The organism is Pseudomonas sp. Irchel 3H7 (assembly GCF_900187605.1).
Taxonomy (GTDB): Bacteria; Pseudomonadota; Gammaproteobacteria; order Pseudomonadales; family Pseudomonadaceae; genus Aquipseudomonas.
The window spans coordinates 115,343-171,676 of sequence record NZ_FYEA01000013.1 but is presented as its reverse complement, the minus strand read 5'-3'; the positions used below and the strand labels follow the sequence as shown (position 1 = coordinate 171,676).

The 56,334-nt window shown below is 59.9% G+C and carries 55 protein-coding genes (2 of these 55 only partly in view); 22 read left to right on the top strand and 33 right to left on the bottom strand.

Annotated elements, in window-relative coordinates; translation table 11 throughout:
- Positions 1-395, top strand: partial view of a class I SAM-dependent methyltransferase gene (locus tag CKW38_RS24135; protein WP_095114061.1) — the final stretch only. The gene continues 730 nt to the left of window position 1, outside the view; 395 of the gene's 1,125 nt are visible here — the last part of the coding sequence; its start codon lies off the left edge, out of view; it ends in the stop codon at positions 393-395.
- A gap of 72 nt (positions 396-467) precedes the next feature.
- Here the strand turns inward: CKW38_RS24135 and CKW38_RS24130 are convergent, their stop codons facing one another.
- From CKW38_RS24130 to CKW38_RS24120, 3 genes are all read right to left on the bottom strand, one after another.
- Positions 468-635, bottom strand: coding sequence for a DUF2474 domain-containing protein (locus tag CKW38_RS24130; protein ID WP_095114060.1), 168 nt, complete (start codon positions 633-635; stop codon positions 468-470).
- A 70-nt stretch (positions 636-705) separates the two neighbouring features.
- Positions 706-1,713, bottom strand: a complete 1,008-nt coding sequence (cydB, locus tag CKW38_RS24125; RefSeq protein ID WP_007909749.1) for a cytochrome d ubiquinol oxidase subunit II — start codon at positions 1,711-1,713, stop codon at positions 706-708.
- Positions 1,714-1,716: 3 nt separating this feature from the next.
- Positions 1,717-3,165: a cytochrome ubiquinol oxidase subunit I gene (locus CKW38_RS24120; protein ID WP_007909747.1), complete on the bottom strand. Its 1,449-nt coding sequence runs from the start codon at positions 3,163-3,165 to the stop codon at positions 1,717-1,719.
- 392 nt (positions 3,166-3,557) lie between these two features.
- Here CKW38_RS24120 and CKW38_RS24115 point away from each other — a divergent pair, with 392 nt between their 5' ends.
- Complete coding sequence (locus CKW38_RS24115) at positions 3,558-4,796, top strand: MFS transporter (protein ID WP_007909739.1); 1,239 nt, start codon at positions 3,558-3,560, stop codon at positions 4,794-4,796.
- 12 nt (positions 4,797-4,808) lie between these two features.
- Here the strand turns inward: CKW38_RS24115 and CKW38_RS24110 are convergent, their stop codons facing one another.
- Entirely contained in the window at positions 4,809-5,354 is a 546-nt protein-coding gene (locus CKW38_RS24110) for a DJ-1 family glyoxalase III (protein WP_095114059.1), read from the bottom strand.
- A 66-nt stretch (positions 5,355-5,420) separates the two neighbouring features.
- On the bottom strand, positions 5,421-5,870 hold the full coding sequence (locus tag CKW38_RS24105; RefSeq protein WP_007909735.1) for a DUF4879 domain-containing protein: 450 nt from the start codon (positions 5,868-5,870) through the stop codon (positions 5,421-5,423).
- Between the two features lie 222 nt (positions 5,871-6,092).
- Here CKW38_RS24105 and CKW38_RS24100 point away from each other — a divergent pair, with 222 nt between their 5' ends.
- Both CKW38_RS24100 and trmA read left to right on the top strand, forming a co-directional pair.
- A complete protein-coding gene (locus CKW38_RS24100; RefSeq protein WP_095114058.1) occupies positions 6,093-7,388 on the top strand; it encodes an NCS2 family permease in 1,296 nt (431 codons plus the stop codon).
- Entirely contained in the window at positions 7,385-8,464 is a 1,080-nt protein-coding gene (gene trmA / locus CKW38_RS24095) for a tRNA (uridine(54)-C5)-methyltransferase TrmA (RefSeq protein ID WP_007909731.1), read from the top strand. Before CKW38_RS24100 ends, trmA begins: the two co-directional genes overlap by 4 nt.
- A gap of 58 nt (positions 8,465-8,522) precedes the next feature.
- On the opposite strand, the gene CKW38_RS24090 is transcribed toward trmA, so the two are convergent.
- Positions 8,523-8,966, bottom strand: coding sequence for a DUF2442 domain-containing protein (locus tag CKW38_RS24090; RefSeq protein ID WP_095114057.1), 444 nt, complete (start codon positions 8,964-8,966; stop codon positions 8,523-8,525).
- Positions 8,963-9,391 (bottom strand): DUF4160 domain-containing protein, encoded by a 429-nt coding sequence (locus tag CKW38_RS24085; RefSeq protein WP_095114056.1) that lies wholly within the window; start codon positions 9,389-9,391, stop codon positions 8,963-8,965. Before CKW38_RS24085 ends, CKW38_RS24090 begins: the two co-directional genes overlap by 4 nt.
- Before the next feature lie 329 nt (positions 9,392-9,720).
- On the opposite strand from CKW38_RS24085, the gene aroQ reads away from it, so the two are divergent.
- Both aroQ and CKW38_RS24075 read left to right on the top strand, forming a co-directional pair.
- Positions 9,721-10,161, top strand: a complete 441-nt coding sequence (aroQ, locus tag CKW38_RS24080) for a type II 3-dehydroquinate dehydratase (protein ID WP_007909727.1) — start codon at positions 9,721-9,723, stop codon at positions 10,159-10,161.
- 5 nt (positions 10,162-10,166) lie between these two features.
- Positions 10,167-11,021, top strand: coding sequence for a shikimate dehydrogenase (locus CKW38_RS24075; protein WP_007909726.1), 855 nt, complete (start codon positions 10,167-10,169; stop codon positions 11,019-11,021).
- 113 nt (positions 11,022-11,134) lie between these two features.
- Here the strand turns inward: CKW38_RS24075 and CKW38_RS24070 are convergent, their stop codons facing one another.
- Together CKW38_RS24070 and quiC are read right to left on the bottom strand one after the other, a co-directional pair.
- Positions 11,135-11,812, bottom strand: coding sequence for a TetR family transcriptional regulator (locus CKW38_RS24070; protein ID WP_007909725.1), 678 nt, complete (start codon positions 11,810-11,812; stop codon positions 11,135-11,137).
- Between the two features lie 101 nt (positions 11,813-11,913).
- Positions 11,914-13,815, bottom strand: coding sequence for a 3-dehydroshikimate dehydratase QuiC (quiC, locus tag CKW38_RS24065; RefSeq protein WP_095114055.1), 1,902 nt, complete (start codon positions 13,813-13,815; stop codon positions 11,914-11,916).
- A gap of 356 nt (positions 13,816-14,171) precedes the next feature.
- Here quiC and CKW38_RS24060 point away from each other — a divergent pair, with 356 nt between their 5' ends.
- The gene (locus CKW38_RS24060) at positions 14,172-15,509 is read left to right on the top strand and encodes an MFS transporter (RefSeq protein ID WP_007909718.1); all 1,338 of its coding nucleotides are present in this window, start codon (positions 14,172-14,174) and stop codon (positions 15,507-15,509) included.
- A gap of 126 nt (positions 15,510-15,635) precedes the next feature.
- Here the strand turns inward: CKW38_RS24060 and CKW38_RS24055 are convergent, their stop codons facing one another.
- The 4 genes from CKW38_RS24055 to CKW38_RS24040 form a co-directional block, all read right to left on the bottom strand.
- Entirely contained in the window at positions 15,636-16,514 is an 879-nt protein-coding gene (locus CKW38_RS24055) for a DMT family transporter (RefSeq protein WP_007909717.1), read from the bottom strand.
- Positions 16,515-16,613: 99 nt separating this feature from the next.
- Entirely contained in the window at positions 16,614-17,429 is an 816-nt protein-coding gene (locus CKW38_RS24050; RefSeq protein WP_007909716.1) for a sugar phosphate isomerase/epimerase, read from the bottom strand.
- 2 nt (positions 17,430-17,431) lie between these two features.
- Positions 17,432-18,493: a Gfo/Idh/MocA family protein gene (locus tag CKW38_RS24045; RefSeq protein ID WP_095114054.1), complete on the bottom strand. Its 1,062-nt coding sequence runs from the start codon at positions 18,491-18,493 to the stop codon at positions 17,432-17,434.
- 230 nt (positions 18,494-18,723) lie between these two features.
- On the bottom strand, positions 18,724-19,500 hold the full coding sequence (locus tag CKW38_RS24040) for an IclR family transcriptional regulator (protein WP_095114053.1): 777 nt from the start codon (positions 19,498-19,500) through the stop codon (positions 18,724-18,726).
- Between the two features lie 176 nt (positions 19,501-19,676).
- On the opposite strand from CKW38_RS24040, the gene CKW38_RS24035 reads away from it, so the two are divergent.
- Positions 19,677-21,416, top strand: coding sequence for an FAD-dependent oxidoreductase (locus CKW38_RS24035; RefSeq protein WP_095114052.1), 1,740 nt, complete (start codon positions 19,677-19,679; stop codon positions 21,414-21,416).
- On the top strand, positions 21,400-22,233 hold the full coding sequence (locus CKW38_RS24030; RefSeq protein WP_095114051.1) for an aldo/keto reductase: 834 nt from the start codon (positions 21,400-21,402) through the stop codon (positions 22,231-22,233). The genes CKW38_RS24035 and CKW38_RS24030 overlap by 17 nt, the downstream gene beginning before the upstream one ends.
- Before the next feature lie 18 nt (positions 22,234-22,251).
- Here CKW38_RS24030 and CKW38_RS24025 read toward each other — a convergent pair whose 3' ends face one another.
- Both CKW38_RS24025 and CKW38_RS24020 read right to left on the bottom strand, forming a co-directional pair.
- Positions 22,252-23,652, bottom strand: coding sequence for a hypothetical protein (locus CKW38_RS24025; protein ID WP_141232683.1), 1,401 nt, complete (start codon positions 23,650-23,652; stop codon positions 22,252-22,254).
- 19 nt (positions 23,653-23,671) lie between these two features.
- Entirely contained in the window at positions 23,672-24,502 is an 831-nt protein-coding gene (locus CKW38_RS24020; protein ID WP_141232682.1) for a hypothetical protein, read from the bottom strand.
- A 108-nt stretch (positions 24,503-24,610) separates the two neighbouring features.
- Between CKW38_RS24020 and CKW38_RS24015 the strand changes: the two genes are divergently transcribed.
- Both CKW38_RS24015 and CKW38_RS24010 read left to right on the top strand, forming a co-directional pair.
- Positions 24,611-25,501 carry a neutral zinc metallopeptidase gene (locus tag CKW38_RS24015; protein ID WP_095114048.1) on the top strand — a complete coding sequence of 297 codons (891 nt, stop codon included), beginning with the start codon at positions 24,611-24,613 and terminating at the stop codon, positions 25,499-25,501.
- Positions 25,502-26,452, top strand: a complete 951-nt coding sequence (locus CKW38_RS24010) for an alpha/beta hydrolase family protein (RefSeq protein ID WP_042704932.1) — start codon at positions 25,502-25,504, stop codon at positions 26,450-26,452.
- Positions 26,453-26,566: 114 nt separating this feature from the next.
- Here CKW38_RS24010 and CKW38_RS24005 read toward each other — a convergent pair whose 3' ends face one another.
- The 3 genes from CKW38_RS24005 to CKW38_RS23995 form a co-directional block, all read right to left on the bottom strand.
- Entirely contained in the window at positions 26,567-27,160 is a 594-nt protein-coding gene (locus CKW38_RS24005) for an HAD family hydrolase (protein ID WP_007909708.1), read from the bottom strand.
- Positions 27,157-28,026, bottom strand: a complete 870-nt coding sequence (gene tesB, locus CKW38_RS24000; protein WP_003228466.1) for an acyl-CoA thioesterase II — start codon at positions 28,024-28,026, stop codon at positions 27,157-27,159. The genes CKW38_RS24005 and tesB overlap by 4 nt, the downstream gene beginning before the upstream one ends.
- Positions 28,027-28,135: 109 nt before the next feature.
- Positions 28,136-28,705: a GNAT family N-acetyltransferase gene (locus tag CKW38_RS23995; RefSeq protein ID WP_038361818.1), complete on the bottom strand. Its 570-nt coding sequence runs from the start codon at positions 28,703-28,705 to the stop codon at positions 28,136-28,138.
- Positions 28,706-28,786: 81 nt separating this feature from the next.
- Between CKW38_RS23995 and CKW38_RS23990 the strand changes: the two genes are divergently transcribed.
- Positions 28,787-29,707 (top strand): histone deacetylase, encoded by a 921-nt coding sequence (locus CKW38_RS23990; RefSeq protein WP_095114047.1) that lies wholly within the window; start codon positions 28,787-28,789, stop codon positions 29,705-29,707.
- Between the two features lie 280 nt (positions 29,708-29,987).
- Positions 29,988-31,235 carry a TIGR03862 family flavoprotein gene (locus CKW38_RS23985; RefSeq protein WP_095114046.1) on the top strand — a complete coding sequence of 416 codons (1,248 nt, stop codon included), beginning with the start codon at positions 29,988-29,990 and terminating at the stop codon, positions 31,233-31,235.
- Positions 31,236-31,534: 299 nt separating this feature from the next.
- Here the strand turns inward: CKW38_RS23985 and CKW38_RS23980 are convergent, their stop codons facing one another.
- A complete protein-coding gene (locus CKW38_RS23980; protein WP_007909704.1) occupies positions 31,535-32,872 on the bottom strand; it encodes a DEAD/DEAH box helicase in 1,338 nt (445 codons plus the stop codon).
- A gap of 52 nt (positions 32,873-32,924) precedes the next feature.
- Positions 32,925-33,860, bottom strand: a complete 936-nt coding sequence (gene yedA / locus CKW38_RS23975; RefSeq protein ID WP_095114045.1) for a drug/metabolite exporter YedA — start codon at positions 33,858-33,860, stop codon at positions 32,925-32,927.
- A gap of 162 nt (positions 33,861-34,022) precedes the next feature.
- On the opposite strand from yedA, the gene CKW38_RS23970 reads away from it, so the two are divergent.
- Positions 34,023-34,478: an Lrp/AsnC family transcriptional regulator gene (locus CKW38_RS23970; protein WP_095114044.1), complete on the top strand. Its 456-nt coding sequence runs from the start codon at positions 34,023-34,025 to the stop codon at positions 34,476-34,478.
- Between the two features lie 130 nt (positions 34,479-34,608).
- Here the strand turns inward: CKW38_RS23970 and CKW38_RS23965 are convergent, their stop codons facing one another.
- From CKW38_RS23965 to CKW38_RS23955, 3 genes are all read right to left on the bottom strand, one after another.
- Positions 34,609-35,214: a PolC-type DNA polymerase III gene (locus CKW38_RS23965; protein WP_007909701.1), complete on the bottom strand. Its 606-nt coding sequence runs from the start codon at positions 35,212-35,214 to the stop codon at positions 34,609-34,611.
- Positions 35,215-35,255: 41 nt separating this feature from the next.
- Complete coding sequence (locus CKW38_RS23960; RefSeq protein WP_007949802.1) at positions 35,256-35,735, bottom strand: NYN domain-containing protein; 480 nt, start codon at positions 35,733-35,735, stop codon at positions 35,256-35,258.
- A 138-nt stretch (positions 35,736-35,873) separates the two neighbouring features.
- A complete protein-coding gene (locus tag CKW38_RS23955) occupies positions 35,874-36,632 on the bottom strand; it encodes a DUF2076 domain-containing protein (RefSeq protein WP_095114094.1) in 759 nt (252 codons plus the stop codon).
- A gap of 178 nt (positions 36,633-36,810) precedes the next feature.
- Here CKW38_RS23955 and CKW38_RS23950 point away from each other — a divergent pair, with 178 nt between their 5' ends.
- From CKW38_RS23950 to CKW38_RS23940, 3 genes are all read left to right on the top strand, one after another.
- Positions 36,811-37,485, top strand: coding sequence for a YciC family protein (locus CKW38_RS23950; RefSeq protein ID WP_007909682.1), 675 nt, complete (start codon positions 36,811-36,813; stop codon positions 37,483-37,485).
- 74 nt (positions 37,486-37,559) lie between these two features.
- Positions 37,560-38,639 (top strand): endonuclease/exonuclease/phosphatase family protein, encoded by a 1,080-nt coding sequence (locus tag CKW38_RS23945; protein WP_095114043.1) that lies wholly within the window; start codon positions 37,560-37,562, stop codon positions 38,637-38,639.
- Positions 38,640-38,690: 51 nt separating this feature from the next.
- On the top strand, positions 38,691-39,611 hold the full coding sequence (locus tag CKW38_RS23940; RefSeq protein ID WP_095114042.1) for a hypothetical protein: 921 nt from the start codon (positions 38,691-38,693) through the stop codon (positions 39,609-39,611).
- A gap of 49 nt (positions 39,612-39,660) precedes the next feature.
- On the opposite strand, the gene CKW38_RS23935 is transcribed toward CKW38_RS23940, so the two are convergent.
- The 4 genes from CKW38_RS23935 to CKW38_RS23920 all read right to left on the bottom strand — a co-directional run bounded on the left by CKW38_RS23935 (position 39,661) and on the right by CKW38_RS23920 (position 44,221).
- Positions 39,661-40,497 carry an ABC transporter ATP-binding protein gene (locus tag CKW38_RS23935; RefSeq protein ID WP_007909677.1) on the bottom strand — a complete coding sequence of 279 codons (837 nt, stop codon included), beginning with the start codon at positions 40,495-40,497 and terminating at the stop codon, positions 39,661-39,663.
- Positions 40,485-41,288: an ABC transporter permease gene (locus tag CKW38_RS23930; protein ID WP_007909675.1), complete on the bottom strand. Its 804-nt coding sequence runs from the start codon at positions 41,286-41,288 to the stop codon at positions 40,485-40,487. The genes CKW38_RS23935 and CKW38_RS23930 overlap by 13 nt, the downstream gene beginning before the upstream one ends.
- Before the next feature lie 10 nt (positions 41,289-41,298).
- Positions 41,299-42,285 (bottom strand): ABC transporter substrate-binding protein, encoded by a 987-nt coding sequence (locus tag CKW38_RS23925; protein WP_095114041.1) that lies wholly within the window; start codon positions 42,283-42,285, stop codon positions 41,299-41,301.
- 445 nt (positions 42,286-42,730) lie between these two features.
- Entirely contained in the window at positions 42,731-44,221 is a 1,491-nt protein-coding gene (locus CKW38_RS23920; RefSeq protein ID WP_095114040.1) for an aldehyde dehydrogenase, read from the bottom strand.
- Between the two features lie 221 nt (positions 44,222-44,442).
- On the opposite strand from CKW38_RS23920, the gene CKW38_RS23915 reads away from it, so the two are divergent.
- Positions 44,443-45,357 carry a LysR family transcriptional regulator gene (locus tag CKW38_RS23915; protein WP_095114039.1) on the top strand — a complete coding sequence of 305 codons (915 nt, stop codon included), beginning with the start codon at positions 44,443-44,445 and terminating at the stop codon, positions 45,355-45,357.
- A 111-nt stretch (positions 45,358-45,468) separates the two neighbouring features.
- Here CKW38_RS23915 and hrpB read toward each other — a convergent pair whose 3' ends face one another.
- Positions 45,469-47,988 carry an ATP-dependent helicase HrpB gene (gene hrpB / locus CKW38_RS23910; RefSeq protein ID WP_095114038.1) on the bottom strand — a complete coding sequence of 840 codons (2,520 nt, stop codon included), beginning with the start codon at positions 47,986-47,988 and terminating at the stop codon, positions 45,469-45,471.
- 110 nt (positions 47,989-48,098) lie between these two features.
- On the opposite strand from hrpB, the gene CKW38_RS23905 reads away from it, so the two are divergent.
- The gene (locus CKW38_RS23905) at positions 48,099-48,518 is read left to right on the top strand and encodes a hypothetical protein (RefSeq protein ID WP_007909665.1); all 420 of its coding nucleotides are present in this window, start codon (positions 48,099-48,101) and stop codon (positions 48,516-48,518) included.
- A 12-nt stretch (positions 48,519-48,530) separates the two neighbouring features.
- Positions 48,531-49,439: a cation diffusion facilitator family transporter gene (locus tag CKW38_RS23900; protein WP_007909662.1), complete on the top strand. Its 909-nt coding sequence runs from the start codon at positions 48,531-48,533 to the stop codon at positions 49,437-49,439.
- Here the strand turns inward: CKW38_RS23900 and CKW38_RS23895 are convergent.
- Positions 49,433-50,503, bottom strand: a complete 1,071-nt coding sequence (locus CKW38_RS23895; protein WP_095114037.1) for a DUF6515 family protein — start codon at positions 50,501-50,503, stop codon at positions 49,433-49,435. The genes CKW38_RS23900 and CKW38_RS23895 overlap by 7 nt on opposite strands.
- Before the next feature lie 451 nt (positions 50,504-50,954).
- Here CKW38_RS23895 and CKW38_RS23890 point away from each other — a divergent pair, with 451 nt between their 5' ends.
- Positions 50,955-51,434 (top strand): Lrp/AsnC family transcriptional regulator, encoded by a 480-nt coding sequence (locus CKW38_RS23890; RefSeq protein ID WP_008081091.1) that lies wholly within the window; start codon positions 50,955-50,957, stop codon positions 51,432-51,434.
- A gap of 294 nt (positions 51,435-51,728) precedes the next feature.
- Positions 51,729-51,938: a DUF2788 domain-containing protein gene (locus CKW38_RS23885; RefSeq protein WP_007909655.1), complete on the top strand. Its 210-nt coding sequence runs from the start codon at positions 51,729-51,731 to the stop codon at positions 51,936-51,938.
- Here the strand turns inward: CKW38_RS23885 and CKW38_RS23880 are convergent.
- From CKW38_RS23880 to CKW38_RS23860, 4 genes are all read right to left on the bottom strand, one after another.
- Positions 51,933-52,568 (bottom strand): pseudouridine synthase, encoded by a 636-nt coding sequence (locus tag CKW38_RS23880; protein WP_095114036.1) that lies wholly within the window; start codon positions 52,566-52,568, stop codon positions 51,933-51,935. The genes CKW38_RS23885 and CKW38_RS23880 overlap by 6 nt on opposite strands.
- A gap of 72 nt (positions 52,569-52,640) precedes the next feature.
- A complete protein-coding gene (gene amn / locus CKW38_RS23875; protein ID WP_161986511.1) occupies positions 52,641-54,140 on the bottom strand; it encodes an AMP nucleosidase in 1,500 nt (499 codons plus the stop codon).
- A gap of 192 nt (positions 54,141-54,332) precedes the next feature.
- The gene (locus tag CKW38_RS23865; RefSeq protein WP_095114034.1) at positions 54,333-55,982 is read right to left on the bottom strand and encodes an acyl-CoA dehydrogenase family protein; all 1,650 of its coding nucleotides are present in this window, start codon (positions 55,980-55,982) and stop codon (positions 54,333-54,335) included.
- Between the two features lie 95 nt (positions 55,983-56,077).
- On the bottom strand, positions 56,078-56,334 hold the 3' portion of the coding sequence (locus tag CKW38_RS23860; protein WP_095114033.1) for a hybrid sensor histidine kinase/response regulator. It continues 2,098 nt past the right edge of the window; the window shows 257 of its 2,355 coding nt (coding positions 2,099-2,355); its start codon lies beyond the right edge, outside the window; the stop codon is at positions 56,078-56,080.

Below are 56,334 nucleotides of genomic sequence, written 5' to 3'. Positions count from 1 at the left end.
TTCTGGCCATCGCGAGTGCACTACAAAACCCCGATGCGCATTACACACTGGTCGACGAATCGTTCATGGCCGTGCAATCGGCTGCCGAGAACTGGCAGGCAGCGCTGGGCGATCGCGAGGTCATCGTGCGTGCCGGCGATGGCTTGGCCGGCCAGGACCCGCAATCACTGGACGTGGTGCTGTGCAATCCGCCATTCCATCAGCAGCAGGTAGTGGGCGATTTCCTCGCCTGGCGCATGTTCCAGCAGGCGCGCGAAGCGCTGGTGGTGGGTGGCGCGCTGTACATCGTCGGCAACCGCCATCTGGGTTACCACAGCAAACTGGCGCGGCTGTTCCGCGGCGTCGAGCAAGTGGCTGCCACGCCGAAATTCGTGATCCTCAAGGCCCGCAAGTAACCTTCAGACAAAAAAAACCCTCCGTGAGGAGGGTTGCAAAGCCGTACCCGAAGGCGCCGGGACGGGGATGATTCAGTGCGTGGTCAGGCCTGCCGCGTTCATGAACATACGCATCAGGCTGGCGGCGATAAACAGCACACCGACGCTACCGACCCAGATCAGGGCCAACCAGCCGAGCCGCAGCCACAGCGGTTTTTTTTCGGCTTCTTCAATGTCGTGCAGGGAATGTTTGCCGGGCATTGTTTCGATCCTCAGTCAGATCGATGGCGCCGCTGCCGACGCCATCGCGAGCGAGCACGCTCCCACAGGTTTAGTGATAACCGTCTTCATGGGTAACCTTGCCGCGGAACACGTAGTAGCTCCAGAAGGTGTAACCGAGGATGAACGGGATGATGAACAGCGTGCCCACCAGCATGAAGCCCTGGCTTTGCGGCGGTGCGGCGGCGTCCCAGATCGAGATCGACGGCGGCACGATGTTCGGCCACAGGCTGATGCCCAAACCGCTGTAGCCGAGGAAGATCAGCACCAGCGTCAGCAGGAACGGCATGTAGTTGGCGTTGCGTGCCACGGCGCGGATCAGACCGTACATCGTCACCAGCACCAGAATCGGCACCGGCATGAACCAGAACAGGTTCGGCATGCTGAACCAGCGGGTGGCAATATCCGGATGAGCCAGCGGCGTCCAGATACTGACAATACCGATCACGGCCAGCAGTACGAAAGCCAATGGCCTTGCCAGGTCATGCATCTGTTCCTGGAGCTTGCCTTCGGTTTTCATGATCAGCCAGGTGCAGCCAAGCAAGGCATAGGCCACCACCAGCGCGGCGCCGCAGAACATTGTGAACGGCGTCAGCCAGTCGAGTGAGCCGCCGGCGAACTGCCGGTTGACCACCGGCAAGCCGTCGATGAACGCGCCCAGCGCCACACCCTGGAAGAAAGTCGCCGCCACCGAGCCGCCGATAAAAGCCTTGTCCCACAGGTGACGTTTGTCATCCTTGGCCTTGAAGCGGAATTCGAACGCTACACCGCGGAAGATCAGACCAATCAGCATGAAAATCAGCGGCAGGTACAGCGCCGACAACACCACCGAATAGGCCAGCGGGAACGCGCCGAACAACGCCGCGCCGCCCAATACCAGCCAGGTTTCGTTGCCGTCCCAGACCGGTGCGACCGTATTCATCATCACGTCACGGTCGACTTTGCCGGGGATGAACGGGAAGAGAATCCCGATCCCCAGGTCGAAGCCGTCCATGACCACGTACATCATGATGCCGAAGATGATGATCACGGCCCAGATCAGCGGAAGATCAATACCCATGATTCAAATCTCCTTGGTCACGCGAATGTCGTCGTCGCCGTGATCGGCATCGGCCGAGTCGTCGGCAGCGGACAACGGACGGGCCGGTGTGCGTTTCTTGCCTGGACCACCGTCGGGCGTTTCCGTGCCCTCGCTGATCTTCGGCCCTTTGCGCACCAGACGCATCATGTAGCCCAGACCTGCGCCGAACAGCGCGAAGTACACCACCACAAACATGATCAGGGTGATGCTCATCTGCATGAAGCTATGGTTGGAGGACGCGTCCGCCGTGCGCATCAGCCCATAGACCACCCACGGCTGACGACCGATTTCGGTGGTGAACCAGCCAGCGAGAATCGCAATCAGACCGGACGGCCCCATCCACAACGCCAGATACAGGAACGGACGTGAGGTGTAGAGCGTGTCGCGTTTACGCAGCCACAAACTCCACAGACCGGTGAAGATCATCAGGAAACCGAGGCCGACCATGATCCGGAACGACCAGAACACGATGGTCGAATTGGGCCGGTCTTCCGGCGGGAATTCCTTGAGCGCTGGCACCTGTTTGTCCAGCGAGTGGGTGAGTATCAAGCTGCCGAGGTACGGAATCTCCACGGCGTATTTGGTCTTCTCTTCTTTCATGTCCGGCCAGCCGAACAGGATCAGCGGCGTTGCCTCGTCACCGTGGTTTTCCCAGTGACCTTCGATCGCAGCGATTTTTGCCGGTTGGTGCTTGAGCGTATTCAAACCATGAAAGTCGCCGATGACGGCCTGGATCGGCGCGACGATCAGCGCCATCCACATTGCCATCGACAGCATGGTGCGGATCGCCGGGTTGTCCTTGCCGCGCAGCAAGTGCCAGGCCGCCGAGGAGCCGACAAAGAATGCCGTCGCGACGAACGCCGCCGTCGCCATGTGCATCAGGCGATACGGGAACGAAGGGTTGAAAATGATCGCCAGCCAATCGGTGGGAATGACTTGCCCGTTAACAATTTCGAAGCCCTGCGGGGTCTGCATCCAGCTGTTGGAAGCGAGAATCCAGAACGTCGAAATCAGCGTACCGATCGCCACCATGACGGTGGAAAAGAAGTGCAGTCCGCGCCCGACCTTGTTCCAGCCAAACAGCATCACCCCGAGGAAACCGGCCTCGAGGAAGAATGCTGTGAGTACTTCATAAGTCAGCAACGGCCCGGTGACGGCGCCGGCGAAGTCCGAGAAACGGCTCCAGTTGGTGCCGAACTGGTAGGCCATGACCAACCCCGAGACCACGCCCATGCCGAAGTTGACGGCAAAAATCTTCGACCAGAAATGGTAGAGGTCACGGTAGGTGTCGTTGCGGGTTTTCAGCCACAGGCCTTCGAGTACCGCGAGGTAACTCGCCAGGCCGATGGTGATGGCCGGGAACAGGATGTGGAACGAAATGGTGAACGCGAACTGAATTCGGGCGAGATCTAGTGCCTCTAAACCGAACATATGGCTTCCTCTGTCAGGTAATACCGGCTGCGGACCCGGAGGCCTGCACCCACTGCCCCCACGGATATGGAGTGCGGCGAATTCTGATTCGTTCTTTTTAAACAACCATCGCAACGCAGGGAGTCTGGCCAACTGGCCACCGGATCAATTCCTTCTAGGTCTTGATCTGGATCAAGCAACGTTAAAAGAGTAGTCCCATTTTTGCCGATGAACTGCGTGGTCGTTTGCCGCGTGACAAGTTGCCTCATCGGCGTGGCAATGCTCTGCAATGGATTTCTTGCGGCGAGCTTGTGGAAATCGATGTCTGGCTAACTAAATTTTTTGTCATAGCAACTTCCTGTTACAGACTGGTGATAACCTCGCGGTTCCCCTCGAGCCAGACCTGCCTTCAGATGCCCAGTCAAGAGCCCCTGCTGTTACGTCACCATCGTCCGTTTCTCGCTTTCTGGTTCGCGCGGATTTTTACCGCCAGCGGTTTCCAGATGCTCACCGTGGCGATTGGCTGGAACCTCTACCAATTGACCGGTAACGTCCTCGATCTGGGTCTGGTCGGGCTGGTTGAATTCGCCCCGCGCGTGCTGTTCATGCTGCACACCGGGCATGTCGCCGACCGCTACGACCGGCGCAAAGTCGCGGCGATCTGTCAGTCGTTGCAGGCGTTGATCGCCCTGGCGCTGGCCATCGGCAGCGCCACCGATCACGTCACCCGCGAGATGATCTTCATCCTCGCCTTCCTGCTCGGCGCGGCGCGTTCGTTCGAGATGCCGACCACGCAGGCACTGCTGCCGAGCATCGTGCCCAGCGCGCTGTTTCCTCGGGCAGTGGCGGCGGCGCAGTCAGCGCAGCAGTCGGCAACGATCGTCGCCCCGGCGCTGGGCGGTTTGCTCTATGCATTCGGCAGTGTCTGGGTTTATGGCCCGACAGTGCTGCTCTATGTGATCGCTTGCACGCTGATGCTCAACCTGCCCGCGCGGCAAACGCCGCTGAATAAAGGCAAAGCCACACTGGACTCGTTGCTCGCGGGGATTCGTTTCATTCGCAGCCGCCCGGACATTCTCGGGGCGATTTCGCTGGATCTGTTTGCGGTGTTGCTCGGCGGCGCCACGGCGCTGCTGCCGGTATTTGCCAAAGACATTCTGCTGACCGGGCCGTGGGGCCTCGGGTTGCTGCGTTCGGCACCGGCGGTCGGCGCATTGGGCATGTCGCTGTTCCTCGCGCGATTTGCCGTGGAACGCAATGTTGGCCGGGTGATGTTCACCGCGGTTGGGGTGTTTGGCGTCGCGACCATTGCCTTCGGCCTGTCGACCTCGTTCTGGTTTTCGCTGGCGGTGTTGGTGGTGCTCGGCGCGGCGGACATGATCAGCATGGTCATCCGCGCGTCTTTCGTGCAGCTGGAAACCCCGGACGAAATGCGTGGCCGGGTCAGCGCGGTGAACGGGCTGTTCATCGGCGCCTCGAACCAGTTGGGCGAATTCGAATCCGGCGTCACCGCCCACTGGTTCGGCACGGTGCCGGCGGTGGTGATGGGCGGGATCGGCACGCTGGTGGTGACGGGGACGTGGATCAAATTGTTTCCGACGCTGGCTAACCGCGATCGGATGCATGTGCCGGTGGAAGAGGTGAAGGTCTGAAGCGATCCAGACCTACAACTCCCCCGCCACTTTCCCCCGCAAGGCCTTGCCGCCGAGTTGCTCGACCAGCGTCAAGGCACACTCCAGCGCAGCGCTGGAGCCTTGTGCGGTGATGCAGTTGCCGTCGACCACCACCGGTTGATCAACAAACGTACAGCCCGAGAGTTGATGGCTGGCGCTGGGCAGGCAGGTCATGCGCCGCTGGCGCAGCACGCCGAAGGTTTGCAGGGCGACGGCCGGGGATTCGGCGATGGCGGCGAACAGGCGTCCGGCGCTGGCCTGATCCTTGAGCAACTGTTGCAGAGGTTGGTGCGCGGCCAGGTGTTGTGAACCGACAACACCGCCGGGCAGGACGATCAGGTCAAAGGTTTGCGCCAGCACATCGACCAGCATGCCGTCGGCGGTCAGGCGTGTGCCACGCGCGCAGGTCAGCATGCGTCGTCCTTCAATACTGGCGGCCACCACTTCGATACCGGCGCGGCGCAGCACGTCGATCAGGGTCACGCTTTGCAGATCATCGATGCCCTCGGCGAGGGTAATCAGGGCTCTAAAGGTCATGGGCGTTATCCGCTGGGTGATGCTTGAAGCGTAGTCAGCTTCAACCGGATCGCGCTGCAGCAGCCGTTACTTGATGTAAAGCTGAGTCGACATCGTGTTGCGCGGCGCATTGATCGAGGTGTTGCTGAAGGTGAAGGTGCCTTCCTGCTTGCCCGCCAGATCGAAGGTATAAAGAGAACCGACGGTTTTATTACCGGGGGTGCATTCGGTCAGGTTGCCGTTATCAAAGGCACACACCGGGGCACGGGTGCCGTTCACTTCAAAGCCGTCCAGTGCGACCTGAGGCTGACTCTTGCCGTAGCCGACTTCGAGCACGTAGACCTTGATATTCGGTCCGCTGTGATTGCACTGGGTCTGCGCTTGGCCATCGGCGATGTCTTCAAGACCACAGGCTGGCGATTGCACCTTGATCACTTTCACTTGCGTCAACGGTGGCGCCGATGCCGCCCAGGCTGTCGACATCCCGGCCATCAGTACGGCAATCAAACCCAAAACCTTCATCCAGCACTTGCTCATGCGCTTCCCGCCCCGAAAAAATCAGCGCGCAGTATGGCGCAGTTGGCGTCAACGCAAAACTTCGCCGACGATCGACACCAACAACCGCCATATTCCTCACGCTGCTGGTATGATGCGCGGCTTTTTCCGGCCCACCACAATTTTCCAGGCGCTTGCGACGGTCTGTGCTTTGCTGTTGAGGTCGATACATTCACGGCGCCACGCGCGCCACGGGGAGCAGACATGCTGGAAAGGCTGTTTCAACTCAAGGCACACAACACCAACGTGCGCACCGAGATTCTCGCGGGCATCACGACTTTCTTGGCCATGGCCTACATCCTGTTCGTCAACCCGAGCATTCTCGGCGAGACCGGCATGGACAAAGGTGCGGTGTTTGTCGCCACCTGCCTGGCGGCTGCGATCGGTTCGACGATCATGGGCCTGATCGCCAACTACCCGATTGCCCTCGCTCCGGGCATGGGCCTGAACGCCTTCTTAACCTACACCGTGGTCTTGCACATGGGTCACACCTGGCAAGTGGCGCTGGGCGCGGTATTCATCTCGGCGGTGTGCTTTTTCCTGCTGTCGATCTTCCGCATCCGTGAATGGATCATCAACAGCATTCCGCTGCCGCTGCGCTCGGCGATTGCCGCCGGTATCGGCCTGTTCCTGGCGTTGATCGCCCTGCACAACGCTGGCATCGTGGTCAGCAACCCGGCGACCATGGTCGGCCTCGGTGACCTGAAAGCCCCGGCCCCAATCCTCGCCACCCTCGGCTTCGCTCTGATCGTCGCGCTCGAAGCGCTGAAAGTGCGCGGTGCGGTACTGATCGGCATTCTGGCAGTGACCATCATTTCCATCGCGATGGGCTTCACCCCGTTCAACGGCGTGACTTCGATGCCACCTTCGCTGGCGCCGACCTTCATGCAACTGGACATCAAAGGCGCACTGGACATCGGTCTGGTCAGCGTGATCTTCGCCTTCCTGTTCGTCGACCTGTTCGACAACTCCGGCACCCTGATCGGCGTCGCCAAACGCGCCGGCCTGATGGGCAAGGACGGCCACATGCCGAAAATGGGCCGCGCCCTGATCGCTGACAGCACTGCGGCCATGGCCGGTTCGTTGCTGGGTACGTCGACCACCACCAGTTACATCGAATCCGCTGCCGGCGTGAGTGCGGGCGGGCGTACTGGTCTGACGGCCATCGTCGTGGCGATTCTGTTCCTGCTGGCGCTGTTTTTCTCGCCACTGGCGGCCAGCGTTCCGGCCTTCGCCACCGCGCCAGCGCTGCTGTTCGTCGCCGTGTTGATGACTTCCGGTCTGGCGGAAATAGACTGGGACGACATCACCGTCGCCGCACCGGTTGTCGTGACCGCGCTGGCCATGCCGTTCACTTACTCGATCGCCAACGGCATCGCGTTTGGTTTCATCGCCTGGACCGTGATCAAGCTGCTGTCCGGCCGCGCTCGTGAGCTGAACCCGGCGCTGGTGATTCTGTCGATTCTGTTTGTGATCAAGTTGGGTTGGTTCAACGCATGACTTTCGATTCCCAGGCTTACGCCGAGCAACTAGAAGCCAAGGTCACGCGCTTGCGTGATCTGCTGGCGCCGTTCGATGCCCCCGAGCCAACGGTGTTCGATTCGCCGCTGCAGAACTTCCGTCTGCGCGCCGAATTCCGCCTGTGGCGCGAGGGTGGCGAGCGGCATTACGCGATGTTCGCTCAGGACGACAAACGCACGCCGATCCTCATTGAAGAATTCCCGATCGCCAGCCTGCGCATCAACCAGTTGATGCCGCAGCTGAAAGCGGCGTGGCAGGCCAGTTCAGCGTTGAGCCACAAGTTGTTTCAGGTCGAGTTCCTGACCACGCTGGCCGGCGATGCAATGATCACCCTGTGCTATCACCGCCCGCTGGACGCGCACTGGCATGCCGCTGCGACCCAGTTGTCGGCAGATCTGGGCGTCAGCATCATTGGTCGCTCGAAGGGCAAACGCGAAGTACTTGGCCTCGATTACGTGGTCGAGAAGCTCGACGTCGGCGGTCGCACCTTCAGCTATCGCCAGCCGGAAGGCGCGTTCACCCAGCCTAACGGCACGGTGAACCAGAAGATGCTCAACTGGGCGTACGAAGCACTGGGCGATCGTACCGATGACTTGCTGGAGTTGTACTGCGGCAACGGCAACTTCACCCTGCCACTCGCCACGCGCGTGCGCAAAGTGCTGGCCACCGAAATCAGCAAGACCTCGGTCAACGCCGCACTGAGCAACCTCAGCGAAAACGCTGTGGACAACGTCACCCTGGTCCGTTTGTCCGCCGAAGAGCTGACCGAAGCGCTCAACGACGTGCGCCCGTTCCGCCGCCTGCAGGGTATCGACCTGAAGAGCTACGAATTCGGCAGCGTCTTCGTCGACCCGCCGCGCGCTGGCATGGATCCGGACACCTGCGAGCTGACCCGGCGCTTCGACAACATCCTGTACATCTCCTGCAACCCGGAAACCCTGGCAGCGAACATTGCCCAGTTGCACGACACGCACCGCATTACCACGTGCGCGTTGTTTGACCAGTTCCCGTGGACGCATCACATGGAATCGGGTGTGTTGCTGACCCGCCGTTGATGGCCGATGCCGGATGCGAAAAAGCCGTCGTGATTGACGGCTTTTTTGTGGGCGCTCACTAAGCGGGATCGACCTTACGCGGACGCCCGCCCTTTTTGCCATTCGCCCGCGCGGCTTCGGACTTTGCGGCACTGCTTTGACGACCGTTACGCGATGCAACCACCGACGCAGCCATCTTCATGAGTGACGGGCTCGCTGAAATCATTCCGGCAATGGAAACGTCAAGGTCTTTGCCCTCATGGCAAAGCGCAGTGCCTGCGAATCCGACTGTCAGCCCCTCGTAATCGCCTGCATCAAACCCGTCAAACTCTGGATACTGGTTCACCGGAAGCAACACACCGCTGCCATCCTCAAAACGGATGACCAAAGATGATTTTTCAAAGCACACAGAAACAGCTTGGAAACTGCTGGCCTGTCGTATTTCACCAAGCTTTATGGCTGCATCGAGCATTTCTTCCGTCAGTGGTCGATGTACGGACGGCTTTGCCTTAATGACTTTCATAAATGGATTTCAACTCCTTCCAGTTTGCCAACCAATGTCAGAAGCAACTTGTCTTCTTCTGGTTCGTAGCGCGCCGCAGCGATCCTGTAAGTCGTATCGGTAACCAGTTTCATCACCGGTACCTCGTTTGATTCGCAGTCCCACACTTGATTGCCGAGACAGACGGTTTGCAAACCTGACCACCAGATCCCTCGTGCGCGACGCAGATGAACGGGATGTCCCAACGATCGACACAAACCCTCCAATACAGCCATCGTCGGTCGACGAGACAGCGGCACGACATCCCACAGATCAATGTCGTTGTGCCAAAAGCTGAAATGGAATCGCGCACTCCAGGCGCCCGCATTTACATGAGCGTGCGGTGGGCAATGCTCATTCCGCAACATTACGCGTATCGACAATCCCTTGTAGTGGCATACGTTCATGCTAACCCATCCGTTAGGTTAATAAATTTCAGGATTCGATAATCCTTTCAAATCCGACGATCGGTGCCGTAGAACGCAAGCGGCTCCGCTCTTCTCTCAGGCTAGCGCCGGCATGGGCCAGGAGTCGGTAAATCTTCGAGGGAAAACGTAAGCAAAGCTGTCGTTACGATTCGAACAACATTAAGTAAGGAAACAGCCTTGGTGCGATTACCGAACACAAAAATCCTGGGCTCAGGCACTTCGATTGACCATGGTAACCATCTAGTACATTTTATCTCCACAGGCTGAAACTCGGCCAAAGCTAAAAACAATAAGTGGAGTTACCCCTCATGCCCCCTATCGTTCTGGTGCTCAACGGCCCGAACCTGAACCTGCTCGGCACCCGCGAGCCGGCGACTTATGGTCACGAAACCCTGGCGGACATCTCGGCGTTGTGCGGTCGCGCTGGCGAAGAATTCGGCCTGGCCGTGGAGTTTCGCCAGACCAACCACGAAGGCGAACTGCTTGACTGGATACACGCCGCCCGTGGTCGCTGCGCCGGGATCGTGATCAATCCGGCGGCGTGGACGCACACCTCGGTAGCGATTCGCGATGCGCTGGTGGCCAGTGAGTTGCCGGTGATCGAAGTACACCTGTCCAACGTCCACGCCCGCGAACCGTTTCGTCATCACTCGTTTGTCTCGGCGATTGCCACAGCGGTAATGGCCGGTTTTGGCAGTCACGGCTATCGACTGGCACTGGAACATTTCAGCCAGCGGCTGAAGGGGTAACGCGCATGTCTCGCTCTAACGTAATACTCGCAGGACTGATCGGCGCCGGCATTCAGGCCTCGCGCACGCCGGCGCTGCATGAGCACGAAGGCGATGCCCAAGGCCTACGTTATCTGTACCGACTGATCGATCTCGATCAGTTGAAAATGGATAGCACCGCCCTGCCCGACCTGTTGCTGGCGGCCGAGCGGATGAATTACACCGGGCTGAACATCACCTTCCCGTGCAAGCAGGCAATCATCCCGCTGCTCGATGAGCTGTCGCCGGAAGCCAAGGGCATCGGCGCCGTGAACACGGTGGTGCTGAAGGACGGCAAGCGTGTTGGCCACAACACCGACTGCCTCGGTTTTGCCGAAGGTTTTCGTCGAGGTTTGAAGGACGCTGCCCGTGAGCGCGTTGTGCAGATGGGCGCTGGTGGCGCTGGCGCGGCAGTGGCCCACGCGCTGTTGAGCGAAGGCGTACAGCAACTGAGCATTTTTGACGTCGACAGTGAGCGCGCCGAGAGCCTGGCGAACAATCTCAATCAGCATTTCGGTTTTGGTCGTGCGGTGGCCGGTCGGGATCTGCCGAGCACGCTGAATCTGGCCGACGGTCTGGTCAATACCACGCCCATGGGCATGGCCAAACTGCCGGGCATGCCGGTACCGGTCGAACTGCTGCGCAAGGAATTGTGGGTGGCGGAGATTGTGTATTTCCCGCTGGAAACCGAACTGCTGCGCAATGCCCGCGCGCTCGGTTGCCGGACGCTGGACGGCGGCAATATGGCGGTGTTTCAGGCGGTGAAGGCGTTTGAGTTGTTCAGTGGCATGGTGCCGGATGCGCAGCGGATGCTCGCGCATTTTCAAAGCATGAATGGCTGAACGCTTTCCCCCTGTGGGAGCGAGCCTGCTCGCGAAAGCGGTGTGTCAGGCAACTAATGTGTTAGCTGACGGTACGCCATCGCGAGCAGGCTCACTCCTACAGGGGAGCTGTGTCAGGCTTGCAGGTAGCGCAACACCGACTCGCAAATCATCTCGCGATGCCGCTGCTTGATGCTTTCATCCGGTAGATCGATCTGGAAAATCTCGCCAAACGTGTGCCGGTTCGATACGCGATAGAAGCAGAACGAACTGATCAGCAAATGCACATCCAGAGCATCCAGCCCGGCACGGAACACACCCTCTTCAGCGCCCCGACGCAGAATCTCGCCGAGCGAATCGAGGATGGTGTTGTTCATCGCCTTGATCGCATCGGAACGCTTCACGTATTCAGCGTTGTGGATGTTTTCGATGCTGACGATGCGCACGAAATCGACGTTGCGATCATGGTGATCGAAGGTGAATTCGACCAGTCGGCGAATCGCGTCCACCGGCGCCAGCTCGGCCAGGTGCAGACGGCTTTCAGTGCTGCGGATATCACCGTAAAGCTTCTCCAGCACCTCAACGTACAACTGCTCCTTACTGCCGAAGTAGTAATAGATCATGCGTTTTGAGGTGTGGATGCGCTCGGCAATCGCATCAACGCGAGCGCCGGACAAACCCTGCTGGACGAACTCGACGATCGCCTCCTGCAGGATATTCTCGCGGGTCTTTTCCGGGTTGTTCTTGCGACTCTTGCGCGGCTCTACGGCGGACACTTCAGGAGCTGCGGAAAGTTCTGTATTCATCGTCATTGCGGGCTCACGGCCATCACTGCACAGGCGGCGATTATGGGCCGCGCAGCACAGTGAAGGAAGCTGCGGGACCTGTGTTTAATCCCGCGTTTACGAATTTCCTACAACTTCGCCTGGCGCACAGCGCCACTGCGTGATTTGGCCATCGCCGCCAGACGCACCGCGACGTTCGCCGCGCCATACCCGGCATAGCCGTTCTTGCGCTGGATGATCTCGAAGAAGAAGCGCCCTTCGAACGGTTCGGTGTAGACGTGGAACAGCTCACCGCCCTGCGCATCACGGTCGTACAACACGTTGTAATACGCCAGTTCGCTGAGAAATTCGTCGTCGAAATCGAAGCGCGCAGCAAGGTCGTCGTAATAGTTGAGCGGGATATCCAGCAACGGTACGCCAGCCTCTTTGGCGCGACTCACTTCGGCGAAGATGTCGTCACAATCGAAGGCGATGTGGTGCACACCGGAGCCGCGATAACTCGACAGCGCATGGGAAATGGCGGTGTTGCGGTTCTCGGAAATGTTCAGCGGCAAGCGGATCGAACTGTCGCGACTGCGCAGTGCACGGCTTTTCACCAGACCATAGGGGTCGGGTAGCACCACTTCATCGTCCGCTTCGAAATCCAGCAGGCTTTTATAGAACAGCACCCAACTGTCGAGGCTGTCGGCCGGCAGTGCCATGGCCATGTGGTCGATGCGCTTGAGACCGCCACGGGCCGTGGCGTCCGGCAACAGATTGAAATCGGTGCCGTAGACATCGGCCTGTTCATCCACCAGATAAATCAGGCTGCCGTCCGGCGCGCGCACCGCTGCCAGCTCCAGTTCATTGGGGCCGACCAGTCCGCGATAAGGCTGACCTTTGTAAGCGACGGCGCGGGCCAGCGCACTGGCGCTGTCCTTGACCCGCACGGCGGTGGCGCACAGCGACGGGCCGTGGGCCTCGAAAAAGCTGTGAGCAAACGAATACGGTTCGGAGTTGAGGATCAGGTTGATGTCGCCCTGACGCAGCAGGCTCACACTCTTGGAACGATGCTGCCCGGCCTTGACGAAACCGAGGCGCTCCAACCAGTTCGACAGTTTGGCGCCGAGGCTCTCGTCTACGGCAAACTCAAGAAACTCGATGCCGTTGTACTCGCTGGCCTTCGGTGTTTCGAAAAGGATTTCACGGTTGGCCACAGGTTGGGCTGCCTGCTCCAGACGCTGACGGGTCTTCTCTTCCAGATACAGCAGCGAACGCAAACCGTCGGCGGCATTGGCCCGTGGCGGTGCGGCGCGGAAGCCGTCGTTGAAGATTTCCAGCGACAGCGGCCCGGTGTAACCGCTCTGGATGATCGGCGCGAGGAAGCCCGGCAGATCGAATTCGCCCTGTCCCGGGAAGCAGCGGAAATGCCGGCTCCACTCCAGCACGTCCATGGCCAGAATCGGCGCGTCTGCCATCTGTACGAAGAAGATCTTGTCACCGGGAATGTCGGCGATGGCGCGGGGATCGCCCTTCAGCGACAACGTATGAAAACTGTCGAGCAACACGCCCAGGCTCGGGTGATCGGCTTGGCGCACGATGTCCCAGACCTGTTGATAAGTGTTGACGTGACGGCCCCAGGCCAGTGCTTCGTAACCGATGCGCAAACCACGCGCACCGGCGTGTTCAGCCAGCAGCCGCAGGTCATCGACTAGAATTTGTTGATCGCCGACGCTGTCGGCCGAGGCGTTACTGCAGACCAGCACCAGATCGGTGCCCAGTTCCTGCATCAGGTCGAACTTGCGCTCGGCCCGCTCGAGATTGCGCGCGAGGCGATCACGACGGCAGCCTTCGAAATCGCGGAACGGCTGAAACAGAGTGATGGCGATGCCGAGGTCGGCGCACATCTGTTTAATTTCCCGTGGACTGCCGTCGTAGTACAGGAGGTCGTTTTCGAAAATCTCCACCCCGTCGAACCCGGCGGCGGCAATGGCTTCGAGTTTTTCCGGCAGGGTGCCGCTCAAGGAAACGGTGGCAATGGAACGCTGCATGTTTCAACTCCCGGACTGCGCCGCTTTATCTTTACTGTAGGAGCTGCCGCAGGCTGCGATCGTTTGATCTTTATTCGTGAAAACAGAATCAACAGATCGCAGCCTTCGGCAGCTCCTACATGGGATGGTTTTTATAGTAGGGAAATTATTGGCTGCATCGATCGCGGCAGCAATTTAAAGTGTACTACCCGGTTAGTTTTGCGTGCGATTATCGAACACAATGGCGGTTTGGCGAATTGACGATTTTTCGTCCACTGCCCAACATCGACCGCACATTGAGTCCGGATCTGAACCACCGGTCGCAGCGTGCAAGTAACAAGCACACCAAATAACAAATCCAAAAACGGGTGGAACACATGATTCCTTCACAGACTTCCCGCATGGCTCCGGCCATGAGCACTGCCACGGGTGGCATCGGCGACAAGATCCGCGGCGCCATGGCTGTCGGCAAAACCCGTTGGGGCATGCTGGCGCTGGTGTTTTTCGCCACTACCCTGAACTACATCGACCGCGCCGCCCTCGGCGTCATGCAACCCATCCTCGCCAAGGAAATGAGCTGGACGGCGATGGATTACGCCAACATCAACTTCTGGTTTCAGGTCGGCTACGCGATCGGTTTCGTTCTGCAAGGTCGCTTGATCGACCGGGTCGGCGTCAAACGCGTGTTCTTCTGCGCCGTGCTGCTGTGGAGCCTGGCCACCGGTGCTCACGGCCTGGCGACATCGGCGGTCGGCTTTATGGTCTGCCGATTTATTCTCGGTCTGACCGAAGCGGCGAACTACCCGGCCTGCGTGAAAACCACACGCCTGTGGTTCCCGGCCGGCGAACGTGCGGTCGCCACCGGCATTTTCAACGCCGGCACCAACGTCGGCGCGATGTTCACACCGATGCTGCTGCCACTGGTTCTGCACGTCTGGGGCTGGCAAGCGGCGTTCCTGTGCATGGCGGCACTGGGCGGCATCTGGTTGCTGTTCTGGGGTTTGAAGTACTTCAACCCGGAAGATCACCCGAGCGTTAAACAGTCCGAACTGGACTACATCCAGCAGGAAGTCGAACCGGAACAGGCTCGCGTGCCGTTCTCGAGAATCCTGCGGATGCGCGGCACTTGGGCCTTCGCCATCGCTTATGCGCTGACCGCGCCGGTGTTCTGGTTCTACCTGTACTGGCTGCCACCGTTTCTCAATCAGCAATACAACCTGGGCATCAACGTCACCCAGATGGGTATTCCGCTGATCATCATCTACGTCACGGCTGACTTCGGCAGCGTCGGCGGCGGGATTCTGTCTTCGTTCCTGATCGGTCGCGGCATGAACTCGATCAAGGCGCGGCTGCTGTCGATGTTGCTGTTCGCCTGCTGCATCATCGGCGTGGTCATGGCGGCCGGTTCAGCCAATCTGTGGGTTGCAGTCGCTGCGATCTCTCTGGCCATCGGTGCGCACCAGGCGTGGACGGCGAACATCTGGAGCCTGGTGATGGACTACACGCCCAAGCACATGATGAGCACGGTGTTCGGTTTCGGCGGCATGTGCGCGGCGATCGGCGGGATGTTCATGACCCAGATCGTCGGCCACATCCTGACCGTGACCAACAACAACTACACCGTGTTGTTCACCCTGATTCCGGCGATGTATTTCCTTGCGCTGACGTGGATGTACTTCATGGCCCCGCGCAAGATCCCGACCGTCACCGAATAACCTGCCTACACCCTGCTCCCTTGTAGGAGCTGCGGCACGCTGCGATCTTTTGATCTTGATGTTGAAGATCAAAAGATCGCAGCCTCGTTTCACTCGTCAGCTCCTACACAGCGGGTTGCGGTCTCTTCAGCGGCGGCTCTGCTGCCACGCTGCCGCCAGTCCACTGCAACAGATCACCGCAATGCCAATGATCGTCAACAGACTCGGCGTGTGATTGAACAGCAGCCAACCCAACAACCCGGCAAACACGATCTGGCAATAACCGAACGGCGCCAGCAGTGCCGGCGCGGCATGGCGGAACGCCTGGGTCAGAAACAAATGCGCGGTCATCCCGCAACTGCCCAGCGCCAGCATCAACCCGGCATGGGTCAACGTCGGCACTTGCCAGAAGAACGGCACCAGTGCACTCATCACCAATGTGTTGCACAGCCCGGCGAAGAAGTTGCTGGTGGTCGGGCTGTCGACTTCGGCGAGCTTGCGGGTCAGCAGTTGATAGAAGCAGAAAAACAGCGCCGAGCAGAACGGCAGCAACACCGCCGGAGTGAACAATTCACCGCCCGGGTGGACGATGATCAGCACGCCGATAAAGCCGCAGATCACCGCGATCCATTGGCCGCGTGTCACTCGCTCCTTGAGCAGCGGCACCGACAACGCGGTCACCAATACCGGCGCAAGAAAGTTGACCGCCGTGGCTTCCGCCAGCGGGATATACAGCAAGGCCGTGGTGAAAAACAGGCTGGTACCGAGCAGGCAAAGTGCTCGGGTCAACTGCCATAACGGCTTCTTGGTGCGTAGGACGCGCAACCCGGACTGCGGCAGAAAAATCCCCGCCATCAGTAAGGTGTGCACCAGATAGCGCGCCCAGACCACCATCACGATCGGATAGAAACCCGAGAGATATTTCGACAATGCGTCGTGACTGGAGAACAGGAAGGTCGCCACGACAATCAGCAAGATCCCCTTGAAGGGTTGGTTGACACCAGAGAGCGGAGTGCTGACAGTCATCGGGTTTCCTTGTGGTGCCGTAAAAGATCAAAAGCTTCGCAGGCAGTCTCGCCTCCCCCTGTGGGAGCGGGCTTGCCCGCGACAGGTGCGCAGCCCCGCTTACAGGTGCGCCAACAACTTGCGCGTTCGATCAATCGCCATCTGCGCCCGCTGCAATCCGCTCACGCCCTGCTCCAGCAGTTTAACCGTGGGAATTTCCAGACTCAGTGGGATATTAGCCGGCAGCGCTTTCAGCAGCCCGAGCAGATCACAATCACCCTCGCCGGGAAACCGCCGCTCGTTGCGCGCCTGACGCAAGATCTCGGCCATGTCTGACGGTCGCGGACCCGCGACATCACATAATTGTGCATAACGCAGCCTCGCCGGCGACACCGTTTGCAGATCCTCAAGCCGTGAAGCCGAACGATCAAAGTGAAAGGCATCGACCAGCACCGCAGCGTTTTCCCGATCCGCGTTCTCGACAATTCGCAGCGCTTGTTCAAGGTCGCGCGCATCGGTCCAGGGCATGAACTCCAGATGCGGGTGCAACCCGTAAGGCCTGGCCAGATCGCAAAGCGCCGCAAAGTTATCGGTAAGCCGCTGCTCGTCAGGATCGTTACCGGCGACCAGCAATTCGGTAGCGCCAAATTCTGCACCGACCGTTAAAAGTTTCTCGAAATCGGCAACGATGGTTTGCGGCTTCAAGCGCAGGATTTCCACGTCGAGCACACGGATGCCGGTATCGCGCAGACGCTGCAACGTCTGACGGCGCAATTCAGCATCGGCGACCAACGGGAAGTGATGCTCCTCGGGCGTTGCCGGTTCCAGGCGCAAACCGACATGGCTGTATCCGGCACGTGCCGCCACCTCGACCATTTGCGGTGGCGATAACTCCAGCACAGTCAGGCTGGCCAGGGACAGGATTCGTTCGCTCATGTTCAGGACTCGATCAGTGCAGGGGCGCAGGCGCGGCCAGTGGCGGCGGCCTCGCGGATGGCTTCGATCAGCGCCAAAGTGCGCGCAGCGTCGGCCGCACTCACCAGTGGCGCGACTTCACGCCGTGCCACGCGTACGAAATGCTGTAACTGCAAGCGCAAAGCTTCGTCACCGCTGTAGGACTCTTCGACCATCAACAAGGGTTCATGCCAACCGGCATCGACCTGATCAGCGGCGTAATGCCAACGCTTGAGCTGCGGAATGCTCAAGGCGCCAGCAGTCCCGGCCAGCAGATAACACGGCTGATCGGCCTGACGCGGATACACCGGGTTCTCACCGGAATCCAGTTCCCAACTCCACGGCGCAGCCACCGCATCGGACCCGCTCAACGTGCCCAATGTGCCACCTTCGAATTGCAGCAACACCGCCGCGCTGTCTTCATTGGCGAAACCGCGCACTGAGTTGTCGGTGATCGCTTGTACCGAGCGCACTTCGCCGCACAGGTGACGCAACAGATCGAGATCGTGAATCAGATTAGTCAGCAACATCCCCGCCCCCGCTTCACGGCGCCACGGGACCTCGAAATAGCTATCCGGTTTGCGCAACTGAAACAGCGCGGTGACCGTGGTCAGACGCCCGAGCGCTCCGCGCTGTAACAGCTCATGGGCGCGCACGATCAGTGGATTGTGGCGCCGGTGGTGGCCGACCAGCACCGGCACACCGCTGCGTTTAACCGCCGCGACCAGCTCGCGCGCTTCATCCAGGTGCACGCCGACCGGCTTCTCCAGAAGCACCGGCACACCCGCCGCCAGACAATCGAGCGCGGTGCTGACATGTTGATTATTAGGATTGGCGACGATGACCGCGTCTGGCCGGATGAGCTCAAGCATCTGACGATGATCGGCGAAATGCCTTACGCCCCATTTCGCCGCAAGCCCTGCTGCTTGCGGCCCGGGATCAGCCACGGCGCACAGCGTCGCTTCGCTGAGGGTTTGCAGATGCCGATAATGCTGCTGGCCCATGTTACCGGCGCCGATCAGGGCGATTCGAAGGGGCGAATTCAAGGTGCGGTCCTCTTGTGATTGTTGTTGGAATATCACTCCAGCAACAATTTAGAACCGAGTTCCAGAATCAAAAACCCATCCATCCTGAAACCGTGCGAACACCGCACAATTTCATGCCAAACCCATCCATGTAGGAGCTGCCGAAGGCTGCGATCTTTTGATTTTGCTATTAAAAGACAAGATAAAAAGATCACAGCCTTCGGCAGCTCCTACCGGGGATTTGCGGCGGATTAGACAAACAGTTCGGAGGCCAGGCTGGCCGCCGACATCTCCTCAGCAAACTGCAAAAGCAACGGCGCCAGCTCATGCAACCGCGCCCCCGGCATCCGCGCACTGGGCCCGGCGATACTCAGTACACCAATCACCCGACCATCCGTTGGATGCCTCACCACTGCCGCAATCGCCGAAGTCCCCACTGCCGAACTTTCTTCAACGCAGGCATAACCCTGCTCACGAGCCAGACGTAGCCGTTCCAGCAACTCGATATTTGAACGCGGCGCATTCGGCCCGATCCCCACCGGCACCTCCGCCGCCTGCCGCTCGACCAGTGACAACGCCTCGGCATCACTCATGCACGCCAGCCACGCATGCCCGGAGGCGGTGTAGAACAGCGGCGCATCGCGGCCCATGTCCGGGTCATAACGCAGACCGGTGCGCGCACCCTGGGCCTTGGCAATCCAGGTCTGGCGCTCGCCGTCGATTACCCCCAGCCGCACCAGTTCGCCGGTTTCCTGCGCCAGTCGATCAAGCACCGGCTGGACGATGTCGGCACCGCTGCTCGATAAATACTGGAAGCCCATCGCTACTAGTTTGGTCGACAGGTGATAGCGCAATGTTTCCGCGTTCTGGCGCACGTAGCCCAGACGGATCAGCTCGGCGAGCAAGCGGTGCGTCGCGCTTTTGGGGATATCCAGTTGCTCGGCCAACGTCTGCATCGGCAGCCCGCGCGGATCAGTGGTGAGGCTTTCGAGCACGCTGAAAACCCGTTCGATTTGACTGCCGGCCATGGGGACATCCAAAGAAATTTTGCCGATTCTAGAAGACATTGGCGGCAAAGCGAAATCTGGAACCACTTGTTCGATAACCGCCCGCTTTGTTGAATCAACGCTTGTCGAGCCGCTCTAGCACTGGTTATTTTCTGGAATCAAATTCCAAAAACAATTCATCGCTGGAGTGTTGTTTGATGTCTGCCGAACTCCCGGAAATCGACTGTGACGTATTGGTCGTCGGATCCGGCGCTGCCGGGTTGTCGGCCGCCGTGACGGCCGCGTGGCATGGCTTGAAAGTCATCGTTGTCGAGAAAGATCCGGTATTCGGTGGCGCCACCGCCTGGTCCGGTGGCTGGGCGTGGGTGCCGTGCAATCCTCTGGCGCGTCGGGCCGGGATCGTCGAAGACATCGAACAACCGCGCACCTATTTGCGCCATGAACTGGGCGAGCACTTCGACCCAGCGATGATCGACGCTTTCCTTGAAGCGGGACCGCGCATGGTCGCGTTTTTCGAGCAGCACACCGCGCTGCAATTTGCCGATGGCAACACCATCGCCGACATTCATGGCGACACGCCGGGTGCTGGCACTGGCGGCCGCTCGGTCATCGCAGCACCTTACGATGGGCGCAAAGTCGGACACTTGCTCAAGCGCCTTCGTACAACGATGCGCGAAACGTCCTTCATGGGCATGCCGATCATGGCCGGGGCGGATCTGTCGGCGTTTCTCAATCTGACGCGCTCAATGAAAGCCGCATGGCATGTAACCCAACGTTTCACTCGGCACGTGTTCGACCTCGCAGTGCATGGCCGGGCGATGCAACTGGTCAACGGCGTGGCACTGGTGGCAAGACTGGCGAAATCCGCCGAAGACCTTGGCGTGTTGCTGTGGGAATCGGCGCCGGTAAGTGAATTACTGCGCGACGAAAATCGTGTTTCGGGCGTCTTGATCAACAGCCGTAAAGGCCCGATCCGCATTCATGCCCGCAAGGCCGTGGTGCTTGCCGCCGGTGGTTTTGCCAATGACATCGAGCGGCGCAAAGCCTTGTTCCCGCGCACACCGACCGGCCACGAACATTGGGCGCTGCCGCCACTGGCCGTCAACGGCGATGGCTTGCGCCTGGGCGAAAGCGTCGGTGCACGGGTCAATACCGACGTGGCTTCGCCCGTGGCGTGGGCGCCGGTATCGCAAGTGCCACATTCCGACGGCAGCACCGGCCACTTCCCACACATCATCGAGCGCGGCAAACCCGGGATAATTGGCGTGCTGCGCAACGGCCAGCGTTTCGTCAACGAAGCCAACGGTTACTACGACTACGTCAGCGCGATGGTCGCCGCCGCGCCTGAAGGTGAAGAAGTCGCCTCATGGCTGATCTGCACCCACGCTTTTCAACGCCGTTATGGATTGGGCATATCGCGGCCATTTCCGCTGCCAGTGTCAGCATTTATCCGCAGCGGCTATCTGAAAACCGGTAACACCGTTGAAGAATTGGCCACTGCTTGCGGCATTGACCCGAGCGCTTTGCGCCAGACCCTCGACGACTACAACCGCCATGCCCACCACGGCGAAGACCCGTTGTTCGGGCGTGGCACAACCCCCTACAACCGCAAACAGGGTGATCCGGCGAACCTTCCCAACCCCTGCGTTGCCCCAATAGATACCGGCCCGTACTACGCAGTGAAAGTCCAGCCGGGCTGCTTTGGCACCTTCGCCGGGCTCAAGGTCAACCCCCACGCGCAAGTGCTGGACTCTCAGGACCAGCCCATCACCGGCCTCTACGCAGCGGGCGGCGACATGGCCAGCATCATGGGTGGCCACTACCCGGCGGGCGGGATCAACCTCGGCCCGGCACTGACTTTCGGCTACATCGCCGCCCGGCACATTGCCGGCATGACTGCTTTCGAACAGGAGATCGACCATGCAGCACATCGTTAACGCCCAAGGTTTGAACATGCCGAAACTCGGTCTCGGCACCTGGCCGATGCTCGGCGACGAATGCACCCGCGCCGTCGAGCAAGCGCTGGAATTGGGTTATCGACACATCGACACCGCGGCGGCCTACAACAACGAAGACGCGGTCGGACAAGCACTGGCGAATACGCCGACACCGCGCGAACAGATTCATGTCACCACCAAGGTCTGGTGGGATCAGCTGCAACCCGACGCGATGCGCCATTCCATGGACCGCAGCCTTAGCGCTTTGCGCAGCGACTACGTCGATCTGTTCATGATCCACTGGCCAGCCACCGACTGGGATCTGCCGCGTACCCTCGAGACGCTGGCATCGTTCAAGGAGCAGGGCCTGGCGCGCAACATCGGCGTGGCGAATTTTCCGCTGCCCCTGCTACGCAAAGTCATCGAGGAATATGGGATTGATCTGTCAGCGATTCAGGTCGAGTACCACGTCCTGCTCGGACAAAACGCCCTGCTCGACTACGCCCGTCAACACGACATGGCACTGACGGCCTACACCCCACTGGCACGCAACAAGGTCTCGGACATCCCGCAGATTCAACAGATCGCCAAAAAGCACGGCGTATTGCCGACGCAGGTCGCACTGAAATGGTTGCTCGATCAGCCCAACGTTGCGGCCATTCCCAAGGCCAGCAGCCAGACCAATCAACTGGCCAACCTGGCGTCACTGAAGGTCGAACTGGACGATGAGGACCGTGCTTTGATTGCCGCGCTGTCCAAGCGCGAACGTCAGGTCAGCCCGGACTTCGCGCCAGTGTGGGACTCATTTGATCGCTAACCGTCAATGCAGGGCGCGTCATCGCCACCAGTAAAGGGATGAACTGGCAAACGCGTATATGGCTGCGCCCGATGCAATGCCGTTCAATGTCAGCGTCACATTTGCGAGATATTCATCGTAAAGGGGTTCCATATCGAGTCGATAGTCGGTTCGAGCCTGATGGGTCCACCCTCTGGCCACGTAGGTGGCCAGTGCCATTTTCCTGGGATGTCGATATCCGTTCTTGTAACCCACAGATACAGCAACTCGCGCAAAATTCGAAAAAGTCGACGGGCACCCTTGATATGTGAATGCTGCACCGTGATGAGTGGCTACAAGGCCATTGAACTTATAAGGCACCCTGCTTACGTGCAGGATCGGGATATTGATAAAGTCAGCGTCTCCTGGCAGCAAGATGCCTTTCAATCGCGCTGAATCAGAAGGTCGCCTCTCATGCACCACCATGGCCAGTCCATTTTGATTCGGATCATTGGCGCGACGTCCTCTACTGATCTCGCGAGTCCGATAAATCGACACGTAGTCAAACTCCATTTCGGAATGGGACGCGGGCCACAAATACAACTGTCCACGTCGATTGAGCTCTCGGACAAATCGCCAATGCAACGGTCTGAGCTTGACCCCGCCCCAATCTGACCCGATACCCGGCACAATCCACGGCCGATCCAGCGCCGGAATGTGCCAGGTAATGGTCGAACCTCCACCACGATGGAAAATCACAGTGTCTATTGCCATGCCCCAGTGATCCCAATCCCAGTGAGAAAGCACCACAGGTGCTGTGCTCTCACTACCGCTGGATAAATTCGGCTTGAACCGAGGCAAGCCAGCTCGATCTTGAAACGTCGTTGGCCACCCCAAATCAAAAAATAGATGGGTGTCAGACCCACTCTGAATCGCGTTCAAGTTTCCTTGCCCGACATCGACGACATTGACCCGGATGGATTGGCTACCGGCATTGCGAAAGGCTTTATCGATGTTTACTCCCTCGAACAGTGGCGCAGTCGGAAGTTGCGTCAACGCATCAAGCGATTCATTCACTGGAGGGTCAGCTGGGGTAATGCTGATCACTCGATAAACATTTTTCAGCTGCACATTGTCGTCAGACAAAAGAAATCGAACGGCCACCCCATCGTTGGTTGATGCCCGCAGGATGATTTTCCACCAGGACTGAGAGTTGAACTGCTGGACGGTCACCTGCAAGGTTCGCCAAGCCTCGACTCGGTTTATCGCAAACAACGCGACCGGGTAACGTATGTCATCGCTCAGGCTATCTTGCCCAAGCGCACCCGCCTCTGCTTTTCGCTCGAACGATTCGTGAAAGGCATCAAAAACAATTTCACCGCCCTCGAAATTGCCCAAGGGGTCGATGGTAGACAAGTTCATCAGGCCATAAAAAACCAGTGTTTCTTCAACCGCATCCATTCGTGTCATACCCTTTCGATCATCCCTGTTTAATGGCATCGGACGTAAAACCCTCGATTAGAAGCCGCTTGACCAGATCGGCGAATACCTGGTGGGGAGCTAAAGCAAATAACAGCATTTCGATTTTACAGTGTTGATCCCTTTCCAATTGGAGGTAGTCGCCGATCTGCGCCACCAACCGTACATACTCTCGATAGGCTGATCTCACCGGGATGTGAAACTGAGGTCGTATTTCCTTACCCACATGCGCGCTGAGCAAGATGCTCGAATCCAACGCCCCAGAGCGCAGGTTCGACAAGAGGAACAGGCTTTCCAGATTAATCAGTGACAAACGGGCTCCTCGACCGACGGGCATTGGAAAAAACGCCTCGGTATCACCGTTCATGTAATTGATTGCATTGATGGAGAATGCGACCCGGGAATCGTAGATCGGCGCCCAGTCATACAGACATGAGACAACCTTTGACCATGAGCTCACACCGGTCAGTGAGATGTCATCCATCTTCTCCGGCCCCTTATCAAGGCTACAGCGGGCTTTAATCACCCATTCAGACAGCTTTACGCTGGGGGTAATCCCGCCCCACTCACCCACCAGAAAACGTGCGGCATCCAATCCTTCTTTGCTCTTCGGATCTGCCAGCATTGGACGCAAACACGCCTTCATTTTCAGGGTCTTTTCATAGGCACTGCCGATCTCCGAAAAGTCCTGTTGAGTAAGGTCGCTAATTTTTTGGCAATTGATCGGCCACTGATAATACTCATCCACATTACCGATGCTTGGGCTCAAGTAGTCACCCAACGTCCGCGCCATCTTTCTTATCGATGTTGCTTGCCCTTTTTTTATCGACATTCCTTGTATGCTCACTGTCTGAATTCAAAACCTTGCCGGACGATCGGACTGGCGCCAGCATCACACACCAGCAACACTCATCACCACGATCAGACAGAGGATTCCCACATGTTATGGAAAAAAGGCCGACGCAGTGACAACGTCGTCGACGCCCGTGGCGATGACATGGGCGGTGGTGGCGGTGGCATGCGCTTCGGTGGCGGCAAGGGCCTGAGCCTCGGTGCGATCCTGCTGATCGTCGGCATCGGCTGGATCACCGGGCAGGATCCGCTGCAGATCCTCGGTCAGCTCGCCGGGCAATCGGGGCAACAAGCCGCGCCGACTTCGCAAACCCGTCAGGCGCCGCCGGCCAATGATGAACAGGCCGAATTCGTCCGCTCGATCCTCGGCGATACCGAAGACACCTGGGGCGCGGTTTTCCAGCAGGCTGGCCGGCAATATAAGGACCCGACCCTGGTGCTGTTCAGCAACCGGGTCAATTCCGCCTGCGGTCTGGCGACCTCGGCCACTGGCCCGTTCTATTGCCCGGCGGACCAGAAGGTTTATCTGGACATGGCGTTCTTCCAGGAGATGTCGCAACGCTTCAAGGCTGCCGGCGATTTCGCTCAGGCCTACGTCATCGCGCATGAAGTCGGACACCATGTGCAAACGCTTCTCGGTGTCTCGGCGAAAATTCAGACAGCCCGCCAGCAAGGTCGGCAAATGGAAGGCGACGGCGGTTTGCTGGTGCGTCAGGAATTGCAGGCCGATTGCCTCGCCGGCGTCTGGGCCTACAGCGCACAGAAGCGCTTGAACTGGCTGGAACCGGGCGACATCGAAGAAGCCTTGAATGCGGCCAACGCCATCGGTGATGATCGCTTGCAACAACAAGGTCAGGGCCGTGTGGTGCCGGACTCGTTTACCCACGGTACGTCGGCGCAAAGGGTGCGCTGGTTCAAAACCGGATTCGCACAGGGCCAGGTCGGCCAGTGCGACACCTTCGCGGCGAAAAACCTGTAAATGCATAAATGGCTTTTAGCGTTACTGATGGTTGGCAGCACCGCGCACGCCGCAGGTGTCGATGCGATCAGCCCCGGTCGTTTGCAACTCAAGGCCGGGGAAATGGCGGTAGGCATTGGTCCTGCGCCGGAGAAGATCGAGCGTGTGCTGATCGTCATTCATGGCCGGTTGCGCAACGCCGAGACCTATCGCAAAAGCGCCGAGAGCGCGGCCGAGCTGGCGGGACAAAGCCCCCACACGCTGGTGATTGCGCCGCAGTTCCTCAATGAAAGCGATGTCGCGCTGTACTCGCTCCCCACCACGCTGCTGCGCTGGCAAGGCAACGAGTGGATGGGCGGCGGGTTATCCACAGGACCGAATCCGTTGAGTTCCTATGCGGCGCTCGATGAGATCGTCGCGCGGATCAGCGACCGCAAACAGTTTCCGGACGTGAAGCAGATCGTGATTTTCGGTCATTCCGGTGGCGGTCAAGTGGTGCAGCGTTATGCCCTGCTCGCCAAGGATCAGCCAGCGCTGAAGGCCAACGGCATTCGCTTGCGTTATGTGGTGGCCAATCCGTCGTCCTATGCGTATTTCAATGAGCAACGGCCGGTGGCGTTCGATCACGCCAAGTGCGCGGGTTTCAATCGCTGGAAGTACGGTCTGTCAGACATGCCGGTGTACGCCGGTGGGCAAACGCCGTTGCAGCTTGAGAGCGGTTACGTCAAACGCGAGGTGATTTATCTGCTTGGGCAGCAGGACACCGATCCTAACCATCCGGCGTTGGACAAGCGTTGTGAAGCCGAAGCGCAAGGGGCGTATCGCCTGGAGCGTGGCAAGTTTTACTTCGGCTATTTGCTGCGTCGCCATCCGGAAGGGGTGAATCAGCGGTTGGTTGAAGTGCCCGGGGTTGGGCATAACGGAGATGGAATGCTGACCTCGCCGGAGGGGCAGAAGGCGTTGTTCGAATAAGTTTTGTGCTGATTGATCTGACGCCATCGCGAGCAGGCTCACTCCTACAGGGGAACGCATTCAATTGTAGGAGTGAGCCTGCTCGCGATGAGGCCCGCTAAAGCAGCCAAGATTTCAGGCCAGCAGCATCCGCCGCAACTCGACACAATCCTTCGCATGCCAATCGGTCAGCTCCGGCCACGGGTTTTCCGGCAGATTCACCAGCACTGTCCGCGCGCCCGCCGCGCGGCCGCAATCCAGATCAAAGCGGTAATCACCGACCATCACCAGCTCACTCGCCGGCACGTCCCAAGCGTCTGCCAGTTTCAGCAAACCACCCGGATGCGGCTTCGGCGGTGCTTCATCACGGCCCAACACATCGTCCACCGCAAAACAGTCAGCCAAACCAATGGCTTCCAGCGTCACATGTGCCAATTCCCGCGCATTGCGGGTCAGAATGCCGAGGCGATAACCGCGTGCGTGCAGATCACGCACCAGCTCTACCGCCCCGTTGGCCGGGGTCGAACCCAGCGCCAGATCGCGCTCGTGCTCCAACAACCAGGCATGTTTCGCTGCTGCCTCATCCGCCGGCAATGCCGCAAGATGAGTGAGGATGTCGTCCTGCGGCGGAATCGCCAGCGCCACGCGAATCGCTGCAAAATCATGCACGGCGACGGTCAGCGTACCGTCCATGTCGAACACCCAGTGCTTCACATCCTTCAGGCTCATGCCCAATCCTTGCGATGGCGGATCAAGCCTTCCTGCGTCACCGAAGCCACCAATTGCCCGGCGCGGTTGTACACGCTGCCACGGGAGAAACCACGGGAATTGCCGGCCCACGGGCTGTCCATCGCATAGAGCAACCAGTCATCGGCGCGCAGATCGTTGTGGAACCACAGCGCGTGATCGAGGCTGGCGACCTGCATGTCTTTCTGCCAGACCGACTTGCCGTGGGGCAGCATCGACGTGGTCAGCAAGCCGAAGTCCGAGGCGTAGGCCAACAGGTATTTGTGCAGGGCCGGAATGTCGGCCAACGCACCGTCAGCACGGAACCACACGTACTTCACCGGATCCGCTGGCTGCGGGTTGTACGGATCCTTTTCAGTGACCGGGCGCACTTCGATCGGTTTCGGGCACAGCAGTTTTTCACGCATGTGTTCCGGGATCAGGTGCGCGCGTTGCTGGGTCAATTCCAGCTCCGACGGCAGGTTTTCCGGGCCGACCACCACCGGCATCTGGCTCTGGTGCTCAAAGCCTGCTTCGTCATACTGAAACGAAGCGCTGCAGGTGAAGATCGGATGGCCCTTCTGGATCGCCGTGACCCGACGAGTGCTGAAGCTGCCGCCATCGCGCACGCGATCAACCGAGTAGACCACCGGCAACTTGGCATCGCCCGGACGCAGGAAATAACCGTGCATCGAATGCACATGGCGCGCCTCTTCAACGGTCTGACTGGCCGCCGACAGCGACTGGCCGAGCACCTGGCCACCGAACAACTGACGGAAACCCAGATCCTGGCTGCGGCCACGGAACAGGTTTTCTTCGATCGGTTCCAGGGTCAGCAGGTCAACCAGATCTTCCAACACTTGGCTCATTCAGACTCTCCTCACACAAAGCTATGCCGCGCAGTCTTGGCTGCGGCGGCCGATTCAGATTCTGGCGCGGGCCAATGATATGGCGGCCATTGTAAACGTCCGTGTCGGCTTATCCATGCAAGGTTTGCAGCCATTGTTCGCGGGTGATGCGGTAGAGCACATGCCGGCGCAACGGATGATCGACGGCAAGCTTGGGGTGATCAAAATCATCGTCCGGGGCGTGATGCATGCCGATCGCCTGCATGACTTTCTCCGACGGCAGATTGGATTGCGCGGTGAAGGAGACGATTTCTTTCAAGGCCAAGCGATCAAAGCCGCAGCGTAGAGCGGTCCATGCCGCTTCGCTGGCATAACCCAGGCCCCAATGTTCCTTGGCCAGGCGCCAGCCGATTTCCACTGCTGGGGTGAACGGCGCGTCGAAACCGACCACGCCAAGTCCGGTGAAACCGATGAATTCGCCGCTGTCCTTGCGCTCCAGCGCCCACAACCCGAAACCGTGCTCGGCAAAATGCCCGCGCACACGGCCGATCATTGAAGCGCTTTCCAGTCGGCTCAACGGGGCCGGAAAATAACGCATCACTTGAGGATCGGCGCACATCGCGGCAAATGCCGGCAAATCCTCGTCCTGCCACTGACGCATCAGCAAGCGCGCGCTTTCAAGTTCCAGTATCGGCTCCATCGTGCCCTCCGTTTCCATGCCGCAAGTCTACATCGCTGGTAGGATCCTTCACTCTTTCCTACGTTCCTACATGAAACCGCCATGCCACTGCCGCTGATCTACCACGAAGACTACAGCCCCGAGTTTCCGGCGGATCACCGCTTCCCGATGGACAAGTTTCGTTTGCTGCGCGATCACCTGGTCGACTGCGGTCTGACCCGCGATGCCGACCTGCTGCGCCCGGAGATTTGTCCCAACGACATCCTCGCCCTCGCCCATGACCGTGCGTATATCGAACGCTACATGAGCGGCGAGTTGTCCCGCGAAGACCAGCGGCGCCTCGGCCTGCCTTGGAACGAAGCGTTGGCACGGCGTACGGTGCGGGCCGTCGGCGGTTCGATACTGGCGGCGGAAAAAGCCCTTGAGCATGGCCTCGCCTGCCACTTGGCCGGCGGCACCCATCATGCGCATTACGATTACCCGGCGGGCTTCTGCATTTTCAATGACCTGGCGATCATCAGCCATTACCTGCTGCAAAGCGGTCGCGTGAATCGCGTGCTGATCTTCGATTGCGATGTGCATCAGGGCGATGGCACCGCGCGAATCCTGCATGACACGCCGGAGGCGATTACCGTTTCCCTGCACTGCGAGAAGAATTTTCCTGCACGTAAAGCGGAAAGTGACTGGGACATCCCGCTGCCCAAAGGCATGGGCGATGCCGATTATTTGAAGGTGGTCGATGACACGCTCAGCTATTTGCTGCCGCTGTATCAACCGGATCTGGTGCTATACGACGCCGGCGTCGATGTGCACAAGGACGATGCCCTCGGTTATCTGCAACTGACCGACGCAGGCGTCGCCGCCCGTGATGAAAGCGTGATGCGCCATTGCCTGGGCCGCGATATTCCGGTGATGGGCGTGATTGGCGGCGGCTACAGCAAGGATCGCCACGCCCTCGCCCGTCGCCACGGCATCCTGCATCACAGCGCGCAACGGGTCTGGCAGTCACACGGTTGTCATTGAGTTGTGCTGCGTTACCCACAATCGCTGTGGAACGGCCTGTGGATAACCTGAGTGAAAGGGACTACAGGCCATATCCGACAGGGCCTACAGAGCACTGATCACTTTTCAACCAACAACTCAAGGCCACCTCAAATCCCTGTAGGAGTGAGCCTGCTCGCGATGCGTCAGCACCTTCAACATTAATTTGGCTGACACACCGCTATCGCGAGCAGGCTCACTCCTACAAAAGATCTGCGCTGTTAGAATGCGCGCCTTATCCCGCCATACCGCAGCGCACGCCATGACCCAGACTTCCGCCTCCTCCCCCGCTCACGTCGCCATCATCGGCGGTGGCCCTGCCGGCCTGATGGCCGCCGAAGTGCTGAGCCAGGCCGGAATCCGCGTCGATCTCTACGACGGCATGCCCTCGGTGGGCCGCAAGTTCCTGCTGGCCGGTGTCGGCGGCATGAACATCACCCATTCCGAAGCCTACCCGGCGTTCCTCTCGCGCTATGCCGAACGCGCACCGCAAATCGCGCCGTTGTTGCGCGGTTTCGACGCTGATGCGTTGTGCCAATGGATTCATGATCTTGGCATCGAGACCTTTGTCGGCAGCTCCGGCCGCGTATTCCCCACCGACATGAAAGCCGCGCCGCTGCTGCGCGCCTGGCTCAAACGCTTACGCGACAGCGGCGTAGTTATCCACACCCGCCATCGCTGGCTCGGCTGGGATGAACACGGCGCGCTGCGCATCGACAGCCCGGAAGGTGAAATCACCGTCAAACCCGACGCCACCCTGCTCGCCCTCGGCGGCGGCAGTTGGTCGCGCCTCGGTTCCGACGGTGCCTGGATGCTGCCGCTGGAGCAACGCGGTGTAGGACTTGCGCCGTTGCAGCCAAGTAATTGTGGCTTCGAGGTGCAGGCTTGGAGCGAGTTGATGGTCAGCAAATTCGCCGGCGCACCGCTGAAAAATATCGCCATTGGTTTGAACGATGATGTACCGCGCTTGGGCGAATGTGTAATCACCGCTACAGGGATCGAGGGCAGTCTGATTTATGCGCTGTCGGCGCCGATTCGTGAGGCGATCAATCAGTACGGCGCAGCGACCGTTCACATCGATCTGCTGCCCGGCCGGCCTGTGGATAAATTGCAGGCAGCGTTGAGCAAGCCTCGCGGTTCGCGTTCGATGGCCAAGCATTTGCACAGTCAGGTCGGGATTGATGGGGTGAAAGCGGCATTGCTGCGTGAGCTGACCGATGCTGCGACTTTCGCCGATCCGGCGCTATTGGCCCGGGCGATCAAGGCGTTGCCGCTGACCTTGGTGAAAACCCGTCCGCTGGACGAAGCGATCAGCAGCGCTGGTGGCGTGACGTTCGAGGCGATGGATGAGCGTTTGATGCTCAAGGCGTTGCCGGGGGTGTTCTGCGCGGGGGAGATGCTGGATTGGGAAGCACCGACGGGCGGGTATTTGCTGACGGGGTGTTTTGCCAGCGGGCGGGCGGCAGGGTTGGGGATTGTGCAGTGGTTCAAGTCCGAGGCGTCTGCCTGAACCCTCACCCCAGCCCTCTCCCAGAGGGAGAGGGGGCCGACCGAGGTGTCTCACGTCATCCATCGACCTGAAAGACCGAGTCGATTATCGATTTGGTCAACCGACCGAGGTGTCTGGCGCCATACATCGACCTGAAACACCGAGTCGATTATGGATTTGGTCAGACGACCTAGGTGTCAGGCGAAAGCTTTGTCGATTATGGATTCACAGCCATAGGATCAAGTCGGCGTACTTCGCGAGCATCCCCCAATCAGTCCCCTCTCCCTTGGGGAGAGGGTTAGGGTGAGGGGCTTTTGACCTTAAGGCTTACGCTTGCGCGGTCCAGTGTTAAACACCGGCACCTTGCGCACAGGCTTGACCGAAGGCTCCGGCGCCTGCGTCTCGCCGCTATCGACCCACTTACCCAGATTGCGCTTGCCACCACCACCCGAAGCTTTCGGCTTCTTCGGTTTTTTCGGCTTCTTGATCACCTGACCGCTGGCATCAGTGTCAGGCACGCGGTGCTCAGGTTCGAAATCCGGCTCGTTCTGACGCTTCAAGGTCTGCCGTGTCAGCATTTCAATCGCCGACAACATGTTCACTTCATCCGCACACACCAGCGAAATCGCCTCACCGGTTGCGCCAGCACGGCCGGTACGGCCAATACGGTGAATGTAATCCTCAGCCACGATCGGCAGATCGAAGTTGATCACCAACGGCAGATCTTCGATATCCAGCCCCCGCGCCGCTACATCAGTCGCAACCAGAATCTGCACTTCACTGAGCTTGAAACGATCCAGCGCTCGCTGACGGGTTGCCTGCGGTTTATCACCATGGATACCGTCAGCATTCACACCAAGGCCCTGAAGTTTTTCCACCAGCGCATCCACACCGTTGCGGGTCTTGGCGAACACCAGCACCTGCTTCCACTTGTTCTTGCGCATCAAGTGCACGAACAGCTCAGCCTTGCGCTTCTTGTCCACCGTCACGATCCACTGCTTGACCGTGTTGGCAGCCACGTTGCGCGGGCTGACCTCGACGGTCAGCGGATCGTCGAGCATCTGCCCGGCCAGCAGGCGGATGTCATCGGAGAAGGTCGCGGAGAACAGCAGCGTCTGACGTTTCTTCGGCAGTGCGCGGTAGATGTTCGACAGTTCTTCGGAGAAGCCCAGATCGAGCATGCGATCGGCTTCGTCGAGCACCAGGGTTTGCAGCTGATTGAATTTCAGCGCCTTCTGGCGGAACAGGTCGAGCAGACGGCCCGGCGTCGCCACCAGCAGATCGACGCCGCCGCGCAGCTTCATCATTTGCGGGTTGATGCTGACGCCGCCGTACACCGCGTACGTGCGCAACGGCAGGTTTTCGGCGTACTGGCGCACGGCTTCGTGGACTTGTTCGGCCAGCTCGCGAGTCGGTACCAGAATCAGCGCGCGCACCGAATTGGCGGCGACTTTCGGCCCTTCCATGGCCAGCAACTGCAGCAGCGGCAAGGCGAAACCGGCGGTTTTGCCGGTGCCGGTCTGCGCCGCTGCCATCAGGTCACGACCGGCCAGCACGGCCGGAATGGCTTGCGCCTGAACCGGCGTCGGGGTCTGGTAGCCGAGCTTCTCGAGGGAGCGCAGCAAGGGTTCGATCAGGCCAAGGGTGGCGAAAGTCATGGAAGTACCGTAGGAAAAAATGACGCAGGCATGCAATGCCGCGCAGTTTACCCTAATTCGTACGCGTTTCTGTGGGAACGGCTGTCGGCGCCACGACTGGCGGCTGTGCTGGCCGGCGCCACTGTGGCAAGCCAATCAACACTACGGCGCTGATGATCACCAGCATCGCCAGCGCTTCTTCGATGCCGATGGTCTCGCCAACGAACACGATCCCCAGCAACACCGCCACCGCCGGGTTGACGTAGGCATAACTGGTCGCCGCCGCCGGACGCACGTGCTTGAGCAGGTACATATAAGAGTTGAAGGCGATGATCGAGCCGAAGAAGATCAGGTACGCCAGCGCCAGCCAGCCTTCAATCGGCGGCACAGCTTGCAGGTGTTCACCACTGACGGCGCTACCAATCAGCAGCACCACACCGCCAACGAGCATTTCCACCGCACTGGCCATCGCCCCCTGCGGCAATGGCAGATGCTTGCTCCATACCGAACCGAACGCCCAGGTCGCCGCTGCGAAAATCAGCAACGCCGCGCCCAGCGGACTCGATTGCAGGTTGGAACCCATGTTGAGCATGGCGATACCGATAATCCCCAACGCCACCCCGGCCCACTCCAGACGGGTATTGCGCGCGCCCCAGAAATATCCACAGAGCAAGGTGAACAATGGCACCGTTGCCACCGCCAACGCCGCCACGCCGGAGGCCACACCGGTGTGCTCAGCCACACTCACCGCGCCATTACCAAAACTCAACAGCAAAATCCCGATGATCCCCGCCGCTTTCCACTGCGCCCAGGTCGGCGCCGGTGCCCCGCGCCAGCGCAGAAAGGCATACATCAACGTACCCGCGATCACAAAGCGCACACCGCCGAGCATCAGCGGTGGCCAGTACTCGACGCCGATGCGGATCACCAGATAGGTCGATCCCCAAATCACATACAACGCAAAAAACGCGGCGATCAGCGGCAAAGAAAAACGGCGCAAGGCAGGCATGGGCAGCTCGAAAGTCTGGGCAGGGGATGGATTATTCTAGAAAGGCCCACGACTAAAAATAAGTTACAAAACCTGTTTATAGCGCCGGTACACTTTGGAAAGAACGGAGATCGACGGCTTAAGCCGTGATTTCGAAAGTCTGGCATTTTCAGGAGTCCGGCCTTGGATAAATACGACCGCATGCTGCTCAGCGCCCTGTTGGAAAACGGCCGTGCGTCCTACGCCGATCTGGCGCGCAAAGTTAACCTCTCCGCCCCGGCAGTTGCCGAGCGCGTGGCCAAGCTTGAGGCATCGGGGGTGATCACCGGCTATGAGGCGAGAATTGACCTGTCGAAAATCGGCCTGCCGATCCAGTGCATGATCGAATTGCGCCTGCACCAGAACGGCAGTCAGAAGGTTTACGACGAACTGGTGAAAATCCCGCAACTGACCGAATGCTTTCGAGTGACAGGTGATCCGTGCGTGATGATGAAGGCTGCGGTGGGATCGATGACGGAGCTGGAGGAGTTGATCAATCGCGTGGCGAAGTTTGGTTTCAGCAAGACCTCGATTGTGCTGTCGAGCGCCATCGAAAAGCGCGTGCCACTCAGCCAGATCGAAGGCAACGGCAAATCCTGAGGATGATGATTCCTCCCTGTAGGAGTGAGCCTGCTCGCGATAGCGGCGCGTCAGTCGAAACAAATGTTGACTGACACACCGTCATCGCGAGCAGGCTCACTCCTACAGGGGGTCTGTGTTGGGCTTGGGATCAGCGATAGCGCTGCAGGTGCTCGCTGACTTTGGCGGCGGGGACTTTCTGCAACTTGCACAGCAGGTCATGCGATAGCTCGCTGACGCCGTGCTTGTGCCGCAACTCATCAGCCAGATGCGCCATCAGATTGGCCGCCATCTCGGCATCGGCCATGGCCCGGTGAGCCTGGCCTGTGTGCGGCAAACGCGCAAACGTGGTGAGCGTACCGAGCTTGTGGTTCGGCGCCGCCGGCATCAGACGCCGGGCCAGCAGCAACGAACAGGCAAAGTTCTGCAACCGCGTGCGCTTGATCCGCCCCAGTTCAAAGTCCCAGAACTTCTGGTCGAAGGATGCGTTGTGCGCTACCAGCGGCGTGCAGCCGACAAACTCATTGACCTCTTCCATCACCCGCTCCGCCGGCGGCGCGGTGCGCAGCATGGCGTTGCTGATGCCGGTCAGTTGCTCGATAAACGCCGGAACGCGTACGCCGGCGTTCATCAGGCTCTGGTAACGCTCGACGATGCGGCCGTTTTCCAGCATGACCACGGCGATTTCCGTGGCGCGGCAGCTGCTGTTCGGCGACAGGCCGGTGGTTTCAAAGTCGATGACTGCAATGCGTTCCAAACCGGGTTCAACTCCGTACAAATCAATTCTTCAGTAGCTGTTCAATTCTTCAGCAGCAGCGCGCCTTCGATCGGCACGTAACGGCTGGCGGCGCGGATCAGCGAGTTGGCGGTCAGGCCGGGCACGCCGTAGGCGACCGCTTGCACGCCGTGTTTGCTGATAATGCGTTCGAGCAGCATGTCGAAATCGCCGTCACCGGAGGCCAGGACAATTTCGTCGACGTGGTCGGCGGCGTCCATGATGTCGAGGGTGATGCCCACGTCCCAGTCGCCCTTGGCCGAGCCGTCGCTGCGCTGGATGTAAGGTTTGAGTTTCACGGTGAAGCCGAGGTTGCGCAGGATCTGCTGGAACTGCTGCTGCTTGCTGTCGCCACGGTCGATCGCGTAGGCGTAGGCCTCGACGATCTGTCCGTCCTTGCTGATGTCTGCCCACAATGCGGCGTAGTTGAAGTGACAACCATAGGCCTGACGCACGGTGTAGTAGAGGTTCTGCACGTCGGCGAACACTGCGATTTTTTTCACCGGAGTTCCTGTGGGCGCGCAAGCGCACGAAGCGGGATCAGGCGCCAGGCCCGAAAAAGGCGCTCAGTATGCCAGCCATCAGGAGGGTTCCGCGAATAATCGGCCCGGAGCCCTCAAGGGCTCCGGACGAATGGTGAGTCAGACGAAGGAATCGTCGTCATCAAAGAACGAGGAATTGTCGTTGCCGTAGTCGGTGTCGGTGAAGCCGCCCTGGTCATTGCCTGAGAAGCCGTTATCGGCCACACGCTGATCTTCGCCCCAGCCATTGCTGCTTTGGTCGGCGACCTGCGCCGGCTCTTCCTTGATCACTTCAACGATTTCTTCCGGCTGCTGATTGTGATGGAACAGGCTGCTGATGCCCTGCGCCAGCATCACGCCACCGGCCACACCGGCGGCGGTTTTCAGGGCGCCGCCGAGGAAACTGCTGCCGGCCGCCGGAGCGGCTTGCTGCGCATAGTTAGGCGGCGCTGCGCCGAAGTTCTGTTGTGGCGCAGGAGCACCGAAGTTCTGCTGCGGTGCCGGCTCACGCCAACCGCCAGTGGACGCCGGGGCGGCGCTCTGGGTCGGCGCCGGACGCGGGCTGCCACCAAAAATGCTCGACAGGAAACCGCCACCACCGCTCGGCGCCGGTGCGGCACTCTGCGCTTTGGCCGATTGCAGTTCAGCCTGCAACTGCTGGACCTGTTGAGTCAGTTGCTTGTTCTGCTCATCGAGGCTTTTGAGCGCCGCCTCTTGCACCAGAATCGCCTGGGTCATGAAATAACCTGCCGCTGGCTGGCGGGTCAGGTGTTCCTTGATCCGCGCCTCAGCCTGGGCATCGCGCGGGGCTGCCTCCGTTTCGGCCTGTTGCAGCCGGGAAAACAGTCCATCGATCAGGGTTTGCTCTTCGCTGTTCATGGCGACCTCGTAGATTGCCGGGGATAACATTGCCCTCGTCCACGTTGGCCGAGGTGCTCTCCTGTAATGGAGACGGTGACAAAACGTTTCAATGACCTTTACCGAATGTTTACGTTTGTGTCGCGCCAGCCATCATCGGTTAAAGTGAGCCACTGTTTTCGACCTGCGATACCGACTGATGAATGCCCTCGAAGTGCTGCGCGACTCTCTGTATTTTTTCAAACGCCATTTGGGCAGCATCGTACGGTTGTGCCTGCCGCTGGTGATTTTCGAAGCGTTTTTACAACAAGTGGTCGATCGCGCCAGCGGGCCGGAAAATATCTCGGCCATCAGTATCGTCGTCGGTCTGCTGGTGTATCCGCTGTACACCGCAGCGCTGATCCTGTTCCTCGATGCGCGCAGCCGTGGCGAAGCGCCGCGCAACCGTGACCTGCTGGCAATGGCCGCCACTCTGTGGCCGCGCTTCGCGTTGCTCACGGCGCTCAATACCTTGCTGATTCTGTTGGGCCTGTCGCTGTATTTCCTGCCAGGCCTGATGCTGATGGTCATGCTCGCGTTCGGCGAATACCTGTTGGTGCTGCGCGGCATGGGGCCTTTGCAGGCGATGAAAGAAAGCCTGCGCCTGACCCGTGGACACTTCTGGCGGATCCTGCTGTGCATTCTCTGTGTGATGACGCCACTGTGGTTGCTCAAAGGCGCGACATTGGCGGTGTACCCCGAGCCGCAGAATCCGCTGATTGCGGTACTGATCGACAGTGCTCACAGCTTCCTGCAACTGTTCACCAGCGTGGTGTTGTTCCGCCTGTTCATGCTGATCAGCGAATTGCCTGACAAACGCGACAGAGTGGTCTGACAGCACTGCGCTTGGGCTTCGAGACGGCCGTCAGGTATGCTCGGGCCACTTTCTGTAACGCTATAAGCCGAGCCATGACCCGTCTACTGCGCTACACCCTGTTTCTTTCTGTGCTCGCCCTTGTGCTGATTGGCGCGCTGATCTTCAGCCTGACCTGGCGCCCGGACGCCCGCGAAACCCTGCCAGTCAGTTGCACGGGAACGCCACCGACGCTGGTGCCGGGCCAAGCGCTGAAAGTCATGACCTGGAACGTGCAGTATCTGGCCGGCAAGCGTTACGTGTTCTGGAATGATCTGGCCCAGGGCAACGATGAAGCGCCGACACAGGAAGACATGGCCTTCAGCCTCGACGAAGTGGCGCGGGTGATCCGCGACGAGCAGCCCGATGTGGTGCTGTTGCAGGAGCTCGATGACGGCGCCAAGGCCAGCGACTATCAGAACCAGCTAAAACTGTTGCAGGAACGCGTCGCCGACCTGTACCCGTGCAGCGCCAGCGCATTCGACTGGAAAGCCGATTTCGTCCCTGATCGACACGTTTTCGGCAGCGTCGGCCGGCAACTGGCAACCCTGAGCCGCTATCGCATCGAACACGCCGAACGCCTGCAATTGCCGGTTGCTGCGGCCAATTTCATCAGCCGTCAATTCCAGCCAAAAGACGCCCTGCTCGCGACCAAACTGCCCCTGAGCGATGGTGGGCAACTGACCGTTTTCAATACCCATCTGGAGCGTGCCAGCCAGCCCGATGACACGTTGCAGGCGCAAGTGAGCGCCGTGGCCAAAGTGCTCGACAAGTACGAAAGTCAGGGCCTGCCATGGTTGATCGGTGGCGATTTCAATCTGCTGCCGCTCGGCCAGTTCCGCCGCCTGCCTGCCGAGCAGCGCACGCCCTACTCCGCCGACAGCGAACTGCATCTGCTGTGGGACAAGTACCCGATGATCCCGACCAACAACGAAGCCAGCGGCATCGACCGTGCGCAGTGGCTGACCCACTACCCCAACGACCCCGGCCTGAATGGCCCGGATCGCACGGTCGACTATCTGTTTTACAGCCCGAAGATCAAACGGGTGGAAGCGAGGGTGCGCCAGGACGATACGCTGCGCATCTCCGATCATCTGCCGGTGATTGCGCGCTTCCTGCTGCCGGCGGCGCCCTAGGCAGGGCCGAGGAACATCGACCCGTCGCCCGAATTGACGATATGGAATCTCATGAAAATCTTATTGGTGTGCAAGGACATTGGTGGTTACGCGCGCAAACTGGCGGACTACCTGATGATCGACAATGACGTGTGTTTCATCGATACGTCAGCGATGCAGAACAGCTTTGATCGAGCGCCGAAGATCCTGCGCCGCCCGCTTAAACGCTGGGCGCAGTTACGCCAGTTCAAGAAGAGTATCGGTGCCTCAGGGCGCTTTGACGTTGCGTTGATCATCAACCCGGCGCAAATCGAGCCCAAGCAACTGACCGCCGGCCTCAATGCCAGCGAGCGCAAGATCGCCTACCTCTACGACAGTTTCAGTCGCTGGCCGATGACCCGGGAAGAACTTGCCGGTTATGACGAGGTGTTTTCTTTCGACCCGCAGAATGCTGAAAGCTACGGCCTGAAAAAGCTCCACAACTTCATTTACGACGACTACACCGCAGACGGCGAACCCGGTGAATACTCGGCGTTTGTGGTAATGGCGGGCAAGGATCGGGTGCCGGCACTTGAAGGCCTGGCGCAGGCATTCGATCGTCTCGGGGTGACCGATTACAAGTTTCTGGTGCAGTGCAAACCGATCCCGGGCGCGCATCCGGGTATCACGTTCTTCGAGCAGAGAATGTCACTGGCGTCTGTTGGCGAACTGGTAAAGCGCTCGCGCATCATTCTGGACATTTCCAAGCCTGGCCAGGCCGGGTTGAGCTTCCGTTTCTTTGAAGCCATGGCTTCACGAAAAAAAGTCATCACCACCAACAAGAGCGTGGTCGACTATGACTTTTACAACCCGGCGAACATCCTGGTCATTGATGAGGCCAATCCGGTAATTCCTGAACGGTTCATTACTGATCCGTATGTCGATGTGCCTGAACACATCTACCAGCAATACACCCTGCAGGGCTGGGTCAAAACCGTGTTTGCCCAGCAGTGAAATCACATCGCCGGCTGCCCCACAATGGCCAGGTGACATGACCGTTGGATCAATGCACTTCTTCCAGGTCATCATGCAGCAACCCGAAGATCTGCCGCTTCATGTCAATGAACGAGCGCTCCATGACCATGTCGAGCGAGCGCGGACGTTCGATTGGCACGTCGAGAATCTGCTTGATCCGCCCCGGTTTCGCGCCCATCACATAGACCCGATCGCCGAGCAGAATGGCTTCGTCGATGTCATGGGTGACGAACAACACGGTCTTCTTGCTGTTGCCCCACACCCGCAGCAACAACTGCTGCATCTGCAGACGTGTCTGGCTATCGAGCGCACCGAACGGTTCGTCCATCAGTAGAATCTGCGGATCATTGGCCAGCGCGCGGGCGATCGCCACGCGCTGCATCATCCCGCCCGACAGTTGCTTGGCGTAGTTGTCGGCGAACCCGCCGAGGCCGACTTCGTTGACGTAATAATCGACGATCTCCTTGCGCCGCGCCGCCGGCATGCCGCGGCGTTTGAGGCCGAACTCGACGTTCTGCCGCACGGTCAGCCACGGGAACAGCGTGTAACTCTGAAAGACCATGCCGCGATCCGCACCGGGGCCTTGCACTTGCTGGCCGCCGACGTAGATCTCACCGGAGGTCGGCTCAGCCAGACCGGCGGTCAGGTACAACAGGCTCGACTTGCCACAACCCGATGGCCCGACCAGCACGGCAAACTGCTGATCCGGCACCTCGAACGAAACTTCTTCCAGCGCGGTAAACGTGCCGCCGTCAGGTTTCCTGTAACGCAGGCTGACCTTGTCCACCTGCAAGCGCGGCGCGGCTTGTGCCGGGGTCGCAACGGGTTCGATAAAACGATGATTGGCAGCAGTCACTGAGCCCATGCGGCAACCCTCAGGCGGAGAAAACGGAACAGTTGATCGGTGACCAGACCGAGCAGGCCGATGATCGCGATGGCGAGGAAAATCACGTCAACCTGAAAACCGCGCATGGCCTTCAGGCTCAGGTAACCCAAACCGCTGGACGCGGCGACCAGTTCAGCCACCACCAGATAAGTCCAGGCCCAGCCCATAGTTACCCGTAGGGTATCGAGCACGCCCGGCACCGAGGCCGGCGCGATCACATGCAACACCGCATCGCGGCGACTGGAACCCAAGGTGTAGGAGGCGTTGATCAGGTCCTTGGAAATGCCTTTCGAGACGTCGGCGATCATCACCAACTGCTGAAAGAACACACCGAAGATAATCACCGACACGCGCTGCTCCAGACCGATGCCGATCCACAAGATGAACAGCGGCACAAACGAGGTCACCGGCAGGTAACGAATGAAGTTCACCAGCGGTTCAAGGAACGCCTGAACGATGCGAAAGCTGCCCATCAGCAACCCCAACGGCACCGCCACCAACGACGACACAATGAAGCCGACCATCACCACTTCGACACTCGCCCACACATGTGTGCCGAGCGTGCCATCGCGGCCCAGGCGCATGGCGGCTTCAACCACCGCGCCCGGCGTCGGCAAAAACATCCCTGGGACGATGCCGCCGTAAGACAGCCCGGCCCACAGGCCGACCAACAACACCCAGGCCAGAGCGCTGGCGCTCCACACCACTTGCACCGGCAACGCGGTTTTTGGCGTGAGGCTGCGGCTCAGCCACGAATTGCGCTTGAACATTGCACACCTCCTAGAGCGGGCTGACGAAACGGTTGTCGACCAGCTCGTCGTTGCTGACGTTGTAAGGTTTGCCCTGCAATTCGCTGGCGGTTTCGTTGGCCAGTTTGATCAGCGCTGCGCTGTCACCCGGTTTGCCCGGTGAGCCCAAGAGCTTCTCGCTCATGGCTTGATCGTAGAAACGCACGCCTTGCGCGGCGGCGGCCAGTTCCTTCGGATCGGACAGGTAACCGCCGACACCTTTGGCCATGATTTTGTAAGCGTCTTCCGGATGATCCTTGGTGTATTGCACGGCTTTGTACAACCCGGCGACCAAAGCCTTGACGTCTTCCGGCTGCTTCTCGATAACGCTGCAATTGAGCGCGACCACATCGACGATCACGCCGGGGGTGCTGCTGCTGTCGATCAGCACTTTGCCCTGCTGCTTGTCGCGCACCATCGACAGGTGCGGCTCCCAGGTCACGGCAGCGGGCACGCGACCGGCGATGAACGCGGTGGCGGCATCATCTGCGGTCATGTTCTGCACGGTGATGTCGCTCATCTTCATGCCGTTCTTTTTCAGCAAATAGGAGAGCCAGAACTGCGAGGTCGAACCTTCGTTGACGGCCACGGATTTGCCCTTGAGCTCTTGCAGGCTTTTCACATCCTTGCCGACCAGCACGCCATCGCCGCCATGGCTGTCATCCAACGCCGCGACTGCTTTGAAGCAGAACTGCGGGCGGTATTTGAGCACTTCATCGATGGTCGACGCCGAGCCGGACAGTTGCCCGGACGCCTGCGCGGCCATGTACATCGACGCCTCTTCGACCACCGGCAATTCGACGGTCAGACCGTTTTCCTTGAAGTAGCCCAGGTCCTGAGCCAGATACAGGGTGCCGTAGCCGACCCACGTGGTGTGGCCGATGGACAGGGTCCCGGCCTGGGCGCTGGTCGCGACCGTGGCGGCAAGAGCAGTGATTGCCAGAGGGTGAGTGAGACGGAGACACAAGGACTTGATCATGGAGCACTCCCGACGCTGTTGATTTAGTTTTGTCATGGGCAGTACGGTCGCCGGCCGTTGTGCAGTTGCTGCCATGGGTCTCTCGCGGACTTTTGGGCGGACAACATTCGGCTGGCGGGCAAGATCGATGGTGGCCCATGTGCGCGGTGAGGAAAATCAGGAAATTGTTGGCTGCAAATGATGAAAAAACTGGGTAGTGCGCACTGCTAAAGGGCGGGGATTGCGGGGATGCGCGAGGTGGGTGCAGATTGGGGATTTTCGGCGGCTGGGAGAATGCTATCGCTGGCAAGCCAGCTCCCACAGGGATCGTGGATGTGCCTGGATTGTGTGAACAACGCTGAAACCTGTGGGAGCTGGCTTGCCAGCGATGGCGCCGAAGCAGTCAATATCCATGCTGCTGACCCACCGCATTCGCGAGCAAGCTCGCGAAGGGGGCAACTCGGTCTCAGCGCAACTGGAACCAGGTGGTTTTCAACTGGGTGTATTTGTCGAACGAGTGCAGCGACAAATCGCGGCCAAAGCCCGATTGCTTGCCGCCGCCGAAAGGCACCGTCACATCCAGCGCATCCACCGTGTTGACCGACACCGTACCCGCTCGCAACTGCCGCGCCACACGATGCGCGCGGTTGAGGTCATCGGTCCACAACGACGCCGCCAGTCCATACACACTGTCATTGGCCAGCCGAATAGCCTCGGCCTCATCATCGAACGGCATCACCGCCAGCACTGGCCCGAATACCTCTTCGCGAAACAGCGGCATGTCGGCGGTTACACCGGTGAAAATCGTCGGCTCAACGAAGTTGTCAGAGCCATTGAAGCGCCGCTGCCCACCGCCACAAACCCGGGTCGCCCCCGACTGCTCGGCGTTGCGAATGAAGCGCATGATGCCCGCCGTCTGCGTGTGATCAACGATGGCGCCAGCGCTGCTCTGCGGATCCAGCGGATCACCGGGTAACCACCGTTCAGCCTGTGCTTTCAGCCGTTCAACGAACTCATCATGAATCGAACGCTCCACCAGCAAGCGCGAATTGGCCGAGCAGACTTCGCCCTGATTGAAGAAGATCCCGAACGCCGCTTTCTCCGCCGCCAGATCCAGATCCTGACAATCGGCGAACACCAGATTGGCGCTCTTGCCACCGCATTCCAGCCACACCTGTTTGAGGTTGGATCGAGCTGAATATTCCATGAAGTATTTACCCACCTGCGTCGAGCCGGTGAACACCAGGCAATCGACATCCGCGTGCAAACCCAACGCCTTGCCGGTCTGTTCGCCAAGCCCCGGCAACACGTTCAACGCACCCGCTGGCAGCCCCGCTTCCAGCGCCAGCTCAGCCAGACGCAAGGCCGAAAACGGCGATTGCTCGGCCGGTTTTAAAATCACCGAATTGCCCGCCGCCAGCGCCGGGGCGAGTTTCCACGCGGCCATGTCCAATGGGAAATTCCACGGCACCACAGCAGCGACTACACCGAGTGCTTCACGGGTGATGGTCGCCAGCACATTCGGCGCACTGGGCGCGACCTGATCGTAAAGTTTGTCGATGCTTTCGGCGTACCAGCGAAACACCCCGGCGGCGCCCGGCACGTCGATGTTGTAAGCGTCCATCACCGGTTTGCCCATGTTCAGCGAGTCGAGCAAGGCCAGCTCTTCGCGATGACTCATCAGCAGATCAGCCAAGCGCAGCAGCACTTGCTTGCGCTCGGCTGGAGATCGTTGCGACCACGTACCGGCCTCAAACACTTGCCGCGCATTGCGCACTGCGACGTCGACATCCGCCTCGCCACACGCAGCGACATTCGCCAGGCATTGCCCGGTCGCCGGGTTGATCGCGGCAAAGGTCTGCCCCGATTGCGCAGCGCAATGTTTGCCGTCGATCACGGCCTGATCGGGAAACTTCAATGCAACGGCGCGGCGCTGCCACTCTGCAAGCTCGAACACGACGGATGCTCCTGAGGCGTTATTGTGCCTCGATGGTCGCTCAGGCCCGCACGGGCTAAAAATAGTAAAAATGTCTTCGCAGGCAATAAAAACACTGGGCAATGACTTCCCCCAAACGCTGCACAGGTAGCTATGGTTGAAGGATAAAAACATCGTCGTGCAATGGACGTGGCGGCGCACAAATTGCTTTGAAGTCGAGTCCGCTCGTCCTGAGGTTTGCCGTGGCCGCCTACAATTTGCGTCAGCTGAAGTATTTCATCACCACCGTCGAATGCGGCAGCGTTGCCGAGGCTTCACGCAAGCTGTACATCGCGCAGCCGGCGATTTCCACCGCGATCAAAGGACTGGAAGACAGCTTCGGTGTGCAACTGCTGATCCGTCATCACGCCCAAGGTGTGTCACTGACGCCAAGCGGTGCGCGGTTTTTTCGCAAGGCCCAAGAGTTGCTGCGCATGGCCAAGGAGTTCGAACAGAACGCCCTCGCCGACAACGACGTAGTCGCCGGGCAGATCGATATTGGTTGTTTCGAAACGGTCGCGCCGTTGTACCTGCCGCAGTTGATCGCCGGGTTTTCGGCGCTGTATCCGGGCGTGAAAATCCGCATTCGCGACGGTGAACAGCAAGAGCTGGTGCAAGGCCTGACGTCAGGCGCGTTCGATCTGGTGATTCTTTATGAACACGAACTCGACGCGACCATCCAGACCGAACCGCTGATGCCGGCGCAACGCCCGTATGCGCTGTTGCCCGCCGACCACCGTTTTGCCCAATACAAACAAGTGTCGCTGCGCGATCTGTGTCTGGATCCGATGATCCTGCTCGACGTGCAGCCGAGCCGGACTTACTTCGTCAGCCTGTTTGAAGAACTGGGGCTGACGCCGCGCATCGAGTTCAGCTCGCCGTCGATTGAAATGGTACGCGGGATGGTCGGCCAGGGTTTCGGCTTCTCGATTCTGGTGACCAAACCGCATTCGGAATGCACCTACGACGGCAAGAAAGTCGTGTGCGTGGACATCGTCGAGGACGTCACCGGTTCGGGTTTGGTCGCAGCATGGCTCAAGCGCGGGCAACTGACCAAACCGGCGCAGTTGTTCGCCGATTATTGCCGCGAACAACTGACCGCAAAGACTCACCTTTAACAGCAAAGATCGCAGCCTGCGGCAGCTCCTACAGTATGTCGGTGTCGTACCGTCATTCTGTGGCCGACTTCAATTCGGTAGGAGCTGCCGAAGGCTGCGATCTTTTGCTCTTCAGGTCCCGCGCGGTTTGGCTCGCGCGGTCGCTTCGGCCACCAGCGGATCATCCGGCCAATAGTGCTTCGGATAGCGGCCCTTCAAATCCTTCTTCACCTCGGCATAGGTGCTGCGCCAGAAGTTGGCCAAATCCTGCGTCACCTGCACCGGCCGCCGCGCCGGCGACAGCAGATGTAACTTGACCACCTGCCGCCCGCCCGCAATCCGTGGCGTGTCCGCCAGCCCGAACAACTCCTGCAAACGTACAGCCAGAATCGGTGGAAACTCGCTGTAGTCCAGACGAATCGACGACCCCGACGGCACACTCAGATGATGCGGCGCCAGCTCATCGAGCTTTTGCGGCAGCGGCCATGGCAGCAGATTGCGGACGATGCTCGACAGATCGAGATTGGCAAAATGACTGAGTCGCGAGACCTTGCCCAGATACGGCATCAGCCAGTCTTCGAGGGTATCGAGCAACGTCGCATCGCTGACATCAGGCCATTGACTGTCGTCCTGATTGTTCAATTCCAACTGCCGCAACAACGCCACGCGCGCCTGCCACTGGCGCAGCTCCGGCGTCCACGGCAGCAGCCCCAGCCCCTTGCGCCGCACCAGATTGACCAGCGCCTGACTGCGCGCATTTTCATCGAGACCGGTCAACGGCTCACGGCTGAGAATCAGCTCGCCGACCTTGCGCTGACGCTCGGCGCGCAACACGCCTTCGCGCTCGTCCCAGTCCAGTTGATCGACGTTGCGTACCTGTTCGGCAAGCACTGAATCGAACAGCGCCGGATCGAAATCTGCCGCCAGATAAATCCGCTCTTCGCGCTGGCCCTGACGGCTGCCGAGGTCGGCAATGACGATCCACGGCTCTTTCATCAGGCTGTCGGCTTCGGCGAATAGCGCCGCACGACCATTGGCCAGGCGATATTCGGCGCCACCGGCACGCCGCTGTTGCGCGACGCGATCCGGATACGCCAGCGCCAGCAAGGCGCCGAGCCAACGCGGATGATCGGGATCGCTGACCGGCTCGCTGGCCTTGCCGCGCAAGTAACCGCGATATTGCCGCGCCAGTTGCTTGGCGCGCTGCACACCGCCCTGCGCACCTCGAGCCGCACGTTCTTCACCCGAGAGCAGTACCAGCCGACTGTGCAGATCGGCCCCGGCGCCACGCAAGATATCGCGCTCGCCGAGCAACGCGGCGACATCGCACGCCATGTTGGCCAGACCCAACGCTTGCCCCCGCAGCAGCAAATGGCCGATGCGTGGATGCGCCGGCAACTCAGCCATGGCCTGACCATGAGTGGTCAGCGCCTCACCTTCCAGCGCGCCAAGCCTTTGCAACAAATCCTGCGCCTGCGTATAAGCCGCCGCTGGCGGGACATCCAGCCAGACCAGTTCGCCCGGCGTCACGCCCCAGCGCCCCAGTTGCAGGGCGAGGCTGGCAAGATCCGCCGAAAGAATTTCCGCGCTGCCATACGCTGCCAATTGTTCGTGCTGATCCTGCGACCACAAGCGATAACAAACACCCGGTTCCAGTCGCCCCGCCCGGCCCGCGCGCTGAGTGGCACTGGCCTTGGAAATCCGCTGGGTATCGAGACGCGTCATGCCGCTGCCGGGATCGAAACGCGGCACCCGCGCCAGCCCGGCGTCGATGACTACGCGCACACCGTTGATGGTCAGACTGGTCTCGGCGATATTGGTCGCCAGCACCACTTTGCGCTGCCCGGCCGGCGCCGGATCGATCGCCGCACGTTGCGCATTGAGGTCGAGTTCACCGTGCAACGGACACAGCAATACATCGCTGCGTGAGCCGATGGCATCGGCCAATTGCTGGTGGACGCGACGAATCTCGGCCTGCCCCGGCAGAAACACCAACAGGCTGCCGGTTTCGTCGTGCAGCGCTTCAAGCACGGTTTGGGTGACGCGTTGATCAATGTATTCGCCGGGCTGAAACGGACGGCCCCAGCGCATCGTCACCGGATACATGCGGCCTTCGCTGCGCAGGATCGGCGCATCATCCAGCAACCCGGCCAGACGTTCACCTTCGAGCGTGGCCGACATCAGCAAAATCTTCAGCGGCTGTTCAGCGCGGAACAGCTCGCGACCGTTCAGACTCAAGGCCAGCGCCAGATCGGCGTCGAGGCTGCGTTCGTGAAATTCGTCAAAGATCAGCAGACCCACGCCTTCCAGCGCCGGGTCATCCTGCAGACGCCGGGTGAGAATGCCTTCGGTGACCACTTCGATACGCGTATCGGGGCCGACCTTGCTGTCGAGACGGATGCGATAACCGACGGTTTCCCCGACCTTTTCGCCCAGCTCACTGGCCAGACGTTCTGCCGCCGCACGCGCGGCGAGACGGCGCGGCTCGAGCATCAGAATGGTCTGCCCGGCCAGCCACGCTTCATTGAGCAAGGCCAAGGGCACACGGGTGGTTTTACCGGCGCCGGGCGGTGCTTCGAGCACGGCTTCGTGGCGCGTCGCCAAGGCTTCACGCAGGGCGGGTAAAACTTCATCGATTGGCAAAGAATTCATGCTGGCTCCAAAACAGAGGCCCGAGTATAACGGCGAACTGGCGGGCGTTCGTCAGGGTCTTAACTTCACACGACGACGCTTCGTTCTTAGATCAATCAGGAGATTTCCCCATGCGCTTACCTTTTCGCCTGATCGGCGGTGTACTGGTCGCCACCCTGCTCACGCAAATCACCGCGTGCGGTTCGATTTTCTACCCGGACCGGCGCGGTCAGATCGACGGCAAGATCGACCCGGCGATTGCCGTGCTCGACGCCGTGGGCCTGCTGTTCTACGTCATTCCCGGGCTGATCGCGTTTGCCGTCGACTTCGCCACCGGCGCGATCTATTTCGAACCGGGCCACACCGCGCAGATCGATCCGGCCAAACTCAAGCAAGCCATTGGCCCGGACGGTCAAGTCGATAATCACAAGTTGCAGGCTATTCTCGAAAGCGAGTTGGGCCGAGATTTCCCACTGGATGACCCGCGCCTGATTCAACACAAGGGCAGCACTCAACAACTGGCGATGTTCGGCCTGCAACCCGCCGCTTAAAAAGGAAGTTAAATGACATCCAGCCCCGAACACGCCCGCCTGCTACGGCTGGCGACCCGCGCCTCGGTGGCGGTGGCGTGCACGCTGATCATCGCTAAAGCCATCGCCTGGTGGCTCAGCGGTTCGGTGAGCATGCTCGCCGGCCTCACCGACTCGGCGCTGGATGGCGTCACTTCGCTGCTCAATCTGCTGGCGGTGCATTACGCGCTGCGCCCGGCCGATGACGATCACCGTTATGGTCACGGCAAGGCGGAATCGCTGGCGGGCATGGCGCAGGCGCTGTTCATTGGCGGCAGTGCGGTGTTGATCGCGCTTCAGGCCTATGAACGCATCCAGCATCCGGAACCGCTTGGCGCGCCGTGGATCAGCATTGGCGTGATCATTTTCTCATTGCTGCTGACGGTGGCCTTGCTGATGCTGCAACATCGAGTGATCAAGCAGACCGGTTCCAATGCCGTGCGTGCCGACTCACTGCATTACCGATCCGATCTGTTACTCAACGGCAGTATTCTGGTGGCGCTGATGTTGGCCGGGTTCGGCTGGCATCAACTGGATGCGTGGTTCGGACTTGGCATTGCCGCCTATATCCTGTGGAGTGCGATCCAGATCGCCCGGGAAAGTTTTTCGGTGTTGATGGATGAAGAACTGCCAACAGATGTCAGTCAGCACATGCTCGAACTGGCGTGCAGTGTGCCGGGCGTATTGGGCGCGCATGACTTGCGCACGCGGATTTCCGGCAACCACTGGTTCGTGCAGTTGCACCTGGAGTTGCCGGGGGAGCTGACCCTGTCAGTGGCGCACGGCATCAGCGACCAAGCCGCCGATGCCATTCACAAGGCCTACCCGCGGGCCGAAGTGCTGGTGCACGCCGACCCGCAGGAAGTGGTCAAGTCAGAGCGGGCGCAAACCCGGCTTCAGTAACTGACCTGATAACCGCGACTGCTCAGGCAATTGCCCTGCGCCTGACGGTACGCCTGCACCACTTCGGGCGCCGGTTGATACGTCGCGGTGCGCGGATCGAAACCGCTTTGCTGCACCGCGTACTGGTAGCACTGATAACCGTCTTGCTGCACCTGCTCCGGCGACTGGCCGTTGGCCGGATACGCTTCGACGTCATAGCCTTGGGATTGCGGCTGCGGCTGCGGCTGTTGCTGCACCGGCGGCTCGACCACCACGTAATCCTGCGTCGCTTCCTGATACGCGTAGTAGGAACCGGCGGCGAGGAACAGCAGCGAACCACCGATCCACACCTCACGGGCGTAATCCGGCAAATACTGGATGCGAATCCCGCGCGGCGGCTGCACGACGATGTAGCGCGGGCCTTGCGGGCGATACCAGTAGCCGCCGGAAAAGAAGTAATCCTGACCACGATACGGCACGCGGTAATCGCGATCCGGGAAGCGGTCGATCACATGTCCCGGCCGGTATTGCGGGCCTGGGCCCCAACCGTTGCCATGCCCGTCGGGGCGCCCCGGCCAGCGATTGTCGTTGGGCCGGTTGCCGGTCTGCCATTGCTGGTTGTGGTAACCGTTCTGCGGACGCTCGTCGCGGTAGTAACCCTGACGCGGCTCTTGAGTCTGGCGTACGGCGTCGGGCCGTGGCTGGATCGGCAGGCTGTTGGCCGGCAGTTGCGGCGGTGGTGGCGGCTGACGTACCGGGTTGGGGTTGTAGGCCGGGCGATTCTGATCGCGGTTCTGCCACTGGCCATTGTTGTTGCCGTTGTGCTCGAACTGGCGGCTGTTGTCGCCACGAATGATCTCGTTGTTCTGCGCACGCGGCTGATTCTGTTGCGGCTGATTCTGCGATGGATTGTTCTGCGGACGCGGCTGATTGTTGCCGCCACGGCCCTGATTGTTGCCCTGATGATCCTGACCGTGGCCTCCGCCCTCCGGGCCGCGATTCTGTGGCTCATCGGCGAGCGTTTGCACACTGACACTCACACACAGCAAACCAACACTGGCCAGACGCCAAATGCGCGAATTCATGCTTTTTCTCACTGCGGGGCCTGTAAATGTAAGAGGACTTGTAGCTAAGACCGGGATTACACACACCGGGTTCTGCAACAGGTTATCAGTCACGCAACTTATTTATTGAGCGCCCGGCATGAAATCGCAGGCAAGAAAAAAGGGAGACCCGTCGGCCTCCCTTCTAGAGAACTTCGTCCTGGCTCGACGCTTTTGACGTCGGCTCACCTCACGCCGTCTTCTGGACAGTGTGCAGCTCGGGGGCCGGCACAACCCCGGTGGGGGTGGCGGCCGCGGCAGGCCGGATAGGGCGGGCCGCGTGGACTGTGTTACCGAGCAGTGATTCTGGTGATAAGAATAGGCCTGAGACGGCGGCAGAGGATTGCGAAGATTGCTGAAATAAACACCACTTGCGCAATTTTTAACCCTGGATAGATAATCCGCCGCAATAGTTACAACCAAGGACAGATTGATGAGCAAACTCGACCGTTACGACCTGAGCATTTTGGCGGAATTGCAGCGCGACGCCCGCATCTCCAACCAGGAATTGGCCGAGCGCATCGGTCTGTCGCCCTCCCCTTGCTCGCGCCGGGTCAAGCAACTGGAAGACGACGGGTATATTTCGCGTCAGGTGGCGTTGCTCGATCGCAAGATGCTTGGGCTGAGCCTAACGGCGTATGTGCTGATCGGCATGGACCGGCATACGCCGGAGCGTTTTGAGAACTTCGAGGCGGCGATTCGCACGTTGCCGCAGGTGTTGGAGTGCAGTCTGGTGACGGGTGTGGATGCCGATTACCAGTTGAAAGTGGTGGTGCCAGATATGGATCACTATCAGAAATTGTTGCTGGGACATTTGACGCGGATCGAAGGGGTGACCAGCGTTCGTTCAAGCTTCGTACTGAATCAGGTGCTCAACAGCACAGAACTGCCGCTGACCCACCTGCGCAACTGATCAAAGGCACCCTCATCGGAACGCCGCCCGCCCAGCCCTCTCCCCCAGGAGAGGGAGCCGACCGAGGTGTCTGCTGTCATACATCGACCTGAAAGATTGAGTCGATTATGGATTCACAACAGAACGTTCAGGTCGGCGTATTTTGCGAGCATCCCCCGGTCAGTCCCCTCTCCCACTGGGAGAGGGCTAGGGTGAGGGCAAAGGCTTCAGATCAGACCCAGATCAATGCCACCCCACACACCTTGGCGTATACTCGCCGCGCCCTTTTTGCCCCATGCGCGCCGGAGAAACCCAATGGATCCAGCATTATTAGAAGAGTGGATGATGACCGGCCTGGTCAGCATCCTGATCATTTTCATGGGTTTCATCGTCTGGGATCTGGCGAAGAAGTCCAAGGCCGGGCGCTTTGGCTCGTTCATTCTGTTCTTCGTGCTGGGCCTGGGCGTGGCCGCGTTCATCATCAAGAGTGTGGTGATCGGCCTGATCGAATCCGGCGCTCTATAAGCGCGCCGGCACTTCCTTCCACTGGCCCTGATCAAGCCCTTCGATCGACCAGTCGCCAATTCTCACCCGCACCAGCCGCAATGTCGGCAACCCGACTGCCGCGGTCATGCGCCGTACCTGACGGTTGCGCCCTTCGCGAATCACCAGCTCCAGCCATGAAGTCGGTATGGTCGCGCGAAAGCGCACCGGCGGATTGCGCGGCCACAACTCAGGCTCGTCCAGTTGTTGCGCTTCGGCCGGCAAGGTCATGCCGTCATTCAACTCAACACCATCCCGCAGACGCTGCAACTGCTCGGCCGTCGGCACGCCTTCGACCTGCACCCAATAAGTCTTCGCCAGTTTGTGTTTCGGATCGGCGATGCGCGCCTGCAACTGCCCGTCGTTGGTCAGCAGCAACAACCCTTCGCTGTCACGATCCAGGCGACCGGCCGGATAAATGCCGGGCACATCAATGAAATCCTTGAGGGTCGCCCGCCCTTCGCCGTCGCTGAATTGCGTCAGCACATCGAACGGTTTGTTGAACAGGATCAATTTCGGCTCGGCCGGGGGTGCCTTGGCAACACGGCGCGGGGAAGACGACTGAGGCTTCGCACCTGGGCGGCGGGAAGGTGGACGTGGAGGACGGGACATGGCGAAAAGAACATCTAACGGTCGAGGCTGACAATGCTAGTGCCCCGACCGCCAAATGACCACGACTAACCGTTAACGGAACGGCGGTTCGTCGAAGCTGCGCAGTTTGCGCGAGTGCAGCGAGTTGAGTTCAGTGCGCAGCAGGTCCACCGCTTCGATGCCGATCTTCAAGTGCTGGCTGACCGCACGCTCATAGAAGGCGTTGGCCGAACCCGGCAGCTTGATTTCACTGTGCAGCGGTTTGTCCGAAACGCACAGCAACGTGCCGTACGGCACCCGCAAGCGATAACCCTGCGCGGCAATCGTGCCGCTTTCCATGTCCACCGCCACGGCGCGGGACAGGTTGATCAACGGCCGCTCCTGCGCCCAGCGCAATTCCCAGTTACGGTCGTCGTAGGTCAGCACGGTGCCGGTGCGCAGGCGTTTTTTCAGGTCATCGCCCTTCTCGCCGGTGACATTCGCCGCTGCTTGTTGCAGCGCCATTTGCACTTCGGCCAGTGCCGGGATCGGAATGTTCGGCGGCACCACGCGGTCGAGAATGCCGTCGCGACGCATATAAGCGTGGGCCAGCACATAGTCGCCAATGGTCTGCGACTGACGCAGGCCACCGCAGTGGCCGATCATCAGCCAGCAATGCGGACGCAGCACCGCCAGGTGATCGGTGATGTTCTTGGCGTTGGACGGGCCGACGCCGATGTTGACCAGGGTCACGCCGTGGCCATCGCTGGCGATCAGGTGATAGGCCGGCATCTGATAACGGTGCCAGACCACACCGGCGGCGATCGCCGAGGCTTCGCCGTGATCCATGCCCTTCTCGATGATCACGTTGCCCGGCAAGACCATGCGCACGAAACGCGGGTCACTGCGCAATTGCTCCAGACCATGGACGATGAACTGGTCGACGTAGCGGTGATAGTTGGTCAGCAGAATCCACGGCTGCACATGGCGCCAGTCGCTGCCGGTGTAGTGCACCAGACGACGCAGCGAGAAATCCACGCGCGCGGCGTCGAACAAGGCCAGTGGCAGCGGATCGGTGTTTTCCCAGTCGTAGAGACCGTCGGCGATGCCGTCGGTGGCCGCGGACAGGTCGGTACTCGGGAACACCCGCGCCAGCACGGCAGCGGTGACGCCGGAGCCGGCCAGTTCATCGCCCTGCTCGACCACATACGGATACGGGATATTTTGCTGGCTGACGCCGACTTCCACGGTCACGGTGAAGTCATGCATCAACGGCACAAGTTGTTCGAGCAGGTATTTGCGGAACGCCGCCGGGTGGGTGACGGTGACGCTATAAGTGCCCGGCAATTGCACCTTGGCGTAAGCGCGGGTGGTCTGTGGGACTTCGCCCTGGCAATGGTAGGTCAGACGCAGTTCGGGATAACGAAACAGAGCACGCTGCGCAGCGTCGGGTTCGACGCGATCCTTGAGGTAACGCTTGAGCGCCGAGTTCAGCGCAGTGGTGGCCCGCTCGTGCAACTCGGCCAGACGATCCACGGCTTGTTCGGCGGTTTGAACGACAATAAACGCTTCGGTCACGATCAGCTTCCTGTGTTCTGACTTGCAGAGCTTCATCTTGCCTGCATCGTGGCGTCACGGGAACAGTGGCGTTGTGGGTGTACCCAAATCTTTCAGACAAAGCGAACCCCTGTGGGAGCTGGCTTGCCAGCGATGAGGCCGGCACATGCAACATCAGTGTTGACTGACAGGCCGCCATCGCTGGCAAGCCAGCTCCCACAGGGTTTTGTAGCGTTGGGGAGATTGCGGTCAGAAACCTTGCGGGGTCGAGCGGGCGACGATAGCTTCGACGTCCAGCCCACGCGGCAAGGCTCCGTACACGCGACCACCACCGCTCAGGCGGCTGGCAATGAACGCATCGCTGACCGCCGAGTTGCCGGCTTCCAGCAATAGCTTGGCCTGCAAACCGAGCGCGATGTCTTCGGTCAGTTGCCGCGCCCGGTACTGAATATCACTGGTGTCCTTGAACTGCGCCTGCAATTGCTGAATATGCGCGGCCAGCCGTTTGTCACCATGTCCATCACCGAGTTCGCTGAACAACACATCCAGCACACCCGGCTCTTTCGACAACGCGCGCAGCACGTCGAGGCACTGCACATTCCCCGAACCTTCCCACGTCGAATTCACCGGCGCCTCGCGGTACAAACGCGGCAGGATGCTGTCCTCGACATACCCGGCGCCGCCCATGCACTCGGCCGCTTCATTGATCATCCCCGGCGCACGTTTGCAGATCCAATACTTGCCCACCGCTGTCACCAGCCGCGCGAATTGCGCTTCATGGCGATCATCCAGATGATCCAGCGCCTTGCCCATCCGCAAACTGAGCGCCAGCGCGGCTTCGCTTTCCAGCGCCAGATCGGCCAACACATTTTGCATCAATGGCTGTTCGCTGAGCAGTTTGCCGCCGACCTTGCGGTGCGCGCAGTGGTGGCTGGCCTGGGTCAGCGCCTGACGCATCAGCGAGCTGGAACCGACCATGCAATCAAATCGGGTCATGGCGACCATTTCGATGATGGTCGGCACACCGCGCCCTTCCTCGCCAACCATCCACGCCAGCGCGCCACGGAACTCCACTTCGCTGGAGGCGTTGGACTGGTTACCGAGTTTGTTTTTCAGACGCTGGATGTAGAACTGATTGCGCGTGTCATCCGGGCGATGGCGTGGCAGCAGGAAGCAGGTCAAACCCTTGTCGGTCTGCGCCAGCGTCAGGAAGGCATCGCACATCGGCGCCGAGCAGAACCACTTGTGCCCGACCAGTTCATAGGCCTCGCCCGGGCCACTGGCGCCGACCGGATACGCCTTGGTGGTGTTGGCGCGCACGTCGGTGCCGCCCTGTTTCTCGGTCATGGCCATGCCGATGGTCACGCCGGCCTTGTGCGCCATACCGACGTTGCGCGGATCGTATTCCGTGGCGAGGACTTTCGGCAGCCATTGTTCTGCCAGATTCGGCTGCAAACGCAGGGCCGGCACGCTGGCGAAGGTCATGGTCAACGGGCAGCCGCTGCCCGCCTCTGCCTGGCTGTGCAGATAGCTCATGGACGCGCGGGCGACGTGAGCACCGTCCTGCGGATGAGTCCATGGCAGCGAGGTCAGACCATGTTCAATCGCGGTGCGCATCAGTTGGTGATATGCCGGATGAAATTCCACCAGATCAATGCGATGGCCGTAGCGATCATGGCTGGCAAACACCGGTTTGTTCTGGTTGGCGAGGAACCCGGCTTCCATCAGCGGGCCACCGGCGAGCGCGCCGTAGGCATCGATCCGCGACTCCGCCCACCCGGCACCAAAGCGCCGCGACCACTCCTGCAATGGCAGGTCGATGCGATACAGATTGGTGCCGTCCAGCGACGGCGGCTGGTTGGTGACTTCGTGGGTTTCGGCGAACTGATGCAGGTTCATGACGGGGCTCCTTGGTCATCCAGAAGGTCAGTTAAGCACCGCCCCAAGATCGATCAAAGTGTCATATCCGCCGATTTTGCGGCGCTTTTACCCTGTCAGCAACACAGCACCCGGCGCTCCAGCGCGGACTGCAACTCTTCGAATTTCACCGGTTTGTTCAAGTAATCGATGGGCGCGCCAGGCGTGCAAAGTTCCCGCTCGGCGGTCAGCGCCAGCATAAACACCGGCAGATTCGCGCAGCCCGGCAATGCATGAATCTGGCAGCACAACGCTGCGCCCTCCTGAGCAGGTAGCTGGCAATCGATGAGCACTGCATCGAAGGCCTCACGCTGCAAGCAATCCAGCGCCGCCG

What these genes read in the sequence shown, in the direction of transcription:
- CKW38_RS24005 (WP_007909708.1), bottom strand. Translation starts at nt 27,160, where the DNA reads ATGAGCCTGAAGGATGTGAAGCACTGGGTGTTCGACATGGACGGTACG.
- CKW38_RS24070 (WP_007909725.1), bottom strand. Translation starts at nt 11,812, where the DNA reads ATGACGATGAATACAGAACTTTCCGCAGCTCCTGAAGTGTCCGCCGTA.
- CKW38_RS23985 (WP_095114046.1), top strand. Translation starts at nt 29,988, where the DNA reads ATGACCCAGACTTCCGCCTCCTCCCCCGCTCACGTCGCCATCATCGGC.
- CKW38_RS24055 (WP_007909717.1), bottom strand. Translation starts at nt 16,514, where the DNA reads ATGACTGTCAGCACTCCGCTCTCTGGTGTCAACCAACCCTTCAAGGGG.
- quiC (WP_095114055.1), bottom strand. Translation starts at nt 13,815, where the DNA reads ATGCAGCGTTCCATTGCCACCGTTTCCTTGAGCGGCACCCTGCCGGAA.
- CKW38_RS24120 (WP_007909747.1), bottom strand. Translation starts at nt 3,165, where the DNA reads ATGTTCGGTTTAGAGGCACTAGATCTCGCCCGAATTCAGTTCGCGTTC.
- CKW38_RS23990 (WP_095114047.1), top strand. Translation starts at nt 28,787, where the DNA reads ATGCCACTGCCGCTGATCTACCACGAAGACTACAGCCCCGAGTTTCCG.
- CKW38_RS23865 (WP_095114034.1), bottom strand. Translation starts at nt 55,982, where the DNA reads ATGAACCTGCATCAGTTCGCCGAAACCCACGAAGTCACCAACCAGCCG.
- cydB (WP_007909749.1), bottom strand. Translation starts at nt 1,713, where the DNA reads ATGGGTATTGATCTTCCGCTGATCTGGGCCGTGATCATCATCTTCGGC.
- CKW38_RS24110 (WP_095114059.1), bottom strand. Translation starts at nt 5,354, where the DNA reads ATGACCTTTAGAGCCCTGATTACCCTCGCCGAGGGCATCGATGATCTG.
- CKW38_RS24030 (WP_095114051.1), top strand. Translation starts at nt 21,400, where the DNA reads ATGCAGCACATCGTTAACGCCCAAGGTTTGAACATGCCGAAACTCGGT.
- CKW38_RS24010 (WP_042704932.1), top strand. Translation starts at nt 25,502, where the DNA reads ATGCATAAATGGCTTTTAGCGTTACTGATGGTTGGCAGCACCGCGCAC.
- CKW38_RS23980 (WP_007909704.1), bottom strand. Translation starts at nt 32,872, where the DNA reads ATGACTTTCGCCACCCTTGGCCTGATCGAACCCTTGCTGCGCTCCCTC.
- amn (WP_161986511.1), bottom strand. Translation starts at nt 54,140, where the DNA reads ATGAAGCTCTGCAAGTCAGAACACAGGAAGCTGATCGTGACCGAAGCG.
- trmA (WP_007909731.1), top strand. Translation starts at nt 7,385, where the DNA reads ATGACTTTCGATTCCCAGGCTTACGCCGAGCAACTAGAAGCCAAGGTC.
- aroQ (WP_007909727.1), top strand. Translation starts at nt 9,721, where the DNA reads ATGCCCCCTATCGTTCTGGTGCTCAACGGCCCGAACCTGAACCTGCTC.
- tesB (WP_003228466.1), bottom strand. Translation starts at nt 28,026, where the DNA reads ATGAGCCAAGTGTTGGAAGATCTGGTTGACCTGCTGACCCTGGAACCG.
- CKW38_RS24025 (WP_141232683.1), bottom strand. Translation starts at nt 23,652, where the DNA reads ATGGATGCGGTTGAAGAAACACTGGTTTTTTATGGCCTGATGAACTTG.
- yedA (WP_095114045.1), bottom strand. Translation starts at nt 33,860, where the DNA reads ATGCCTGCCTTGCGCCGTTTTTCTTTGCCGCTGATCGCCGCGTTTTTT.
- CKW38_RS23945 (WP_095114043.1), top strand. Translation starts at nt 37,560, where the DNA reads ATGACCCGTCTACTGCGCTACACCCTGTTTCTTTCTGTGCTCGCCCTT.
- CKW38_RS24050 (WP_007909716.1), bottom strand. Translation starts at nt 17,429, where the DNA reads ATGAGCGAACGAATCCTGTCCCTGGCCAGCCTGACTGTGCTGGAGTTA.
- CKW38_RS24020 (WP_141232682.1), bottom strand. Translation starts at nt 24,502, where the DNA reads ATGTCGATAAAAAAAGGGCAAGCAACATCGATAAGAAAGATGGCGCGG.
- CKW38_RS24130 (WP_095114060.1), bottom strand. Translation starts at nt 635, where the DNA reads ATGCCCGGCAAACATTCCCTGCACGACATTGAAGAAGCCGAAAAAAAA.
- CKW38_RS23930 (WP_007909675.1), bottom strand. Translation starts at nt 41,288, where the DNA reads ATGTTCAAGCGCAATTCGTGGCTGAGCCGCAGCCTCACGCCAAAAACC.
- CKW38_RS24085 (WP_095114056.1), bottom strand. Translation starts at nt 9,391, where the DNA reads ATGAACGTATGCCACTACAAGGGATTGTCGATACGCGTAATGTTGCGG.
- CKW38_RS23955 (WP_095114094.1), bottom strand. Translation starts at nt 36,632, where the DNA reads ATGAACAGCGAAGAGCAAACCCTGATCGATGGACTGTTTTCCCGGCTG.
- hrpB (WP_095114038.1), bottom strand. Translation starts at nt 47,988, where the DNA reads ATGAATTCTTTGCCAATCGATGAAGTTTTACCCGCCCTGCGTGAAGCC.
- CKW38_RS23900 (WP_007909662.1), top strand. Translation starts at nt 48,531, where the DNA reads ATGACATCCAGCCCCGAACACGCCCGCCTGCTACGGCTGGCGACCCGC.
- CKW38_RS24015 (WP_095114048.1), top strand. Translation starts at nt 24,611, where the DNA reads ATGTTATGGAAAAAAGGCCGACGCAGTGACAACGTCGTCGACGCCCGT.
- CKW38_RS24040 (WP_095114053.1), bottom strand. Translation starts at nt 19,500, where the DNA reads ATGGCCGGCAGTCAAATCGAACGGGTTTTCAGCGTGCTCGAAAGCCTC.
- CKW38_RS23885 (WP_007909655.1), top strand. Translation starts at nt 51,729, where the DNA reads ATGGATCCAGCATTATTAGAAGAGTGGATGATGACCGGCCTGGTCAGC.
- CKW38_RS23935 (WP_007909677.1), bottom strand. Translation starts at nt 40,497, where the DNA reads ATGGGCTCAGTGACTGCTGCCAATCATCGTTTTATCGAACCCGTTGCG.
- CKW38_RS24060 (WP_007909718.1), top strand. Translation starts at nt 14,172, where the DNA reads ATGATTCCTTCACAGACTTCCCGCATGGCTCCGGCCATGAGCACTGCC.
- CKW38_RS23940 (WP_095114042.1), top strand. Translation starts at nt 38,691, where the DNA reads ATGAAAATCTTATTGGTGTGCAAGGACATTGGTGGTTACGCGCGCAAA.
- CKW38_RS23925 (WP_095114041.1), bottom strand. Translation starts at nt 42,285, where the DNA reads ATGATCAAGTCCTTGTGTCTCCGTCTCACTCACCCTCTGGCAATCACT.
- CKW38_RS24090 (WP_095114057.1), bottom strand. Translation starts at nt 8,966, where the DNA reads ATGAAAGTCATTAAGGCAAAGCCGTCCGTACATCGACCACTGACGGAA.
- CKW38_RS23905 (WP_007909665.1), top strand. Translation starts at nt 48,099, where the DNA reads ATGCGCTTACCTTTTCGCCTGATCGGCGGTGTACTGGTCGCCACCCTG.
- CKW38_RS24105 (WP_007909735.1), bottom strand. Translation starts at nt 5,870, where the DNA reads ATGAGCAAGTGCTGGATGAAGGTTTTGGGTTTGATTGCCGTACTGATG.
- CKW38_RS24100 (WP_095114058.1), top strand. Translation starts at nt 6,093, where the DNA reads ATGCTGGAAAGGCTGTTTCAACTCAAGGCACACAACACCAACGTGCGC.
- CKW38_RS23995 (WP_038361818.1), bottom strand. Translation starts at nt 28,705, where the DNA reads ATGGAGCCGATACTGGAACTTGAAAGCGCGCGCTTGCTGATGCGTCAG.
- CKW38_RS23895 (WP_095114037.1), bottom strand. Translation starts at nt 50,503, where the DNA reads ATGAATTCGCGCATTTGGCGTCTGGCCAGTGTTGGTTTGCTGTGTGTG.
- CKW38_RS24115 (WP_007909739.1), top strand. Translation starts at nt 3,558, where the DNA reads ATGCCCAGTCAAGAGCCCCTGCTGTTACGTCACCATCGTCCGTTTCTC.
- CKW38_RS23880 (WP_095114036.1), bottom strand. Translation starts at nt 52,568, where the DNA reads ATGTCCCGTCCTCCACGTCCACCTTCCCGCCGCCCAGGTGCGAAGCCT.
- CKW38_RS23890 (WP_008081091.1), top strand. Translation starts at nt 50,955, where the DNA reads ATGAGCAAACTCGACCGTTACGACCTGAGCATTTTGGCGGAATTGCAG.
- CKW38_RS24035 (WP_095114052.1), top strand. Translation starts at nt 19,677, where the DNA reads ATGTCTGCCGAACTCCCGGAAATCGACTGTGACGTATTGGTCGTCGGA.
- CKW38_RS23950 (WP_007909682.1), top strand. Translation starts at nt 36,811, where the DNA reads ATGAATGCCCTCGAAGTGCTGCGCGACTCTCTGTATTTTTTCAAACGC.
- CKW38_RS24075 (WP_007909726.1), top strand. Translation starts at nt 10,167, where the DNA reads ATGTCTCGCTCTAACGTAATACTCGCAGGACTGATCGGCGCCGGCATT.